Raw genomic sequence first — 43,571 nt, 5'->3', positions numbered from 1 at the left:
ACGCGCCACGAGTTCCACGGCGAGTGGAACTACACACTCCACCCCGCACCCGACGACACGCCCGAACCGAGCTAGATTAATTCATCACAAGCCCTTAGTCCGGGGCGCACCAGGCTCGCCGCGACGACTGTCGCCGGATCGGGCGCCTCCGCCGACGCGGACCGACCGAGGTTCAGGCTGCGCAGCAGATCCCAGCTGTCCGAGGCACCGGCCGCGGTCTCCGCTTCTGCCGGCGTCAGTACCTCGCGCGGGTCGGCGCTGCGCAACGGCCATCGGGGATACACGGGCGTTGGCCAGACGTACCCGCCCTCCCCGCGCCACCCGGGCGGGTACGCATCGGGAGCCTTCTCGGCGAGAACCCGGCGATGACTGGTGTGGACGGCGTCGTCCCCGAGCCACGGTGGTAGCAGGCCGTGATCGCGGAGTTGCTCGTAACTGTCGGTGCGCCCAGCGGTGTACTCGAGCAGTTGGGGTGCGAGAGCGTCGGCATGACCGCGTGCCGACCACTCGCGACACATCGCGACGCCGTACGAGACGAGCGCGGGGGTGAAGCCGCGCCACATCGCGGTCGCGGGATGACGCTTCCACCCGTACGACGGCCAGACGAGGGCGCGCAGGATCTGGAAAGTCTCCACCCGCTGCTTGCCCAGTCTCCGGTCGTCGAGCAGTTTCGCGCTGCGGGCGAATCCCGGATCGGGGACGAACGTCTGCATCCTGCCTCCAGGGCCGGGAACCAGTTCAACCAGGCTAACCGCATGTGAGTGCTGATGCGTGCCCCGGCACGCTTCGCCACTCACGTGCGCTGGGTGGCCCTCACACGTCGGTGGGTTGTGGTAAGTCTGAGCCGACCGGAGTTGGGGAGCGAAGGGAGGCCACGTGCTCGTACTGCATCGCGCCGAGCGTTCCGCCACTCTCGCGTCGGCACTCGGCGACGTGCTCGCGACCCCGCTGTCCGATCCGTTCGCCCGGGAGGTCGTCGCGGTCCCGGCGAAGGGTGTGGAGCGCTGGCTCACGCAGCGACTCTCGACCGCGCTGGGTGCCCGGCCCGACGTCGGCGACGGCGTCGCCGCGAACATCGACTTCCCGTCACCGACCCGGCTCGTCGACGAGTGCCTCGCCGCTGCCACGGGGGTGTCCGCGGACGACGACCCGTGGAATTCGTCCCGGGTGCTGTGGGCGCTGCTCGGCGTCGTCGACGACTGCCTCGGTGAGCCCTGGTGTGCCGTCCTCGCGAAACACCTCGGGCACGGTCTCCCGGACTGCGACCCGGACGATCACCGGCCGGGCCGGCGCTACGCCACCGCGTCACACCTCACCGACCTGTTCCGGAGTTACGCCGCACAGCGGCCGGCGATGCTGGTCGACTGGGCCGGAGGTCGCGACACCGACGGTGCGGGCGGTTTACTCGACGACGACCTTCTCTGGCAGGCCGAACTGTGGCGACGGCTGCGTGAGCGTGTCGGTAGTCCTGCCCCCGCCGAGCGGCTCGACTCCGCCTGCGCCCGGCTGCGCGAGGAACCGTACCTCGTCGAACTCCCCGCCAGGCTGTCGCTGTTCGGCCCGACACGTCTCGCGACCGATCAGATCGCCGTCCTCGCCGCCCTTGCCGCCAATCGTGATGTGCACCTGTGGCTTCCGCATCCGAGTCCCGCCATGTGGTCGTCGTTGTCGACGGTGAACAGTGTTCTCGCCCGCGCCGACGATCACACCGCGCTGTCCGTCTCCCACCCGCTGTTGTCGAGCCTGGCTCGGGACGTTCGCGAACTCGAGTCGAGGCTGACCCGCCTCGACGTCGACGACATCCACCACGAGGGGCCTGCACCCCGAGATTCCCTGCTGGGGTGCCTGCAAGCGGACGTCAGGGACGACCGGGCACCCGCGCTCGCCGAGTGCACGGCAGACGCCTCCGTCCAGGTCCACGCGTGCCACGGGCCGGCCCGTCAGGTGGAGGTCCTGCGCGAATGTCTCCTCCATCTCTTCGAGGACGATCCGACTCTCGAGCCGCGCGACGTGCTCGTCATGTGCCCCGACGTCGAGTCCTACGCCCCGCTGATCCGGGCCGCGTTCGGGCAGGACGTGCTCGGCCATCCCGGCCATCGGCTGCGGGTCCGGCTCGCCGATCGTGCCCTGCACCAGACCAATCCGGTTCTCGCCGTCGTGTCGACGCTCCTCGAACTCGCCGACGCGAGGGTGACGGCGAGTCAGGTCCTGGACCTGTCGGCGGCCGCGCCGGTGCGCAGGCGGTTCCGGTTCGGCGACGACGACCTCGAACGGATCCGGGAATGGGCGGCCGCGACGGGCGCCCGCTGGGGAATCGGGCCACGGCAGCGCGCGGCGTTCGGACTCGGCGACTTCCCGCAGAACACGTTCACCACCGCGCTCGACCGCATTCTGCTGGGCGCCGCGGCCGACGAGTCGGAAGGCGAATGGCTCGCCCTGGCGCTACCGCTGGACGACGTCGACAGCAACGACATCGACCTCACCGGGCGGCTGGCCGAATTCGTCGACCGGCTCGACGTCGCGCTGCGCGGGCTCGGCGGGCCGCAGTCGGTCGCGGACTGGTCGAGCGCGCTCACCCGGGCGCTCGACCTCCTCGTCGACGTCAGCGCCGCCGACACGTGGCAACTCGCGCAGGCGCGAAGAGAACTCGGGGCGGCGATGGAACACGGCGGCGACGCGGTTCTGCGACTGTCGGACGTGCGCGCCATGCTGGCCACCCGGCTCGCGGGCCGTCCCACCCGCGCGAACTTCCGCACGGGCGAGCTGACGGTATGCACCATGGTGCCGATGCGGTCGGTGCCGCACCGCGTCGTCGTTCTCCTCGGCCTCGACGACGAAGTCTTCCCGCGGGGCGTCAGCGTGGACGGCGACGACGTGCTGGCTCGTAATCCCCTTCTCGGCGAACGTGACCCGCGCAGCGAGGATCGGCAGCTGCTGCTCGACGCCGTGATGTCGGCGAGTGAGAAACTCCTGCTGTTCTACACGGGCGCCGACCCCGTCACCGGCATGTCCCGGCCGCCGGCGATCCCGCTGTCCGAGCTGCTCGACGCGGTGGCGGCCACCGTCGGGAGCGATGCCCTGCCCGGGATCGTGACCCGGCATCCGTTGCAGCCGTTCGATGCACGCAACTTCCGGCCTGAGCACCCGTTCAGTTTCGACCGGGCGGCGCTGGCCGGTGCCCGTGCCGCGCAGCACCCGCCCGAACCAGAGCCGGCGTTCCTGCCGGCGCCGTTGGTGCCGCTGCAGCGGGAGGACGTCGATCTCGCCGACCTCATCGCGTTCCTGGTGCACCCGACGCAGGCGTTTCTGCGGCAACGGCTCGGGTTGCGGGTCCCCGACGTGGACGAGGACCTCGCCGACGCACTGGACGTGTCGCCCGATCCGCTGGCCCGATGGGATCTCGGGCAGAGGATGCTCGTCGCGAGGCTGGCGGGAGTCGAACTGGCAGACTTCCGCGCCGCGGAGTGGCGCCGAGGGACGTTGCCGCCGTTCAAGTTGGGGGAGTCGGTGCTCGGCGGAATCGAGCACGCGGTCGAGTCGCTAGTCGCCGTCAGCGGGTCCGTGCACGTCGGGCGCGCGGATACCGTGGACATCGATGTCGATCTCGGGTCCGGACGGCGCCTCACCGGGACCGTCGGCGGTGTGCACGGATCGGTGATCGCGAGCACCACGTATTCGAGGTTGGGACCGAAACACCGCCTCGCGGCATGGGCGCAGTTGCTGGCAGTCGCGGCGTCCGGCAACGAGACCGAGTGGACTGCGGTCACGACCGGCCGCGGCGCGTACAGCCGTCCGGCGTGGCGCTCGACCCTCGCAGCACCCGAGAACGCAGTGGAGGAGTTGGTGCGACTCGTCGAACTGCGCGATCTCGGGCTGCGCGGGCCGCTGCCGATCGCCACGGGCGCGTCGGCGGCGTATGCCGAACGACGCCACGGCGGCAGCAGCATGGAGGACGCGGTCGAGGCGGCCCGCAAGGAATGGAGCAGTGATTTCGGTGACTCACGCGACCGGCACATCACGTACGTGTACGGGTCGTCACCGGGCATCGACGTCCTCGGCGACACGGTGACCATCGAGCATTACGCCCGGCAATTGTGGGCGCCGCTGCTCGCCGCGGAGACGTTGGCGCAGCCGTGACCGGCGCGCGAGGCTTCGACCTGCTCGGTCCGCTGCCGGAGGGTACGACGGTGCTCGAGGCGAGCGCCGGTACCGGCAAGACGTACGCGATCGTCGGCCTGGCCGCCCGCTTCGTCGCCGAGGGCGGCGTGGACCTGTCCCAGCTGTTGCTGGTGACGTTCAGCCGGGCGGCGACGCAGGAGCTGCGGGAACGCACCCGTGAACGATTCGGTTCCGCCGCAGCCGCATTGGCCGATCCCGCAGCGGCGCGGCTGAGCGCGGATCAGTTGATCCGGCACCTCGCCGAGGGCGACACCGACGCGGTGGCGTTACGGCGCCGGCGCCTGCTGCAGGCGCTGTCGGACTTCGACGCCGCCACCATCGTCACCACCCACAGCTTCTGTCAGCGCATGCTCGACGGGCTCGGCATCGCGGGCGAACGCGACCCCGACACGGTGCTGGTCGAGGCGGCCGACGACCTCACGACCGAGGTGATCGCCGACCTGTACCTGCGGGCCTACAGTCGCGTCGAGGTCGCGCCGTTCACTCCGGCGGAGGCCACGGCCGCCGCGCGGGCCGCGATCTTCGACCCGCAGGCCGTGCTCGCCCCGGAAGATGCGCGGGGCACCCCGGCCGGGGATCGGGTGGCGTTCGCGGAGGCGGTGCGCGCAGAAGTCGAGCGGCGCAAACGCGCGGTGGGTCTGCGTGACTTCGACGATCTCCCGATGCTCCTCCATCGCGTCCTCAGCGATCCTGAGCACGGTGCGGCGGCCTGCAGGCGTGTCCGCGAACGCTACGGCGTCGTGCTCGTCGACGAGTTCCAGGACACCGACCCGCTGCAGTGGGACATTCTGCGCCGGACGTTCCACGGCAGCGGAACGCTGGTGCTCGTCGGCGATCCGAAGCAGGCCATCTACGCGTTCCGTGGGGCGGAGGTGCTCAGCTATCTGGACGCGGTGCGGTCGGCCGACCGTCATCAGGAGTTGACCACCAACTGGCGCAGCGATCAGGAACTCCTCGACGGCCTCGAATTTCTGCACGGCGGCGCCGCGCTGGGGCATCCCGAGATCGTGGTGCACCGCGTCGACGGCGCGAGACCGAAGTCGCGTCTGACGGGTGCCGCGCCACTACGGCTGCGGTATCTGCCGCGGACGGGCGCCGGGCCGATCAACAAGTCGGGATACCCGGCGGTGGGGCCGCTCCGGAAGCGGATCGCGGCAGATCTCGCCGCCGACATCGTCGCCCTCCTCGACGGTGGCGCGACACTCGACGTCGGGGGGAGCGTCCGACCCGTCGAACCCGGCGACATCGCCGTCCTGGTGCGCACCAACGCGCAGATCACACTGGTCCACGACGCCCTAGACCGGGCGGGTGTGCCGTCCGTGCTCGCCGGCGGGGCCAGCGTCTTCACGACTCCGGCTGCGCAGCACTGGCTCTGGATTCTGCAGGCCATCGAGCAACCGCACCGTTCCGACCGGGTGCGGCTGGCCGCGCTCACCCCGCTGCTGGGACACACGGCCGAGGAACTCGATGCCCGCGGCGACGACATCGTCGCGGAGGTCGGCGGGCAGCTCCGCGAACTCGGTGCGGTGTTCGCGCAGTCCGGCTTCGCGGCCCTGTTCGAACGACTGTCCGCGGTCGGCGCGCTGGAGGCGAGACTGCTTCGGGTGGCAGCGGGCGAGCGGGCGCTGACCGATCTCCGGCACGTCGCGCAGTTGCTCAACAGTGCCGCCGTCGAGCAGTCGCTCGGTCTGACGGCCGTCACCCGCTGGCTCACCGAACGCATGAAGGATCCGTCCTCCGGTGGGGTGGACCGCAGCCGACGGCTCGACAGTGATGCGGCAGCGGTGCAGATCGCGACCGTCCACGCCAGCAAGGGTCTCGAATTCCCGCTCGTCTACCTGCCCTACGCCTGGGACGCCGCCAAGATTTCGAAGCCGAGCAAACTGCTGCTGCACGACGACGACGGGCGACGCATCCTCGACGTCGGTGGCCCGGGCAGCCCCGGCTACGCGGAACGCAAAAACCGGCACGACGCCGAAGAGGCAGGGGAGGAGCTGCGGCTGCTGTATGTCGCGGTCACCCGGGCGATGTGCGGGCTCGTGGTGTGGTGGGCGCCGGCGTTCACGACCGCAGGCGCACCGCTGCACCGGATGATCCTGGGGCGGCCGCCCGGACAGCGGGAGGTCCCGCCGAAGGTCACCGTTCCCGAGGATCCGGTTGTCGCGAAACGGTTGTCCGCGTGGGGTGCGGCAGCTCCGGAGACGGTGACCGTCGAGGCGGTGGGTTCCGACCCGATCGGGCCGGTCGGATGGACACCAGAGCGTGAGCCCAGCGGAGACCTGGAAGCTGCTCGCTTCCGGCGGCTGCTCGACACGCGCTGGCGTCGCACGTCGTATTCGGCGTTGACCGCGTCCGCTCACGACGCGCCCGCGGTGGGCAGTGAGGCCGAGGTCGAGGAGAAGACGGACGAACCGGCCGAACCCCCGTTGCAGGCGCCGGCCGACGTCACCGCGGGTGTGCCGTCGACGATGAACGCACTGCCCGGAGGCGCGACGTTCGGCACGCTCGTCCACGCCGTCTTCGAGATCGTCGACACCGCGGCACCCGATCTGGACGCAGAAGTCCTGCGGTGCTGCCGCGACGTGATCGTTTCGACCCTGTCGGACATCGACCCCGCCCAGCTGGCAATGGCGCTGGTGCCCGTGCTGCGGACTCCCCTCGGCGCGGGGACCGAACCGACACTCGCCGACATCGCACCCGCAGACCTGCTGGCGGAGCTCGACTTCGAACTGCCGCTCGCCGGCGGCGACACACCCTCGCTCACCGTGATGCTCGACGGCGTCGGCAGGCTGCTGCACACCCACCTTGCCGTCGGCGATCCGCTGCGGTCGTACGCCGACGCCGTGCAGACGCTCGAGCCGACCCCGCTGCGCGGGTACCTCACCGGCAGCATCGACGCCGTGCTGCGATTGCCCGGACCGCGGTACGTCGTGGTCGACTACAAGACCAACCGCCTCGCGCAGGGCGACCTGACGACCGCGCACTACACCCGAGAGAGCATGGCCGCCGAAATGTTGCGGGCGCACTATCCGCTGCAGGCATTGCTGTATTCTGTTGCGTTGCACCGCTACCTGCGCTGGCGGCAACCGAACTACGATCCGGCGGTGCACCTCGGTGGCGTCCAGTATCTGTTCGTGCGCGGAATGGTCGGCCCCGACACCCCGCCGGGCTGTGGTGTCTTCGACTGGGCGCCGCCCGCCGCGCTGATCACCGAGCTGTCCGATCTGCTGTCCGGGTCGGCCTCAGAGCACGAGGGGACGCGATGACCGAGGTGCAGATGGCGCAGCGCGGCAAGGGGATGCTGCGGGTCTTCAACGAGGCCGGTGTGCTGGCCGCCGCGGACGTGCACGTCGCGTTGCGGTTGTCCGCGCTCGGAGGCGAATCGTCGGAAGACGTCGTACTGGCGACGGCGCTGGCGGTGCGCGCGGTGCGGTCCGGCTCGGTGTGCCTGGACCTGACGCGGATCCGTGAGGTGACCGTCGACGAGGAGTCCGAAGTCGATCTCGACGCACTGCCCTGGCCGGACGACGGCACCGTCGTCGAGGCACTGCGGCGGAGTCCGCTGGTCACGGGTGGTTCGGCGGGACCGCTGCGACCGCTGCGGCTCGTCGACACGGCCGAGGGTGGGCTGCTCTACCTCGACCGGTACTTCCGGCAGGAAGCGACCATCCGGCGGGTACTCGACCAGCGCGCCGTCGGGCATCCCCTCGTCGACGAGCAGTCGCTGCGGGAGGGCTTGGCCGCGTTGTTCCGCGACCAGCACGACGTCGACGCTCCGGCTCCGTCTCCGGATCGGCAGCGGATCGCCGCCGCGGTGGCCGCCACGCAGTGGACGTCGGTGGTGGTCGGCGGACCCGGAACGGGCAAGACGCACACCGTCGCCCGGGTGCTGGCGTTGCTGACCAGGCAGCCCGGGCCGGGGCTCCGTATCGCGCTCGCCGCGCCCACCGGGAAGGCCGCGGCGCGGTTGCAGGAGTCGGTATCCGAACAGTCCGACGCACTCGGGTTGCCGTCCGACCTGACCGCGATGACGCTGCATCGGCTGCTGGGTTGGCAGCGCGGACGCGGCAGCCGGTTCCGCTACAACGCGAACAATCACCTGCCGTACGACGCGATCGTGGTCGACGAGACGTCGATGGTGTCGCTGACGATGATGTGCCGGCTCCTCGAGGCGGTCCGCCCGGACACTCGGTTGGTGCTAGTAGGCGACCCGGATCAGCTGACGTCCGTCGACGCGGGCGCGGTCCTGGCCGATCTCGTGGCCCGGCCGGTGACGGGAACCGGGTACCCGGTGCTTGCCAGGATCGTCGGCGACGACCTGGAGGCAGCCGACGACCCGCTCGAAGCCGCCTTGAGTGCGGGCGAACGGGACAGATTGCGTGGCGGAGTGGTCCGGCTCAGCCGCGGGCGGCGATTCGGCGGCGGCATCGCTCAGCTGGCCGTTGCGGTGCGGAAGGGCGAACCGGACGAGGTCATGGAGATCCTGTCGAGCGGTGCCCCCGAGGTGTCGTTTCACGGTCCCGACGACCTGGAGGCACTGCGAGCGGATGTGGTGGGGACGGCCACCGCGGTCACCGGGTCCGCGGAATCCGGCGATGCCTTTGCTGCGCTGCGGCATTCGGAGGCGCACCGGCTGTTGTGCGCGCACCGGGAAGGTCCGTACGGCGTGCAGTGGTGGGCGCGGCAGGCGATGGAGTGGATAGGGGCGGCGACGGGGCAGCGACTGAACCCGGATCGCTGGTACCCGGGCCAGCCGCTGATGGTGACCGCCAATGATCACGAAACGAAGATCTACAACGGCGACACCGGCGTGATCGTGCGCCGCGACGACGACGAACTCGTCGCCGCGTTCGTGCGGGGCAACGAACCGTTCCTGTTGCATCCGACGCATCTGTCCGCCGTGCAGACGGTGTACGCGATGACGATTCACCGCAGTCAGGGCAGTCAGTACGACACTGTGTCCGTGGTTCTTCCCGGCGAGGCGTCGTCGCTGCTGACTCGCGAATTGCTCTACACCGCGATCACCCGTGCACGAAAGCACGTGCGGATCATCGGGTCCGAGGATGCAGTGCGGGCGGGAGTACAACGCCGGGTGCTGAGGGCGAGTGGGCTTCGGAGGGCGATTCTGTAGCACGGCTCCGCAGGGAGGAGATCACGACGGCGAGAGTTGCCGACAAGAACACGATCTGCAGGAGTGTGCGGGGGATCAGCGCTTCGAACGGTCCCGTCGAAAGTCCCTCCACGGCGGCGTACACGTTCGCCGGGAACATCAGAATCAGCAGGGCGGTGAGGCAGCCTGCCGCCCACGGCGCGGTGCGTCGTATCAGCAGGCCCGCGGTGCCGGCCAGTTCGAGCAGACCGGTGACGGTCACCAGTAGCGCGGGATTCGGCAGCGACGGCGGGACCATGTCGACGAGTTCCGCACGCATCCCGACGAAGTGGGCCATGCCGGTCAGCGTGAACATGGCCGCGAGTCCGCCCCGCAGGGCGACAGGCCACGGCCGGAACCGGCGCACACCCGCCGCCCCTGCGACGAGGAGTGCCAGAGTGACGGCAACGAGGGCGATCAAGGGTTCCATGGTCCTTCTCCTGAATCGATCACTGTTCGTGGGTGTTGTTACTGCGGGACAGCCGGTCTCGGGCGCGGCTGAACTTCTGTGCGACGGGCACGCGTGCAGTGGCGCGAGCCAGGCCCATCGCCGGCGTGCCGACGTAGATCGACTCGGCGCGGTCCACCGGATAGGTCTCGTGCCAGACGCCGACCGCACCGGGTGCCTTGCGGGCCCGCCGGTTGAATGCGGCCCAGGCCGGACGGTGCTTCGCCTGGCTGTCACTGGCGTAGGCGTAAAGCTTGTCGACGGAGTCCCAGTACTGGATCACTGTCGGGCCACGCCCCTCGAACGTCAGGCGGTAGCCCATCAGGCCCGAATCCGGGTCCTCGGACAGCTCGCGCAGCATCTTCGGCATCGCGAGGAAGGTGGGCAGCCACAGGTCCGGTCGCCAGGGTCGGTTGATGGTCATCCCGATCAGGAAGACCACCGGTTCGCCGTCGTAGTGGTGCGTCGAACGGGTGGGTTCGATCGTCGTCATCGGATGCCTCCCAAGCTTGGATACCAGTACTATCTAATAATGGATAGTATGAGTATCCAATGTCAAGGGGTGTGGGCATGCAAAAACCCGGACCGCGCAGTGCGCGGCCCGGGTGAAGGGGTCAGGAGTGGACTACGGCGCCGGAGCCGGCGGCGTCACCGGGACGACCGAGGCGAGTGCGCGCTGGTGGGCGTCGGTGGACCATTCGGGCTCGGTCGTGATGTTCATGTCCCCGACGATCGTGCCGAAGATGTCGATGTCCGTGCTGTACAGGATCACCGCGTTGCGCTGCGAATCCGTGAAGTTCGTACCGGTGATGTTCGCATCGCTCAGATCGGCGTACGACAGATTCGCGGCAGCGAAGTTGGTGCCGGTGAGGTTCGCTCGTTTCATGTTCGCACCCGACAGGTCGGCGAAGCTCAGGTTCAGACCCGCCAGATTCGCGGAACTCAGATCGGCGCCGGGGCAGGTCGTGCGATCGTCGGGGTTCGGATTCGCCACAATCTTGCAGCCGTTGATCTCGGTGAGGACGTCCGCCGCGGCCGTTCCGGTGCCCGCAGTGATTGCGGCACCCCCGGCCAGCGCGACCGCGCCCAGTGTCAGAACCCTGAAATGTGTCCTGCTCATGCCGGACTGCCCCCTCGCGTAGAACCTCAACCGTCATCGCCGAACTTAGTGCCGAGCGCCCTGCGCCGCACGGGGAATGGCGACACCTGCACGTCGGAGGCGTTGTGAGACACAAACGCACCCCTTCTCGGTGGACGCACCCGTTCTAGGGCTGGAAAAGGGGTGCGTGGGCGCAGAAGGGGTGCGTCTGCGGGAGGCGACGCCGGCGATGGACTACTCGCAGGCGATGCCGTCGTTGTCGCGGTCGAGGTGCGGCGCGTAGCCGTCCTGGCCGCGGTAGATGGGCGTCACGCCGGCATTGCGGGCCTCGGTGCAGTTCTTGTAGCCCGCGCGAGGTGCGGGAGCCTGCGGTGCCGGCGGCGCGACCTGCGGTGCGGGGGCTGCCTGCGGGGCCGGCGCGACCTGCGGTGCGGGTGCCGGTGCTGCCGGAGCGGCGGGCGAGGGCGGCAGGAGGGGGTTCACGGCGTCGGCCGAACCGCTCGGAATCAGGGACGCAATATCCGGGGGAAGGAAGTCGAAGATCGTCGCCGCCTGTGCGGAGGGCGCGGCTGCCATCGAAATGGCGGCACAACCGAGGACGCTGAGAACTAACCGTCGAGCCTTCATATTTACCTCGTTCGGGGGGTGGGGTGGGGCCTCGACAGGACCACCGGCACATGCACCTCGCGACAGTGCTTCGTGATTTCGATCCCGTCTGCCGATGATGGTAGCCGCGACCGAAAGATCCTGTGACACAGGCGGCTCCGCTGTCGGTCATGCGAATGACAGCGGTAGTCGCGCGGCCCGCTGGATCTGAAACGCACCCTTTCTCGGTCGAGGCACCCCTTCTGGTGCCCGAATAGGGGTGCGTCTGCTCAGAAGGGGTGCATACGCTGTCAGCGCTGCGGGAGAACGGTCACCCGGACCTGCCGCGGACATTCGTCGACACTGTGCTCGCGGCCGCGCAGTAATCGACCCGCGGGAGCAGATGCGCGGCGGCCGTCCGCCACGGGTCGAGCAGGGTCTCGAAGTGTGCGCTGGTGAAATCGTGCCGCCCGACGAGATCCGACACCGTGTGCGCTGCCGCCGCGTCGCGCACCGCGGTCGCGATATCCGCGCACAGTCGCTCGTCCTCGCGCAATGTCGCCTCGTCCATGAAGTGCCGTTCCCAGGCGGCGTCCTGGGCGCGGTACCAGGACTTGATCCGGCCCGCCTCCCAGGCCGCATCGCGTGCGCAGATCCAGGCGCCGAGCCGTCGGCGGCTGTCGACGACGCTCCTCGTCCGCGTCAATGCTCCGAAGTGCCCGTGCAGGAGGGCTGCCGCTTCCACGGCATGTCGCACGACGTCCGGCCAGTTCGGGCCGAAGCTCTGCTCGCACTCGTACTCCGTGACGGCGAACGTGTCGAGGGCGGACAGCGCGTCGTCCACGACGTCGAGGTGGAGAAGGTCCGAGCCCGGCAGCTCGCGTCGGCTCAGCAGTTGGAAGGCCACGAACGCGTCCCCGCGGACCGGTGCACAGTGCACGAGAACGTCGAGCACCGAGAGCCGGGTCTCGGGCGCGTAGTCGCCGCGCTCCCGTACCGGGTGCCGGCGGATGAACTGCGCGGCGCGGGCAGGGAGAAGGCGGAGTTCGTCGGTGATCATGTCAGCACTCGACGAAGTTGACCGGGACGTTGACGGCCAGACCGCCGGTCGACGTTTCCTTGTACTTCGACAGCATGTCTGCGCCGGTCGAGCGCATCGTCTCGATCACCTGGTCGAGGCTGACCCGGTGGGTGCCGTCGCCGCGCAGTGCCATGCGAGCAGCGTTGATGGCCTTGCCCGCCGAGATCGCGTTGCGTTCGATGCACGGAATCTGCACCAGCCCTTCGATGGGATCGCAGGTGAGACCGAGGCTGTGCTCCATCGCGATCTCCGCGGCATTCTCCACCTGTTCGATCGTGCCGCCCAGGATCTCCGCAAGCCCGGCAGCGGCCATGGACGCCGCCGATCCCACCTCGCCCTGGCAGCCGACCTCGGCGCCGGAGATCGACGCGCGTTCCTTGTACAGCGATCCGACGGCGCCGGCGGCGAGGAGGAAGCGGATCGCGGTGTCGTCGGGATCCGACTTCCCGGCCGGGGTGTAGTGAACGGCGTAGTGCAGCACCGCGGGGATGATGCCCGCGGCCCCGTTGGTCGGCGCGGTGACGATCCGGCCGCCGGATGCGTTCTCCTCGTTGACGGCCAGAGCGACGAGGTTGACCCAGTCCTCGGCGAAGGCGGGATCACGGTGCGGGTCTTCCTGATTCAGACGGAGGTACCAGTCGCGTGCGCGCCGGCGCACGCGCAGGGCGCCGGGAAGAATTCCGTCGCGCGCGATCCCGCGCTTCTCGCATTCCACCATGACGTCGCGGATATGGAGGAGCCGTTCGTAGATCTCGACGGTCGACCGCGTTTCGCGTTCGAACTGGAGCATCACGTCACTGATGGCGTAGCCGTGGCGTGCCGCGACGTCGAGGAGTTCCTTGGCGGACCCGAACGACAGGCCGCCGGTGGCCGTGGCCGTCGGCTGCGCGCTCTCCGCTTCGGTGACGACGAAGCCGCCGCCGACGGAAAAGTAGATTTCGCTGTGGATCTCGACGCCGCCGGCGGTGGACGCGGTGATCCTCATCCCGTTCGGGTGCAGCGGCAGAATGGTCAGCGGATGGAGGACGATTTCGTCTTCGGCGAGCGCGACCTCGTGCGATCCGCCGACCCTGATCCGCCGGGTGCTGCGCATCTCCTCGAGTCGTCGTTCCATCTCCTCGGTCTCGATCTTCTCGGGAAAGTACCCCTCGAGTCCGAGCAGCACCGCGGACATCGTTCCGTGGCCCGCTCCCGTTGCTGCGAGCGACCCGTACAGGTCGACGCGGATGTCCGCTACTGCGGGCAGGGCGTCGAGGGCGCGGAGGTCGGAGACGAACCGCGCGGCGGCGCGCATCGGTCCGACGGTGTGCGAACTCGAGGGGCCGACGCCGACGGAGAACAGGTCGAACACGCTGATGGTCATGGGATTACACCGCCTCACTGAGTTCGTTCGCGTATTGCGCGGGGGTGAGGAGTCCGTAGGCGGACGACGTCGGCGAGGGGAGGACGGCGAACAGCCAGCCACGGTGGAACGGGTCGTCGGCGACGAGTTGCGGATCCGCGAGGGCGTCGGTATTCGTCATCGTGACGAGTCCGCTGATCGGCGCGTACACCGTGACGACGGTCCGCACGGACGTCCACACGAGCGCGCAGGGGGCGCCGGCCTCGATCGTGCTGCGCACCGCCGGAAGTTCCAGCCCGACCACCTCGATCTCGTCGAGTGCCGTGTCCGTGACCCCGGCCCGGAGCGGGTAGTCGGAGAAGTTCTGTCCCGGTGCGAGGGCCAACCAGCTGTGCGTTGCCGTGAACCGTCGATCCGAGGGAATCTTTCCAGCTCTCATGCCTTTTCCTTTGACAGTTGGGCGTTGTGGTCGCGGAGTGGCGCGTGTGATCCAACAGGTCTGATATTGATATATCAGTCTGTGTCATAACAGTAGGTCAGGTGCGGGGGCGGGTCAAGAGGTGGTCTGGAAAACGTCCGGAAACGAAGCGGCTACGGCCGGAGGGTCGCGGGCAGCGTGCCTTTCAGTGAGCTCGTCACGGCGAGCGCCTCGGCGGCCAGGAGATCGCCCGGCGTGAGAATGCGTTCGCGCATCAGCCCGCGGTCGAGCTGCCAGGACCGCTCGACACCCGGCAGGCACCCCGACGACAATGGTGGCGTCCACCAGACGCCGTCGATCCGGGCGGCGAGATTCGCGATCGTGGTCTCGGTGACGTGCCCGAGTTCGTTGACCAGCACGACGTCGTCGGCCCCGGGATGGCGGTGTCGTCTGCGGTCGTATCGCTCGCGCAACGTCGTCTTGTGTCCGAGGAGGACGTCCCGGGAGTCGACGGGCTCGTCGTCGAGCACGAGAGACACCGAGGCAGGTGCGACCGGCGGCGCGAAGACATCGACGTCCACAGCGCCGTCGCGGTGCAGGCGCACGCGGACCCGGGCCGCGCCGACGCCCGACAGTCGCTGCGCGAGGCGGCGCCGGACGTCTCGTTCCCGGAACTCGTACCCGAGCACGGCCGCGGAACGGGCCAGACGTCGCAGGTGACGCTCTCCGTGCTGCAAGCCGGTCCGCGGATCGTGATACATCGTCTCCATCAGCTGGGCACCGGCATCGATCAGCTGTGCCTCGGCTGTATCGATCGTCGCGAGACCGGCGGCGGACACGGAGGTGTTCACAGTGCGGAGACTCGATTCGACGCGTGACGTTAGCTGGCGGGACCACGATATACGAGTGCGCGGAGCACGGACACCGCGTCCACGGTGGCGGCGACGTCGTGCACCCGGAGCACGGCTGCTCCGTTCTGTGCGGCGATCAGGGCAGCGGCCACCGAGGCGGCCTGACGGTGCTCGACGCCGCGTCCGGTGATCGTGCCCAGCATGCCCTTCCTGGACAGTCCGGCCATCACGGGAACACCGAGATCGGCGATCTGGCGAAGCTCGGACAACAGCGCAAGGTTGTGGGTGAGGGTCTTGCCGAAGCCGAAGCCCGGGTCGATCATGATGTGCTCGAGGGGAATTCCCGCGCCCCGGCAGGCGTCGACACGGTCGACGAGGAACTGGCGCACCTCGGACACGACGTCGCCGTATTCCGGCGACTTCTGCATCGTGTCGGGTTCGCCGCGCATGTGCATCAGGCACACAGGCACGTTCAGATCGGCGGCTGCCCGCAGTGCACCCGGAAGTCGCAGGGCACGAACATCGTTGATCATCGAAGCCCCTGCTGCGACCGCCTCCCGCATGACGTCCGGCCTCGAGGTGTCAACCGAGATCGGGATCGACGTCGACACCGCGAGGGCCGCGACTACCGGCACCACGCGGTCGATCTCGTCCGCGACGGACGGCGGGCGTGACCCGGGGCGGGTCGACTCGCCGCCGACGTCGAGAAGGTCGGCGCCCTCCGCGACCAGAGACAGGGCGTGCTCGACCGCGGCGGCGGTGTCGAGGTATCGGCCGCCGTCGGAGAACGAATCCGGGGTCACGTTGACGATGCCGCAGACCAGGGGAGCGTGGCGTGTGAGAGCGTCGAGCAGTCGGTCGGGGCCGGCGGCGATGAGCGTCGGGGACGTCACCATCCGGGCACCTCCTTCCAGAAGGGGAATCGGTCCGGTGGACGGCGCCATGGCGTCCACCGGACCGACGCCGTCGCTTACACGGGGTCGACGCCGAACTCCTCGGCGGCGTCGATCAGCCACTCCGCGAGATACCGGGCGAACGACGACCGCACCAGGATCCGGTAATCGGTCCCCTCGTCGTCGAGCGCGATCAGGATCACGCCCGCGAGGCCGAGCATGGTTTGGACTGCGGCGCCGGGCCCGAAGGCCTTGGGGTGCAGATCCAGTGAGCAACCTTTCTCGAGAACGTCGCGGGCGTGGGTGCCGCGCAGCCGCAGGGTGGTTCGCTGTCCGGAGACGTCGATCGCGGCTCCGCCGTGCGGGGTCACCGCCGCCCGCAGGTCCGACTCGAGGGCGGGCGCCGACTGTGACCGCGTGGTGATCAGCCATTCCTCGGGACCGAGCCAGACGGCGGTGGTGGCGTCGGTGCCGGCGGACGTCGACGCGGCGGTGGGGAGGTCGAACCCGAGGACCGTCGCGGCGGCCGTAGCACCCGGTCCGGCCGGGTCGACCCACAGGTCGACCATGGCGACGAACGGTTCCTCGGCGATGCCCACCGACTCGGGCAGCTCGGAGAATTTCTGGTTCCAGCCGTGCAGGGGGCTGAGGGGGACGAGGGTGTCAGCCATCGCGACGTGCTCCTTCGGGATCGACGAGGACGGAACTGGTGACCTCGACGGCGACCAGGTTTCCGTCGACCGGGACGTGCAGGGTGTCGCCGAGCCGGGCCCGGCCGCCCTTGACGAGGGCGAGCCCGAACGGGCGGCCGAGTTCGGCGCTGAGGTAGCTCGACGTGACGTGCCCGAGCATCGGCACCGGCGCGGGCGGCAGGATTCCGTCCAAGGCCTCTTCGATGATCTGCGCGCCTTCGGGCAGCACGGTCTGCTTGTCGAGGGGCAGCAGTCCGACGAACTGCTTGCGCAGCGGGTTCTGGTTCTCCGCCCGGGTGAAGGAGCGTTTTCCGATGAAGTCGCGCTTCTTCTTCGACACGGCCCAGCTCATCCCGAGGTCCTGCGGGGTGACGGTGCCGTCGGTGTCCTGACCGATGATCGGGTAACCCTTTTCGGCGCGCAGGACGTGCATCGTCTCGGTGCCGTACGGGGTGATGTCGAACTTCTCGCCCGCGGCGATCAGGCGCGCCCAGACCGCAGGTGCGTGCCAGCCGTCGACGTTGACCTCGAACGCGAGTTCGCCGGAGAAGCTGATCCGCGCGATTCGTACGTGGACGCCGCCGAGGGAGGTGTCGCGCCACGCCATGAACCCGAACGCGTCGTTGGTGACGTCGAGGTCGGGGAAGACCTCGCCGATCACGTCGCGCGAGCGCGGTCCGACGACGGGGAACGTGGCCCACTGTTCGGTGACGGAGGTGAGCCGCACTTTCAGGTGGGGCCATTCGGTCTGCAGCCATTCCTCCATCCAGTCGAGGATCTTGGCGGCGCCGCCGGTGGTGGTGAAGACCTGGAACCGGTCCTCGGCCAGGCGCATCACGGTGCCGTCGTCGATGACCATGCCGTCGACCCCGCACATGACGCCGTAGCGGACCATGCCGACCTTCAGGGTGCTCATCATGTTCGTGTAAATCATGTCGAGCAGCACTCCGGCGTCGGGACCCTGGACATCGATCTTGCCGAGGGTGGAACCGTCGAGGATACCGATGCTGCGGCGCACGGCAGCGCATTCGCGTAGCACCGCAGCGTCCATGTCCTCCCCGGGGAGGGGGTAGAAGCGGGGACGCTTCCACTGGCCGACGTCCTCGAACACCGCGCCGCGGCCGACGTGCCAATCGTGCAGTGCCGTCACCCGTTCGGGGTCGAAGAGGGCGCCGCGGCTGCGGCCGGCGAGGGCGGCGAACGCGACCGGGGTGTAGGGCGGCCGGAACGTGGTGGTGCCCAGTGTCTCTATCGGGCGGCCGAGCAGTTCGGCGGTGATGCCGGAGGAGATGACACCGGACGTCTTGCCCTGGTCGTGCGCGGTGCCGATGGTGGTGTAGCGCTTGATGTGCTCCATCGACGTCATGCCTGCGCCGACCGCGCGGGCGAGGTCGGCGACCGTGGCGTCGCGCTGCACGTCGACGAACTGGGTGTCCTCACCGGCGACGTCGCGCACCCGCCAGAGCACCAGCGGAGTGGACTGTTCGATCGCGGGTGCAGGTTCGGGGTCGATCGTGCGGGCGGGAACGGTGAAGCCGAGGTCGCGCATGATCGACTGACCGGCGGTCTGTCCGTCGCGCACGCACCCGTCCAGGTCGAACACACCGTTCGCGGACCCGGCGACGGAGACTCCCTCGAGGTTCTCGCCGGGTACGAAGGCACCGAGGTTCTCGTCGTAGCGGAGCTTGCCGCGGGCCTGGGAGAACAGGTGCACGGCCGGGTTCCAGCCGCCGCTGACGAGCAGGACGTCGCAGGCGAGGGGCACGCCGGCCCGGGAGTCGATCGCGCCGCGCGGGGCGACGACGGCGTGGCTGACCCGGCCGTCGCCGCGGGTGCCGCAGACAACGGATCCGGTGCGGACGGTGATGCCTCGCGTGTCGCATTCACGCTGCCAGCGGGCGGGTGCCTCGTCGCGTGCCTCGACGATCGCGTTGATCCGGACGCCCGCGTCGTGCAGGTCGATCGCGGCTTCGTACGCGCTGTCGTTGGTGGTGAACACGACGGCCTGCTCGCCCACCTTGACACCGTAGCGGTGCAGGAAGGTGCGGGCGCCGTGCGCGAGCATGATGCCCGGGCGATCGTTGTCGGTGAAGACGACGGGACGCTCGTGCGCTCCGGCGGCGACGAGGATGTGCCGGGCGCGGATCCGCCAGACGCGTTGGCGGCTCAGTGCAGCGGGTGCCTCGACACCGAGATGGTCGGTGCGACGCTGCAGCGCGAGGACGAAGCCGTCGTCGTAGTTGCCGAACGCGGTGGTGCGCTGCAGGTGCAGCACATCCGGGTAGGTGGCGAGTTCGGCGACCGCGGCCGCGACCCAGTCCAGGGCCGGGGCGGCGTCGATGAGGTCCGTGCTGCCGAGGAGGTCGCCGCCGGCTTCGCTCTGCTCGTCGACGAGCACCACCCGCGCACCCGCCCGGGCCGCGGTGAGAGCGGCAGCGAGACCGGCCGGTCCGGCGCCGGCGACGAGGAGGTCGGTGTGGACGTGCTTGGCGTCGTACTTCGCCGAATCGGCGATCTCGGCGAGCCGTCCCTGACCGGGAATGCCGCGGGCGACGAGGCCGTCGAACAACTCGATGGTGGTGGCGAGCAGCATCGGCTCGGGGAACGGCTCCTCGATCTGCACGAGACCACCGGTGTCCTCTGCCCACGCCGCGGTGATGCCTCGGGGCCGGCCGAGCTTGATGCTGGTGGTGATCTGGTGGACGCCGTTCGCGAGCAGGGCCGAGCCGAGCGTGTCACCGGGGTGACCGGTCAGTTCCCGGCCGTCGAACGTGAAGGTGTAGGAGGTGTCGCGGTCGAGTCGACCGCCCTGACGGGTGCGGAAGGGTGCGTTCACGATATCGTCGGCTTCTGCTCGTCCAAGCGGTAGACGCTGTGGAATCGGTAGGTGGCGGTGTCGCGTACGGCGTTGAACCAGCGCCGGCAGCCGGCGCTGTGGTTCCACCGTTCCGCGAAAAGACCTTTCGGGTTCGCGCGGAAGAACACGAAGTGTGCCCATTGCTCGTCGGTCAGCGATTCGGGGTCTTCCGGATACACGACGTGGGCTTCGCCGCCGTAGTGGAACTCGGTTTCCTCACGGGACCCGCACCACGGGCATTCGATGAGTTGCATTGTGGCTCCTGAATTTCAGTGCGCGACGGGGATCAGTGCGCGACGGCCGCGGCGCCGTGCTCGTCGACGAGGGCGCCGGTGACGAACCGGTCGAGGCTGAACGGCGCGATGAACTCGTGCGGTTCGTCGTTCGCGATGGTGTCCGCCAGACACCAGCCCAACCCCGGGGTGGCCTTGAATCCGCCGGTGCCCCAACCGCAGTTGAGATACACGTTGTCGTACGGGGTGCGTCCGACGATCGGGGAGGCGTCGGGGCACACGTCGACGATGCCGCCCCAGGTGCGCAACAGATGTGCGCGGGCGAACACCGGGAACAGTTCGACCGCGGCCGCCATCTGGCGTTCGATGATGTGGAACGCGCCGCGCTGGCCGTACCCATTGTAGGAGTCGACACCGGCGCCCATCACCAATTCACCCTTGTGCGCCTGCGAGACGTACACGTGGATGGCGTTGGACATCACGATGGTCGGATGCACGGGCTCGAGCAGTTCCGAGACCAGCGCCTGCAGCGGGTGGGACTGCACCGGGGTGCGGATGCCGAGCATGTCGGTGAGCGTCGACGTGTGCCCGGCCGCGCACAGTGCGACCTGACCGGTCGCGATGTCGCCGCGGGTGGTGCGCACCCCGGTGACCTTGTTGTCGTCGGTGACGAACCCGGTGACCTCGCAGTTCTGGATGATGTCGATGCCCGCCTCGTCGGCGCGGCGCGCGAATCCCCAGGCCACGTAGTCGTGTTTGGCGATGCCGGCACGCGGCTGATACGTCGCGCCGAGCACCGGGTAGCGGATGTCGCTCGAGATGTTCACCAGCGGACACAGCTTCTTGACCTCGTCGGGTCCGACCCATTCGGCGTCGATTCCGTTGAGCTTGTTCGCCTCCACCCGGCGGACGCTGTCGCGGACGTCCTGCAGGCTGTGCGCGAGATTGAGGACGCCGCGCTGGCTGAACAGGATCGGGTAGTCGAGGTCGTCCTCGAGACCCTCCCACAGTTTCAGGGCGTGCTCGTAGATCTTGGTGCTCTCGTCCCACAGGTAGTTCGACCGGATCAGCGTGGTGTTGCGGGCCATGTTGCCGCCCGCGAGCCAGCCCTTCTCCAGCACCGCGACGTTGGTGATGCCGTGGTTCTTGGCGAGGTAGTGCGCGGTGGCGAGGCCGTGTCCGCCGCCGCCGACGATGACGACGTCGTACGACTTCTTCGGTTCCGGGTTGCGCCACAGGAAGTCGGGGTGGTCGGGCAGGTGGGCGCCGGGGGGCTGGGTGGCACTCATCAGTTCGCCTCCGTGAGGTCGGGGTAGAGCGGGAAGCGCAGCGCGAGGGCATCGACGCGGGCGCGGAGGTCGTCGAGTCCGGCCTCGTCGGTGGCAGGCCGGAGCGCGTAGCTGATGATGTCGGCGACCTCGGTGAACGCGTCCAGGTCGAAACCGCGGGTGGCGAGCGCCGGGGTGCCGATCCGCACACCGGAGCTGACCATCGGCGGGCGCGGGTCGAACGGTACGGCGTTGCGGTTCACCGTGATTCCCACACGGTGCAGCCGGTCCTCGGCCTGCTTGCCGTCGAGCTCGGACTCGCGCAGGTCCACCAGCACCAGGTGCACGTCGGTGCCGCCGGACACGACGTTGATGCCAGCCTGCCGGGAGTCGTCTTGCAGGAGGCGGTCGGCGAGGATCTTCGCGCCGGCGAGCGTGCGTTCCTGGCGCTCCCGGAATTCGGGCTCGGCGGCGAGCTTGAACGAGACGGCCTTGCCGGCGATCACGTGCTCGAGCGGGCCGCCCTGCTGTCCGGGGAACACCGAGGAGTTGAACTTTTTCGCCAGTGCCTCGTCGTTGGTGAGGATGACGCCGCCGCGGGGGCCGCCGAGGGTCTTGTGCGTCGTCGACGTGACCACGTGGGCGTGCGGGACGGGGGACGGGTGCAGTCCGGCGGCGACGAGTCCGGCGAAGTGCGCCATGTCGACCATGAGGTATGCGCCGACCTCGTCGGCGATCGCGCGGAACCGGGCGAAGTCGAGCTGGCGGGTGTAAGCGGACCAGCCGGCCAGGATCAGCTTCGGGCGGTGCTCACGCGCGAGACGCTCCACCTCGTCCATGTCGACGAGATGATCGTCCTCGCGGACGTGGTACGCGGCGACGTCGTACAGCTTGCCGGAGAAGTTCAGCTTCATCCCGTGCGTGAGGTGACCGCCGTGCGCGAGGTCCAGGCCGAGGATGGCGTCGCCGGGCTTCAGCAGCGCCGACATCGCGGCGGCGTTGGCCTGCGCCCCGGAGTGCGGTTGCACGTTGGCGAATTTCGCACCGAACAGCGCGGTGAGGCGGTCGATGGCGAGCTGCTCGATGACGTCGACGTGCTCGCAACCGCCGTAGTAGCGGCGCCCGGGGTAGCCCTCGGCGTACTTGTTCGTCAGCACCGACCCCTGCGCCTGCATCACCGCGAGCGGGGCGAAGTTCTCACTGGCAATCATTTCCAGGGTGCCCTGCTGTCGCTCGAGCTCGGCCGCGATCGCCTGGTGCACGGCGGGGTCGAGATCGGCGAGCGAATGGGTCAGTGTCGGGTTCGCTGCTGCCGTCTCGGTGAGGTGTGCGGTGTCCACGGTCATGGTTCGCCTTTCTGGAAGGTCAGTTGACTTTGAACTGATATATCAACTGGAAAGTAGAGTAAGGTCAGCATCGGACAAAGGTCAATAGCTCCGGAAATATCAGGGAGACGGAACATGAGCCTGGCGCATTCATCGGTCGCGGACACGGCATCGAACGGCGGCACCAATGCCGACCGCGCGTACGAGATCGTGCGCGAACGCCTGGTCATGCTGGACATCCGGCCCGGCGAGCCGATCAACGACGACCGTCTCGCCGAGGAACTCGGATTCGGCCGGACACCGGTGCGGGAAGCGCTCAAGCGCCTCGAGCGGGAACGTCTCGTCGTTGCCTACCCACGCCGCGGCACGTTCGCCACCGCCGTCGACATGACCGATCTCGCCGACATCTCCGAGATTCGCAAGCAACTCGAACCGACCGCGGCGGCCAGGGCGGCGCGGACGGCGTCCCAGGACGCGCGGGCCCGGCTGTCCGCGCTCGCCGACGAGATCGCCGAGATCGACGACAGCGAAGACTCACGCGACGTCCTGCGCAAGGACGTGCGGGTCCACCGTGAGATCTACCGAGCGTCCGGGAACCCTCACCTCGAGGACATCCTCGTCAGCCTCGACGCGCATGCCACCCGCATCTGGTGCCTCTTCCTCGACCGGCTGCCCGACGTCGCCAGCCACGTCCGCGAGCACGAGGCCCTGCTGCGGGCCATCGTCGACGGCGACGAAGGCACCGCCTCGTCCCTCACTCTCGCCCACGTCGCCGGTTTCGAGAAGGCCATCCGCGCCCTGCTCTAGGCGCTTCGCGCCCGTGCGCCTTTCTGGTAGCTCCCACTACCAAAAAGGCGCACGGGCGGCGGAGCCGCCTCAGCTGAAGACGACCGTCCGATGACCGTGCAGCAGGACGCGGTTCTCGCAGTGCCAGCGCACGGCCCGCGACAGCGCGAGGGCCTCGGCGTCCTGCCCGACCGTGGCGAGTCGCGCCGGGTCGAAGGAGTGGTCGATGCGGATGACTTCCTGCTCGATGATGGGGCCCTCGTCCAGATCGGGTGTCACGTAGTGGGCGGTGGCCCCGACCTGCTTGACGCCGCGATCGAACGCCTGGTGGTAGGGCTTGGCACCCTTGAAACCGGGCAGGAACGAGTGGTGGATGTTGATGGCCCGGCCGCGTAGTGCCCGGCACGCGTCGTCCGACAGCACCTGCATGTACCGGGCGAGGACCACGAGATCCGCGTCGAACTCCTCGACGAGTTGGAGCAGCCGGGCCTCCGCCTGCGGCTTGGTGGCCGGCGTGACCGGGACGTGGACGAACGGCAGCCCGGCGGCCTCGGCCATCGGGCGTAGCACCTCGTGATTGGAGACGACGGCGACGAGTTCGGCGCCGAGGTTTCCTGCTCGCCAGCGGAAGATGAGGTCGTTGAGGCAGTGACCCATCTTGGAGACCATGACGATCACCCGGGGCCGGTCGCTGCCGTTGAAATTGAACGTCATGCCGAATTTCGCGGCGACGCTCCCGAATTCTTCCGTGAGGCGCTCGATGTCGACATTCTCTGCCGACACGAACGACGTGCGGAGGAAGAACGCGTCGCTCCGGGTGTCGTCGAACTGCTGATGCTCGGCGATATCGCAGTTCTGCTCGAAGAGGAAGGAGCTGACTGCGTGAACGATCCCGGGACGCTGAGCGCAGCTGAGCGTCAGGGTGAAGGTCTGGGTCATGTGGGTCTCCTCGATGCCGGACCAATTGAGGTGTCAGTCCGAGCGAACTGATATATCAGAATGGGCCCATGCTATTTCAGGCTGGACGAGCGGGTCAAGGGGTGGAGACGAGTCAGACGCTGCTTCGGAACCCGGCGAGCAGCGAGTCCGATCGCGTCTGGGCGTACTGGGTCGCGGCGGCGTCGACCGTGTGATTGAGCAGCAACGCCGTGGTCACCGGTCCCACCCCTCCGGGAACCGGGGTCAGTGCGCCCGCCCGGCCGTCGACGGCCGCGGCGTCGACGTCACCGAGCAGTTGGCCGTCCGCGGTCGCCGTGGTCCCGACGTCGATGACGACGGCGCCGGCGGCGACGTGGTCGGCCGTGATCAGTCCGGGAATGCCGACCGCGACGACGAGGATGTCGGCGTCACGGGTGCCGGCGGTCAGGTCGGTGGTGTGCCGGTGGCAGACGGTCACCGTCGCGTTGCGCTGCACGAGCAGATGCGCGACGGGACTTCCGACCACCGTCGATCTGCCGACCACCGCGGCCGTCCTGCCGTGCGGGGAGATTCCGTGGTGGTCGAGGAGCGCGATCACGGCCTGTGCGGTGGCGGGCGCGAACGCGGGCAGACGCGCAACGAGGCGGCCGAGGCTGACCGGGTTCGCGCCGTCGACGTCCTTCGCGGGGTTGATCGCCTCCCGCAGCGCGTCGAGGTCGGTTCCGTCCGGCAGGGGTGTCTGCAGGATGATTCCGTGGACGTCCGGGTCGTGGCCGAGTTCGACGAGTGTGCTGCGGATCTGCTCGGTCGATGCCGCGGCGCCGAGATCGACGATGTCGCAAAGGATTCCGGTGCGCTTCGCGGCCGACGCGATGGAACGCACGTACCAGGCGGTCGATTCGTCGTCGGTGGCTTGCACGACCGCCAGCTTGGGCCGGACCCCGATTTCGGCGAGTGCCGCGGCGGCGACGGACGCGTCGTTGCGGATGGAGGTGGCGAGTTCGGCGCCACCGAGGCTTCTGGTCATGAACTCAGCTGCTTTCGTACTCGTGTCGTGACGGCGTCGGCACGCTCGACGATCGCGTCGACGCCGGACAGGCACTCGGTGAGGGCCCGGCGGGTGTCCGCATCGGTGATACCCGGCAGGTTCACCTCGATGTTGACCCGGGCGGTGGTGGCGGCTGCGCGGGCAGCCTCGGCGGCGGCCGCGACGTCGCTGACGACGGTGCGGTTCGCTACCGGCAGCAGGACGTCGGCGAGTGCGACGACGTCGCCTGCCGCGACCACCACCTCGGCGGGGACCGCGGCCGCGCCGGCGAGGGCGGTCGCGATCGCCGACGTGCGGGCGCCGGTTTCGTCGTCCGTGTCCTGGGGGAGCCGGTAGGCGTCGATGACGGCCGTGAATGCTGCCATGTCGTCCTCGGCGAACTGCAGTGCCTTCTCGCGGAACGCATCTGCGGAGGCGCAGATGCGTTCGACGAGCATCCCGTGGTCGGCGTACCTCTTGCCGGTGGTGTAGCGGGCGACCATCGAGACCAGCGCGGCTGCCTGGCCGAGGTGGAGCGCGCCGGTCGCGCCGCCGCCGGGTGCGGGAGTTCGATCGGCGAGCGAGTCCAGGAATCCGGCGATCGTGTCGTCTCGGAGGGTCATGACCGGATCTTCTTCATCTCGGGGTCGACGAGCGGCTCGGCGACGACGGTGGCCGGGATGCGGCGTCCGAAGTACTCGATCTCCACCGCAGCGTCGACGGTCGCGTTCGCCGGAAGCCAGGCGTAGGCGATGGGCGCCCCGACCGTGTGACCGAACGCGGCGCTCGTGACGTACCCGGCGGGCTGTCCGTCGACGAACACCGGCTCGTGGCCGAGGACCACCGACGTGCGGTCGTCGATCATGAGGCACGCCAGCCGCCGCTCCACCGTCTCGTCGGAGACGCCGTCGAGCGCGTTACGCCCACGGAAGTCGCCCTTCTGCAGTCGGACCGCGAAACCGAGACCGGCCTCGTAGGGGTTGTGCTCGGTGGTCATGTCGCTGCCCCACGAGCGGTAGCCCTTCTCCATCCGCAGGCTGTTGAATGCGGCGCGGCCGGCGGCGATGATGTCGTACTTCTGCCCCTCCGCCCACAGCAGATCCCACAGTCGCAGACCGTTGTCGGCGGACGTGTACAGCTCCCAGCCGAGTTCGCCGACGTACGACAGACGCATCGCCGTGACGGGAACACCGCCGATGCGGACCTGCTTGGCGCGGAAGTACTTGAAGTTCTCGTTCGTGAAGTCGTCGGAGCTCAGTGCCTGCACCAGATCCCGGGCGCGGGGACCCCACAACCCGATCCCGCACGTGCCGCCGGTGATGTCCCGGATCTGCACACCGCCGTCGTCCGGAGCCTGGCGGCGGAAGTAGTCGAGATCGAGGTTGCCGTTGGCACCGACCTGGAAGACGTTGTCGGACAGGCGCGTGACGGTGAGGTCGCTGCGGACGCCACCGGTCTCGTCGAGCGCGAGCGTGTAGGTCACCGACCCGACGGACTTGTCCATCTTGCCGGTCGTCAGCCGATCGAGCAGGGCCAGCGCGCCGGGGCCGCTGATCTCGAGCCGCTTCAGCGGTGTCATGTCGTACATCGCCACCGACGTACGGGTGCGCCAGGCCTCGGCCGCGGCGATGGGGGAGTGGAACATCGCCGCCCACGGCTCCCGGGCCGGCGGCTGCCACTCGGCCGGAAGGTCCTGCACCAGATGGGCGTTGGCCTCGAACCAGTGCGGGCGCTCCCAGCCGGAGCTCTCCAGGAACACGGCGCCGAGTTCCTTCTGACGAGTATGAAAGGGACTGACCCGCAGGTCGCGGGGAGACTCCTTGGGCTGCAGCGGGTGCAGCACGTCGTAGATCTCGACGAAGTTCTGCTGCGACGTCTCGCTGACGTAGTCGGGCGCGAGCTGGATCTCCTCGAAGCGGTGCACGTCGCAACCGTGCAGTTCGACGTCGGAGCGGCCGTCGACGAGAAGTTGCGCGACCGCTCGGCCGACACCGGCGGAGTGCGTCACCCACACTGCCTCGGCGATCCAGAACCCGGCGACGTCCGGGGACTCGCCGATGAGCGGTCCGCCGTCCGGGGTGAACGAGAAGACCCCGTTGAAACCGGCTTCCAGTTTCGCGGATTCGAGGCACGGCAGCAGCAACTTGCTCTGCTCCCACGACGGCGCGAAGTCCTCTTCCGTGAACGGCAGCATCGACGGCATGTCGGATGCGGACACGTCGTCGCTCTCGTCCAGGTCGCGCAGGTTCACCGGCATCGGGCGGTGGGCGTACGTTCCGATGCCGAGACGATCGACGTGCTCACGGAAGTACAGATCCTGGTCCTGGTGGCGCAGGATCGGGAAGCCGGCCTCGGCGAGTTCGGTGTTCCGTCCGACGAGTTCGGGGATCTGCTCGGTCTTCGCGTACTGGTGCGCCAGGGGCAGCAGCGGCACGTCCATGCCCACCATCGCGCCGATGTCGGGACCCCAGAAGCCCGCGCAGGACACCACGATGTCGGCGGGGATCACACCGTCCGCGGTGGCGACACCGGTCACCTTGCCGCCGCTCTGTTCGATGCCGATCACCTTCGTCGAACCCTGGAACACGGCGCCGCGGGCCTCGGCGCGCCGGGCCAGCGCGACGACGACACGGGACGCCTTCGCGAGGCCGTCCGTCTCCACGTACAGCCCGCCGAGAACCCGCTTCTCGTCCAGCAGCGGGTGCAGCTTCGCGCACTCGGCCGGGTCGAGGACGGCGCCTTCGATGCCCCAGGACGTGGCCCAGCCCTGCTTGCGGTGCAGATCGGCGAGACGCTCGGGGGTGGTGGCCACCTCGAGCCCGCCGAGCTGGTTGAAGCACCATTCGCCGTCCACGTCGAGTCCGACGAACTTCTCGACCGTGTACCGGGCGAACTCGGTCATCGTCTTGGACGCGTTCGTCTGGAACACCAGGCCCGGTGCGTGTGACGTGGAGCCTCCGGTGAGCGGCAACGGTCCCTGATCGAGAACCGTGATCCGATCCCAGCCGCGAGCGATGAGCTCGTCGGCCAGATTCGCGCCGACGATGCCGGCTCCGATGATCACTACGCGCGGTGACCCCATGATGGTCCTCCTGATTGGGTGGGTGCCTGTGTGTGGCGAAGTAGCGGGAGATTCGGTGTTCGGTGTGGGCTCGAACGGCGCCGGGAAGAACTGTGAATTGCGAAACGGATCGGACTGATCCGAACCATTATCGACAACTGATATATCAACACATTAGGTCCGGAAGAGTAAGGGGGTCAACCCCGAATTGCGGGTAATTCCACGATGATTGGTTGGGGAAATAGCAGCAATTCCGCGATCCACCGTGGAAATGCGCACCGTCCCGGACTGTGATGACGCGGAACCGGGTGTGGATGGAGGTAACCGTCGCACGGTGATGTCGCCTATCCTGAAGTCGCGATGACTGAATTGGACGATAACTCGAATGGAGATCGGAGCCGGCCGTCCGGCGCTGTGCAGTCAGTGGACCGCGCTCTGGCGGTACTCGAAATCCTGGCGAGGCTCGGTACCGCCGGCGTCACGGAAATCGCCGACGAGTTGGGTGTTCACAAGTCGACCGCGTCGCGCCTCGTTGCCGTTCTGGATTCGCGAGGTTACGTCGCGCAATTGAAGAGCCGGGGAAAATTCCAGCTCGGCAATTCCATCGTCCGTCTGGCCCGCACCGCGTCGCCGGACGGCGATCTGGTGCGGCAGAGTCAGGAATTGTGCGCCGAACTGGCGGAAACTGTCGGTGAGAGCGTCAATGTGTCGATACTCGACGGCAATCGATCGGTGAGCATCGTCAAAGCGGACGGTCCGTCCGGCGTCGGTACCAATACCTGGGTGGGGCAGAGCAGCCCGGCACATGCGACGGCGAGTGGAAAATTGTTGCTGACGGAATTGTCCGACAGTGAACTCGCCGAGCGCGTGGGAGAAACTCCGATAGCTCTCACGGCCAAAACTCTCACCGATGTGCCTGCGCTCGTGGAATCGTTGAAAACCATTCGCGAGCGGGGCTGGGCGGAGTCCGAGGAGGAACTCGAACTCGGGCTGAATGCGGTATCCGTCCCGATCCGCGACTACACGTCGAAAATGATTGCTGCTCTGAGCGTGTCCGGCCCCGCCTACCGACTGCTGCCGGAACGGTTCGAGGACGTCGCGCGCGCCGCACTCGACACGTCCCAGCAGATCAGCAGCCGATTGGGCTATGCCGTCACGTAGCGCCGGCATCAGGCCCGCGACCTGGCGAGTTGCTTCTTGTACCGGGTGAACAGCCGGGGACTGTTCATCGCGAACACACCGACGGTGTCGCCGTCCCGGTCGTAGGTGGCCACGAACGTACCGGTTCCGGGGTCGCCGTCGACGAACCGGACCTCGTCGGTGCTGTGTCTCGTTCCGGCGAACTGCAGCATCTTGCCGTACTGGTTAGACCAGAAGTACGGGATCGCGGCGGGCCCGGACGGTGTGGCCATGATCGTGTCGGCGACGGTGGCGGCCTGGGCGACGGCGTTGCTCCAGTGCTCGCTTCTGTGGTGTACCTGGTAGGCGTCGTCGAAAGTCCGTGCGCAGTCGCCGATCGCGTAGACGCCGGGCACGTTCGTGCGGCACGACGAGTCGGTGACGAAACCGTCTTCGATCATCAGTTCCGAATCGCTTGCCCATTCGACATTGGGGACGGCCCCGATTCCGACCACCACGGCGTCCGCGGGAAGGATCGTTCCGTCACTGAGCTGGACGGCTTCGACCGCGTCGTCACCGAGTAATGCGGCGACGACTGCCCCGGTGAGGAGCCGGACGCCGTGTGCGGCGTGCTGTCCTGCGCAGATTGCCCCGAGTTCGATGCCGAGCGGGCCTGCCAGGGGTGTCGGTGATGCCTCGACGACCGTCACGTGCAGGCTCATGCCGGCCGCGCTGGAGGCCACCTCCGCTCCGATGAAACCGGCTCCCACGATCACGAGGTTCTGCGCACGTGACAGCGAATACCGCAGTGCACGTGCGTCGTCGACCGATCTGAGCGTGTGCACGCCGGCGAGACCGGAGTGTCCGGGCAGGTTCCGGGCACGCGCGCCCGTCGCGACGACGACGGCGTCGGCGTCGAAGTGGGACCCGTCGTCGAACGTGACGCGGTGGAGCCCGTTCGGGGAGCGAACCAGACCAATGGCCGTTCTGCTCATGTGCCATTCGACGTCGAGTGTGTCGTCATCGCTGGTCATCAACAGCAGGTCCTCGTCGGACAGGTCGCCGGTGAGGAACTCCTTCGAGAGGGGCGGCCGGTCGTAGGGCAGGGACTGCTCGCTGCCGGCCACGACGAGCCGGCCTGCATATCCCTTCTCGCGCAGTGCGCGCACCGCCGACAGTCCGGCGAGGGAAGCACCCAGTACCACAATGGAATTCGGGACAGTGCTCATCGGGCGTCGCCCTTCTGGTCGAGATGTAGCAGCACGGTGCCGTCGACGATCGACACGTCGTGTGTGCGGACCGCGATCTTGGCCGGCGGGCCGGAAGGCACTCCGGTGCGGAGATCGAAGCACGCTTCGTGGAGCGGGCACTCGACGGTGCAGTCCTCGACCCAGCCGTCGGCGAGGGAGGCGTCCTGATGGGTGCAGGTGTCGTCGATGGCATACAGACCGTCGGAGGTGTGGAAGACGGAGACGGGGGCCATGCCCGGCGGGGTCACGGTGACGACTTCGCCCAAGGGCAGGGTCGCGAGTTCGCACACGGGGAAGGCCGTGGCGCCGGGGTGGGTCACAACTGGGGAATCGTTATCGAGAATCACTCGATACCTCCGAAAGCGTCGGGGAGGAGGGACAAGTTGTGGAGCGGTTGTTGCGCTATGCGCGACGACTTGCAAGGTGTGCAACACAATGCTCTCCGGTGCTGCCCCGTGGTGTCAAGCATTCGCGTGTAAAAACTGCGTTCCGGAAGTCGGTGGGCATAACCTCGGGGCATGAGTGAATCCGAGGCGACGGCGCCCGCGGCCCAGGGCGGAGAAGGAAAGGCGAAGACCGTGCACGCGGTGGAACGTGCCATCGACGTGCTCGAGATTGTCGCGGCAGAAGGCCGTGTCGGCGCCTCGGAGATCGCCGTGCGTCTCGGCGTGCACAAATCGACCGTGTCACGCCTGATCGCATCGCTGCAGCAACGCGGATTCGTGGAGGAAGCTGGCGTCCGCGGCAAATATCAGCTCGGATTCGCGGTAGTGCGATTGGCCGAGGCCACGGTCGCGCAGAGTGGGCTCGTCGAGGTTGCGCAGCCGGAGTGTGACCGCCTGGCCGACGCGTTCGGGGAGACGGTCAACCTCGCCGTGCTGGACGGTGCGGCGACCCTCAACGTGCTCGAGGCCCGCAGTGATCGCCACGTCGCGCTGCGTACGTGGGTGGGTCAGGTGACTCCGGCGCACGCGACCGCGACCGGCAAGGTCCTGGTCTCGGAATTGACGTCCGGCCAGCTCCGAAGCCGGTTGGGGTCGCAATTGGGCGCGCTCACTCCCAACACGATCACCGACTTCCGGGCGTTCGACGTCGAACTCGAGCACGTGCGGTCGCGTGGGTGGGCGTCGACGGCCGAGGAGCTCGAGGCGGGGCTCAATTCCATCGCCGTACCGGTGCGGAGCAAGGTCACCAACCGGATCGTCGCGTCGATCTGTGTGTCCGGGCCGGAGTACCGGCTGGCGCCCGAGCGGTTCGAGGCGGTGGCGCTCGAACTCGCCGACGCGGTCGTCCGGATCGAGGCGCAGCAATCCGCCGGCGCGGGTGACTGAGCGCCCGGAAGTGCTTCTCTCTCAAGGCGGGACGAACGGATAGTCCCGTTTGCCCGGGTTTCGGCCGTCCGCGGTTAACGCGGTGTTTCGGCCATGTCGCGTCCGCGAAAGAAGTGTCGAATGTGATGTTTGACACGTCTGCTGGCGACAGTCTAAGTTGTGTAAATCGCATAGCGTTGCTGATGACGCAACAATGCTGACGTCGCGATGACTCGGCGGGAACAGCTGTCCGCTGTTCGAACGGTCGCCGCGGATCGGGCACGCATGTCGTCACATTCGGCAACGACGCCCCCTGCGATCTGCGCCCCCCTACGCACACAGACATCAGGTCACAGCTCGACCGACACGCATCTTTCCCGGCAACGAAAGAAACGGTGACATCTATGTCCGCTCCGGACGTCCAAGCCCCCGCGCCCGCACCGGCACTGATCCCCACCCTCGGTGGCCGGTACTACACCGACGCCGACATCTTCACGGACGAACAGGAGAACCTGTTCGAGGCGATGTGGTTCTGCGCCGTCCGCGCCGCCGATCTCGCCGACCCCGGAGCCTTCCGGAAGATCACGGTGGGCCGGGAGAGCGTGCTCCTCGTCCGCGGCCGCGACGGAGAACTGCGCGCCTTCCTCAACATCTGCCGGCACCGCGGCGCCATGCTGTGTACCGAGGACGAAGGCCAGATCCGCAGAAACCTCCAGTGCCCCTACCACGCGTGGACGTACGGACTCGACGGCAAACTGGTGGCCGCCCCCAACATGGCCGCGCTGCGGGACGAGACCGGAGCCGACATCGACCGGGTGCGGTACGGACTGGTGCCGGTCGCGCTTCGCGAATGGCTCGGCTACGCATGGGTGTGCCTGGCCGACGAACCGCCGTCGTTCGAGGACGAGGTCGTCGGCGCCGTCACCGAACGACTCGGTGATCCGGCCGCCATCGACCGGTACCAGATCGGAACCCTCGAACTCGGCCGCCGGATCGTCTACGACGTCGCGGCCAACTGGAAGCTGATCATCGAGAACTTCATGGAGTGCTACCACTGCGCGACCATCCACCCCGAGCTCACCGAGGTACTTCCCGAGTTCGCGGACGGCCTTGCCGCACAGTACTTCGTGGGGCACGGTGCCGCCTTCGGTGACGACGTCGAGGGATTCACCATCGACGGAAGCGGCGGATTCGAGTCGCTGTCCGGCATCAGCCCCGACCAGGACCGCAAGTACTACGCCATCACGATCCGGCCGCAGGTCTTCGTCAACCTCGTGCCCGACCACGTCATCTTCCACCGCATGTACCCCGTGTCCGCGGATCGCACCATCGTCGAATGCGATTGGCTGTACTCGCCGGAGGTCACCGCATCGGGTCGCGACGTCTCCCGTTCGGTGGAGCTGTTCCACCGAGTCAACCAGCAGGACTTCGACGCCTGCGAGCGGACTCAGCCCACGATGGCGTCGAAGGCGTACCGGAACGGGGGTGTGCTGGTGCCCGCGGAACACCACATCGGCGAATTCCACGACTGGTTACTCGAAAGGCTGAGCGGGGATCCCCGATGACCTACGCCGGCGAACAACCGAGGGTGACCGACCCTCCCAGGGTGAATGGTGTCGATCCGAAAGCCCGACAGCAGGCGCAGGCGCCGGAGCCGGCAGAGTCCTCCGACGGCGAGGGGCGGCGGGGCGTCGACAAGGTGGTGTTCGGCACGGCCGCGGCGCTCGGTGTCGGACTCATCCTGTGGGGACTGTTGGCACCGGAGAACCTCGCGGTCGTGTCGACCGCGGCGCTGGACTGGCTGGTGGCCGACCTCGGTTGGCTGTTCATCGCCGCGTCGTCGGCGTTCGTCGTCTTCTCGCTCTTCCTCGCGTTCTCCCGGTACGGCCGGATTCCGCTCGGCCGCGACGGCGAGAAACCGGAGTTCCGCACGGTGAGCTGGATCGCGATGATGTTCAGCGCCGGCATGGGAATCGGATTGATGTTCTACGGCGTCGCCGAACCGCTCGCCCATCTCGTGAGCCCGCCGCCGGGAACGGACGGCTCCGTCGGGTCGGCGATGGCCACGACGATGTTCCACTGGGGGCTGCATCCGTGGGCGATCTACGCGGTCGTCGGGTTGTCGATTGCGTACGGCTCCTATCGGCGTGGCCGCAAGCAACTCATCAGCGCCGCATTCTTCCCTCTCCTCGGTCGCCGCTCGGAAGGAGCCGCGGGGAAGGTCATCGACATCCTCGCGATCATCGCGACGATGTTCGGCACCGCCGCGTCGCTCGGACTCGGCGCACTGCAGATCGGTTCCGGTCTCGAGATCATCGGCTGGATGGGCCACGTCGGCACGTTCGCCCTCGTCGCCCTCGTCGGGCTGCTGACGTTCGCGTTCGTCGGTTCGGCGGTGTCCGGAGTGGCGCGGGGCATCCACTGGCTGTCCAACATCAACATGGTGCTGGCGGTGATTCTCGCGCTGTTCGTATTCGTGCTCGGTCCGACCGTCCTCATCCTCAATCTGCTCCCCACCGCGATCGCGGACTATGCGGCGCAGCTCGCCACCATGTCGGGACGGACGGCCGCGAGTTCCGGCGACGACACGGCGACCTGGCTGTCGTCGTGGACGATCTTCTACTGGGCGTGGTGGGTGTCGTGGACTCCGTTCGTCGGAATGTTCCTCGCCCGGATCAGCCGCGGCCGCACCATCCGGCAGTTCGTGATCGGCGTGATCGTCATTCCCACCTCGGTCAGCCTCGTGTGGTTCGCGGTGTTCGGCGGCGCCGGAATCGGACAGCAGCAGGACGGAGTCGACCTGGCGGCGCGCTCGTCGACCGAGGGCCAGTTGTTTGGGATGCTCGACCATCTGCCGTTGACGGGGTTCGCCACCGTGCTGGTCATGGTGTTGGTTGCGATCTTCTTCGTGTCCGGCGCCGACGCCGCGTCGCTGGTAATGGGCACGCTGTCGCAGCGGGGTGCACGAGAACCGAGCACGTGGGTCGTCATCTTCTGGGGAACCCTCACCGGGGGCACGGCGGCACTCATTCTCTGGACCGGCGGCTCGGACGCGCTGCAGGGTCTGCAGACGATGACGATCATCGCGGCCGCGCCGTTCCTCCTGGTGATGATCGGATTGTGCTTCTCGCTGTACCGGGACCTCTCCCGTGATCCGCTCATCGTCGGTTCATCGAAAAAGTATGCACACGAGAGGGTTTCGGACACAGTATGAAGATGACGGCACTATCCGAGGATCTCGACGCCGCGAGGTTGTTCGGGAAGGTGAATTTCGTCGCGGGGGAGTGGGTCGCGGCGACGTCGGGCCGCACCCGCGACTGCATCGACCCGGCAACCGGGAACGTGATCGCCACGGTCGACGAGGCGTCGCCCGAAGACGCCGGGCGAGCCGTGCAGGCGGCCCGGTCGGCCTTCGACGCCGGGGACTGGCCGGAGACGGCGGTCGCCGTGCGATCGGCGCTCCTGTCGCGTATCGCGGATCTCCTCGAGCGCGACAAGGAGGAACTGGCGCGTATCGAGACGCTGGACACCGGTAAGACGTTGGTGGAGAGCCGAATCGACATCGACGACGTCGTCTCCGTATTCCGGTACTACGCCCGGCTGGCCCTCGTCTCCAGCGACCGGGTGGTCGACGTGGGTGACCCCGCCGTCGTATCCCGGGTCGTTCGCGAACCGATCGGGGTGTGCGTCCTCATCGCGCCGTGGAACTATCCGCTGCTCCAGATTTCCTGGAAGGTGGCACCTGCGCTGGCCGCCGGTTGCACGATGGTGCTCAAGCCCAGCGAAGTCACGCCGCTGAGCACGATCGCGTTCGCCCGGCTGATCGAGGAGGCGGGTGTGCCCGCCGGTGTCGTCAACCTGGTGCAGGGGAGCGGCGCCGACCTCGGACCCGCGCTGACCGACACCGGTGACGTCGACTTCATCTCGTTCACCGGTGGACTCGCGACCGGCACCACCATTCTGGAGACGGCCGCGAAGCACGTCACGAAGGTCGCCGTGGAACTCGGCGGGAAGAACCCGCACATCGTGTTCGCGGACGCCGAGTGGGAGTCGTCGGTCGACCAGGTGCTCACCGGCGTCTTCCTGCATTCGGGGCAGGTGTGCTCGGCCGGGACGCGGTTGATCGTCGAGGAGTCGATCGCCGACGACTTCGTCGCCGCCCTCGTCTCGCGCGCCGAGGCCATCCGCGTCGGCCCGGGGCTCGATCCCGGCAGTGAGACCGGGCCGCTCGTGTCGACGGCGCAGCGCGACAAGATCGAAGCCTATGTGGCACTGGGTATCTCCGAAGGAGCGGCACTCCGGACGGGTGGCTCCCGGCCCGCCGATTCCGCGCTCGACGCCGGCAGCTACTACCTGCCCACCATCTTCGACCACTGCGACCGGTCCATGCGCATCGTGCAGGAAGAAACGTTCGGGCCCATTCTCACGGTCGAGAGGTTCACCACCGAGGAGGACGCGGTCCGGCTCGGCAACGACACCGAGTACGGCCTCGCCGCCGGAGTCCGGACGTCGGACGCCGCCCGCGGCGAACGGGTGGTGCGCCGCCTGCGCCACGGGACGGTGTGGCTCAACGACTTCGGCTACTACACCGCGGCGGCGGAATGGGGCGGATTCAAGAAGTCCGGCAACGGGCGCGAACTCGGACCCGCCGGGCTCTCGGAATACCAGGAAGTCAAACACATCTGGAACAACACGACCTCGCCTCTCGCGGGTTGGTTCACCGCGACCTGACGTGCTCCCGGCAGGGGCGCGCGAGCAGGCCTACTCACCTTCTCAGGAAGTGATCGAATGACCAGTACCGACAATACGACCGGCGATCACGACAGTGGACTCGAGGAGTTCGGCTACAAGGAGTCCCTCGATCGCAGTATCGGCAAGTTCGCGAGCTTCGCCGCGGGCGTCAGCTACATTTCCATCCTGACCGGCACTTTCCAGTTGTTCTACTTCGGATTCGGCACCGCCGGCCCCGCCTATCTGTGGTCGTGGCCGCTGGTGTTCGTCGGCCAGCTCGCCGTGGCATTGTGCTTCATGGAGCTGGCCGCCAAGTATCCGATCGCCGGCTCCGTGTACAACTGGGCGAAGACGCTCGGCAGCAGAATAGTGGGGTGGTCCGCGGGCTGGCTGATGCTCACCGCGTCGATCGTCACCCTGTCGGCCGTTGTGCTGGCGCTGCAGCTCAACCTGCCGCGGCTGTGGAGCGGCTTCCAGATCGTCGGTGACGGCACCGGGGAACACGACTTCGCCACCAACGCCGTCATTCTCGGGACCGTGATGATCGGCTTCACCACCGTCGTCAACGCGCTCGGTGTCCGTCTCATGGCGATGATCAACAGCGCCGGCGTGTTCATCGAAATCATCGCGGCGGTGCTGATCGCGATCATCCTCGCCGCCAACATGACTCGCGGCCCGCAGGTGTTCTTCTCCGCCCACGGGTACGGCGCCGGTGAAAGCGGTGGATACCTCGGGGCGTTCCTGGTGGCGACGCTCGCGTCGGGCTACGTGATGTACGGCTTCGACACCGCGAGTTCGCTGGGCGAGGAGACGGTGGAGCCCCGACGTACGGCCCCCAAGGCGATCTTCCGCGCGATCCTCGCCTCGTTCGTCATCGGCGGTGCGATCCTCGTGTTCGCCGTGATGGCCGCACCCGACCTCGACGATCCGAAGATCGGCGCGTCGGACGGCAGCCTGCAGTACATCGTGGAACAGGTGATGTGGGGCCCGCTGGGCACGATCTTCCTGGTGTGCATCGTGATCGCGGTGACCGTCTGCTCGCTGGCCGTGCACACCGCCGCGATCCGGCTGACCTTCGCCATGGCCCGCGACAACGCACTCCCGTTCGGCGAGCGGCTCGCCCGCGTCCACCCGCGCACGCGGACACCCGTCGTGCCTGCGGTGACCATCGGGGTGGTGGCCGCGCTGATCCTGGTGGTCAACATCGGTCAGCCGCACATCTTCACCGTGCTGACGTCGATCGCGATCATCATGATCTACCTGGCCTACCTGATGGTCACCGGACCGATGCTGAAGAAGCGGCTGCGGGGAGAGTGGCCGCCGCGGGACCTGAAGGAGGGCGGCTACTTCACGATGGGCAGATGGGGACTGCCCGTCAACATCGTCGCACTCGTCTGGGGAATCGGGATGTCCCTCAACCTCGCGTGGCCGCGCGAGGCCGTGTACGGCGAACCTTGGTACAACACCTGGGGCGCCTTCGTCTACATCGGCGTCATCCTCGGGTTCGGCCTGTTGTGGTACCTCACCACCGGCCGGCACCACATCGGAACGTTGACGTCACACTGCGCGGCGGTGGTAACGCCCGCGCCGGAATCCGAACCGAACGACAAGGAGCTCGCCCGATGACCGACGACGAATCGAAGAGCACTGCAGGGGAATTCGACTACGTGATCGCGGGCGGTGGCAGCGCGGGCTGCGCTCTCGCGGCGCGCCTCAGCGAAGACCCGTCGGTGACGGTGTGCCTGCTCGAGGCGGGCCCGTCCGACGTCGGGGACCGGGCGATCCTCGAGCTGTCGCAGTGGATGCATCTGCTCGACTCCGGGTACGACTGGGACTATCCCGTCGAGCCGCAGGAGAAGGGCAACAGCTTCATGCGGCACGCCCGGGCCAAGGTCCTCGGTGGCTGCTCGTCCCACAACTCGTGTATCGCATTCTGGCCGCCTGCCGAGGCACTCGACGACTGGGAGGCGATGGGGGCGTCGGGTTGGGGTGCGCGCGACATCCTCCCGTACGTCAGCAGGCTGGAGAGCAACGACGCCCCCGGCGACGGGCACGGCTGCAGCGGGCCCGTGCGGCTGCGGGACGTCCCGCCGAACGACCCGTGCGGCCGAGCGGTTCTCGACGCCGCCGCCGCGGTAGGGCTGCCGACCGTCGCATTCAACCGCGGCGGAACGGTGCTCAACGGCGCCGGATGGTTCCAGATCAACGCGTCCGAGGACGGCACCCGGATGTCGTCGTCGCATGCCTACCTGCACCCGATCCTCGGGACCCGGCCCAACCTGGAGGTCCGGACCGGCTGCTGGGTGAGCGAGATCCTGTTCGACGAACAGCAGACGGCGACGGGCGTCCGGTACCAGCGTCCCGATCTCACCGGCTACGACACGGTGTCGGCGCGACGGGAGGTGGTGGTGACGGCCGGGGCGATCGACACCCCGAAGCTCCTGATGCTGTCGGGTATCGGTCCGGCGGAGCATCTCGCGGAGTTCGGGATCCCCGTGCGCGTCGACTCGCCCGGTGTCGGATCGAACCTCGACGATCACGTCGAGGGCCTCGTGTTCTGGGAGGCGTCCCGGCCGATGGTCACCGAATCGACGCAGTGGTGGGAGATCGGACTGTTCGCGACCACCCGGGTGGGCCTGAACCATCCCGACCTGATGATGCACTACGGCAGCGTCCCGTTCGACATGAACACCCTGCGGTGGGGTTACCCGACCACCGACAACGGATTCTGCCTGACACCCAACGTCACTCAGGGCCGCTCCCGCGGAACGGTCCGGCTGCGGTCGCGGGACTTCCGCGACCGCGCGAAGGTCGACCCCCGGTACTTCACCGACAGCGAGGGCCACGACGACCGGGTGATGCTGTCCGGGGTGAAGCTGGCCCGCACGATCGCCGAGCAGAAGGCGCTACGCGGGTGGATTGCCCGCGAACTGGCGCCGGGACCCGATGCGGTGACGGACGCCGAGATCCTCGACTACATCCACAAGACCCACAACACGGTGTATCACCCCGCGGGCACGGCCCGCATGGGCGCCGTCGACGATCCGATGGCGGTGCTCGACCCGGAACTGCGGGTCAAGGGGGTTCGAGGACTGCGGGTGGTCGACGCGTCGGCGATGCCGAAACTGCCGCACGTCAACCCGAACATCACGGTCATGACGATGGCCGAGAGGTGCGCGGATTTGCTCCGCGGCCGGGCCGGGTCCGGGGTGCGGGCGGCGGAGTCGACGTTGTCCGAGGTCTGATCCGGGCGTCGATCGCCTCGGCGGTCCTTCGCCAGATCTCGCTCTCCGGATCGATGACGGTGAAGTGATCGCCGGGACCCTCGATCCGGACGACGTCGTCGGGTGTCGCCGCGGCGGCTTCGTGGTACTCCCTGCTCATCTCCAGCATGTCCGGCTCGTCGTCGACGGCGCACACCACCAGCTGAGCGGTGCCCAGCGGCAGTCGCTCGATCGGCGACGACCGTTCGTACGTCGCACGGTCGCCGGCCCGGTCGCTGCCGACGGCGTCCGCCACCGCGCCCTCGCCGAGGTGGCGTTCGCCGGCGAGCCGCAGATTCAGCACCCCGGCGAGGCTGACGGCCAGCGCCGGACGAACCGCTGCGTCCTCGGCCGCGGCGTCGGCGGCCGCGCGGAGCGCGAGCTGAGCACCGGCCGAATGGCCGAGGATCACGACCCGCTCCGGGTCCGCCTCCGGCACCGTCGCGACGGCCTGCACGGCGTCGGCGATATCGGATGCCATTGCTGCCCAACGGTTCTCCGCGCCCCGCCGGTACTCGACATTCCAGGTGACGTACCCGCGGGCCGTCAGGTCGACTGCCAGCGCGTCCATCAGGTCGGACTCCCAACGCGGACGCCAGAATCCGCCGTGGATCAGCACGGCGACGGGGAAGGGGCCGTCGCCGCCCGGAATCCGCAGTTCCACTCGCTGATCGGGGTGGTCGCCGTAGCGGACGATCCGTGCCGAGTGGAAGCGGTGGTGATACCAGCTGTCGACGGCGTAGCGGAGTCCGTCGAGTCCGCGCCCCCGAATGTGGACCCGGGTGCTCGGCGAGCGGTCGGCCTCGCATTCCCCGAGATCGACGCGGATCGCCCCGCCGGCCGGGGCGGTGAAGGAGGCCCCGGCACCGGGCACGGCGATGAACTCGCCTCGCCCCGCCGCCGACCGCACGGCCCGCTCCAGCCCGGGGGTGTCCGCGGCGAACGTCAACTGACCGGTCAGGCCGCGCACATCCAGTGCCCGGCCCACGAGTTCCTCCGCGGTTCCGCGGTGCGCCACCACGCCGGGGGCGAAGACGATGTCGACTCTGCGCGTTGGTTCGCTCACCTGGTCACCGTACGGCAGCGATTGTCTGAGGTTGTGGCATGGATTCAGACATAATCTTTTCCAACTGCAATGTCATCCATTTATGAAAGTCACGATGCTGCCGACAATCGGAACGGTTCACGGACTCCCGATCGGTCGATGCGGCGTCGGTTGCCACACCGAACCGAATCAATGTGGTGACCTGAACCACCATGCCGGAACGGGGATCGGGAAACAAGAGATCAAAAGGAATCCACAAACGAATACCGCGATACACATTTGTATCGCGGTATTCGACAGACAGTCGGGCAGTGAGGAGCCGGCACGACAAGGATTCGCGATGGATTCCGTAGGACAGGGAAGATGCGCGCCGTTTCCGATCCCCCCGAGCAGCAGAACGTCAGGCTGGACGCAGCAGGCTTGCCAGCTGTTCGTTTTCGATCGACACGCCCGGCGCCCACTCGCGCACGCTGAAGTGGTCGCCCCGGACGTCCAGCACGCCGATGTCGGTGATGACGGTGCTGATGCAGCCTTCTGCGGTGAGGGGGAGACTGCAACGGCGGACCAGTTTCAGGCTGCCGTCGCGGGCGCGGTGGGTCATTACTACGATTACCTTCTTGGCACCGTTGGCCAAATCCATCGCCCCCCCAATGCCTTTGACAACCGATCCGCCGTCGGACCAATTGGCCAGATCGCCGGTGACCGAGACCTGCATCGCGCCCAGCACGGCGACATCGATATGACCGCCGCGGATCATCCCGAAGGAGTCCGCGGAGTCGAAGAACGATGAGCCCGCAATGGTCGTCACTGTCTCCTTGCCCGCGTTGATGAGGTCGGGATCCACCTGTTCGGGGGCCGGATAGCCGCCCAATCCCATGATCCCGTTCTCCGAATGCAACATGATCGGTCGATCACGCAGATGATTGGCAATCAAAGTGGGGATGCCAATGCCCAGGTTGACATGCTCCCCGTCACGCAGTTCCGCAGCTGCTCGGGCAGCGATCTGCTCTCGCGACCAACTCATGCCACACCGCTCTTTACGACCGCCCGGGAGACCGGTGGACACACTGTGCGCAGACGTTCGATCGGCTTGTGCATCTCGCCTTTCAGTTCCACGACGCCGGAGACGAACACCTCCGGCAAGTGAATATCGTCGGCGGCGATCAGGCCCGCGTCCACTACATGCACGACCTCGGCGACGGCGACGCGAGCTGCCATGGCGCACAGCGGGTTGAAGTTGCGCGCCGAGGCGTGAAACCGGAGATTGCCCAACGTGTCCGCCATCTCGGCGCGGATCAGCGCGATGTCGGCGGTGAGACTGTGTTCGAGCAGGCACGGGCGCCCATCGACGGTGTCGACCTGACGTGCAGCCGAATACTCGGCCACTTCCCCCTCGTGGGTGTATCGCACCGGAATCCCACCGTTGGCTACCGCGGTGCCGACCCCGGTCGGGGTGTAGAACGCGGGAATCCCCGCCCCGCCGGCGCGTAGCTTCTCGGCGAGGGTGCCCTGGGGGACAAGGTCCACGCGCAACGATCCCTGCAGGTACTGCGTCAGGAACACCGGGTTGTCCCCGATATACGATGCGGTCACGTGGGCGACACGCCTGGCGCGCAGCAACGCGGTGACGGCGGAATTGGCAGGACCGCAGTTGTTGGTGATGATGTGCAGATCGGTAGCCCCCGAGTCGAGCAGCGCCTCGAGCAGCGCTGCGGGCATGCCGCACAATCCGAACCCGCCGACAGCGATGGTTTGCCCGTCGGTGACCGCGGCCACCGCGGTTGCGGGTGTGTCGAGAACCTTATTCATCCTGATCTCCTCTGGTGGTGATGATGTTCCATATGCCGGGGTTGGTGCCGTGGTCCTCGTCGTCGACGACGGTGCTGAACTGGTCGATGGCGAACTGCCGGAATGTCTGCGCAGGGTCGGCCAGATCGACACCCGCGCGCCAGGCCAACCCGATCTCTCGGTAGGCGCCGGTGTCGGTGAGCGGTACCTCGATCAGGCCTGCAACCGGTGCCGGGGCGGCGGGGACGATGGCGACCCCGAGTCCGGCTGCGACCAATCCCCGCAGGGTGCTGACGCCGGCCGCCTCGAACGCGATTCGCGGTTCGAATCCGGCTGCGTGGCACAGTTCGTCGGCCATGTGACGCATATAGTTGCCCGACTTCAGGGTTACGAAGTCATCGCTGGCCGCCGCCGCCAACGGCGTGTCGGATTCACTGGCGAGGTAGTGCTGCCCCGGGACCGCCAGCACCAGTCGCTGCACGCCGAGCCGGGCGACCCCGATATCGGGCCGTGTCGGCAGCGGCGATGTCACGCACAGCTCGACTTGGCCTTCCTGCAACAGGCGCAACAGTTGATCGGCACTGTCTTGCAACAGTGAGAACTTGATCTCTGGCGATTGCTCGTTGAATCGGCGCAACAATGAAGGTACTGCTTGCTCTCCCAGAGTATGCAGAAAGCCGAGCGTGACCTGTCGACGAGCCGCGCCGACCTGCAACTCGTCGATGGCGGCCACCAAGATCGCCAGTGTTTGCCGCACGGGCTCCACCAGCTTCTCGCCCTCCGGCGTGAGTGTGATGCCGCTGGGCACGCGGGCGCACAACCGGGTCTCGAGGACATTTTCGAGCCGGGCCAG

The 43,571-nt window shown here is 68.0% G+C and carries 36 protein-coding genes (1 of these 36 only partly in view); 11 read left to right on the top strand and 25 right to left on the bottom strand.

Annotated features, from left to right (window positions below):
- Positions 1-71: 71 nt before the first annotated feature.
- On the bottom strand, positions 72-713 hold the full coding sequence (locus tag ACFVJ3_RS20330) for an MSMEG_6728 family protein (protein WP_378453732.1): 642 nt from the start codon (positions 711-713) through the stop codon (positions 72-74).
- Positions 714-876: 163 nt separating this feature from the next.
- Between ACFVJ3_RS20330 and recC the strand changes: the two genes are divergently transcribed.
- The 3 genes from recC to recD are packed head-to-tail and all read left to right on the top strand — an operon-like array spanning position 877 to position 9,310.
- Entirely contained in the window at positions 877-4,137 is a 3,261-nt protein-coding gene (gene recC, locus ACFVJ3_RS20325; RefSeq protein WP_378453731.1) for an exodeoxyribonuclease V subunit gamma, read from the top strand.
- The gene (locus ACFVJ3_RS20320) at positions 4,095-7,445 is read left to right on the top strand and encodes a UvrD-helicase domain-containing protein (RefSeq protein WP_378453730.1); all 3,351 of its coding nucleotides are present in this window, start codon (positions 4,095-4,097) and stop codon (positions 7,443-7,445) included. The genes recC and ACFVJ3_RS20320 overlap by 43 nt, the downstream gene beginning before the upstream one ends.
- A complete protein-coding gene (recD, locus tag ACFVJ3_RS20315; RefSeq protein WP_378453729.1) occupies positions 7,442-9,310 on the top strand; it encodes an exodeoxyribonuclease V subunit alpha in 1,869 nt (622 codons plus the stop codon). Before ACFVJ3_RS20320 ends, recD begins: the two co-directional genes overlap by 4 nt.
- On the opposite strand, the gene ACFVJ3_RS20310 is transcribed toward recD, so the two are convergent.
- The 14 genes from ACFVJ3_RS20310 to glyA form a co-directional block, all read right to left on the bottom strand.
- On the bottom strand, positions 9,228-9,758 hold the full coding sequence (locus tag ACFVJ3_RS20310; protein WP_378453728.1) for a hypothetical protein: 531 nt from the start codon (positions 9,756-9,758) through the stop codon (positions 9,228-9,230). The two genes, recD and ACFVJ3_RS20310, sit on opposite strands and share 83 nt — an antisense overlap.
- 19 nt (positions 9,759-9,777) lie before the next feature.
- Positions 9,778-10,269, bottom strand: coding sequence for a DUF4188 domain-containing protein (locus tag ACFVJ3_RS20305; RefSeq protein WP_378453727.1), 492 nt, complete (start codon positions 10,267-10,269; stop codon positions 9,778-9,780).
- Positions 10,270-10,401: 132 nt separating this feature from the next.
- Positions 10,402-10,896, bottom strand: coding sequence for a pentapeptide repeat-containing protein (locus ACFVJ3_RS20300; RefSeq protein ID WP_378453726.1), 495 nt, complete (start codon positions 10,894-10,896; stop codon positions 10,402-10,404).
- 213 nt (positions 10,897-11,109) lie between these two features.
- Positions 11,110-11,502: an excalibur calcium-binding domain-containing protein gene (locus tag ACFVJ3_RS20295; protein ID WP_378453725.1), complete on the bottom strand. Its 393-nt coding sequence runs from the start codon at positions 11,500-11,502 to the stop codon at positions 11,110-11,112.
- Positions 11,503-11,791: 289 nt separating this feature from the next.
- Positions 11,792-12,520 (bottom strand): hypothetical protein, encoded by a 729-nt coding sequence (locus tag ACFVJ3_RS20290; RefSeq protein ID WP_378453724.1) that lies wholly within the window; start codon positions 12,518-12,520, stop codon positions 11,792-11,794.
- A 1-nt stretch (position 12,521) separates the two neighbouring features.
- Positions 12,522-13,904 carry an L-serine ammonia-lyase gene (locus ACFVJ3_RS20285; RefSeq protein ID WP_378453723.1) on the bottom strand — a complete coding sequence of 461 codons (1,383 nt, stop codon included), beginning with the start codon at positions 13,902-13,904 and terminating at the stop codon, positions 12,522-12,524.
- Positions 13,905-13,908: 4 nt separating this feature from the next.
- On the bottom strand, positions 13,909-14,322 hold the full coding sequence (locus tag ACFVJ3_RS20280) for a glycine cleavage system protein H (protein WP_378453722.1): 414 nt from the start codon (positions 14,320-14,322) through the stop codon (positions 13,909-13,911).
- A 152-nt stretch (positions 14,323-14,474) separates the two neighbouring features.
- On the bottom strand, positions 14,475-15,152 hold the full coding sequence (locus ACFVJ3_RS20275; RefSeq protein WP_378453721.1) for an aminotransferase class IV: 678 nt from the start codon (positions 15,150-15,152) through the stop codon (positions 14,475-14,477).
- Positions 15,153-15,181: 29 nt separating this feature from the next.
- Entirely contained in the window at positions 15,182-16,048 is an 867-nt protein-coding gene (folP, locus tag ACFVJ3_RS20270; RefSeq protein ID WP_378453720.1) for a dihydropteroate synthase, read from the bottom strand.
- Between the two features lie 74 nt (positions 16,049-16,122).
- Positions 16,123-16,716, bottom strand: a complete 594-nt coding sequence (locus ACFVJ3_RS20265) for a sarcosine oxidase subunit gamma (protein ID WP_378453719.1) — start codon at positions 16,714-16,716, stop codon at positions 16,123-16,125.
- Positions 16,709-19,573 (bottom strand): 2Fe-2S iron-sulfur cluster-binding protein, encoded by a 2,865-nt coding sequence (locus ACFVJ3_RS20260; protein ID WP_378453718.1) that lies wholly within the window; start codon positions 19,571-19,573, stop codon positions 16,709-16,711. The genes ACFVJ3_RS20265 and ACFVJ3_RS20260 overlap by 8 nt, the downstream gene beginning before the upstream one ends.
- The gene (locus ACFVJ3_RS20255; RefSeq protein ID WP_005252386.1) at positions 19,570-19,848 is read right to left on the bottom strand and encodes a sarcosine oxidase subunit delta; all 279 of its coding nucleotides are present in this window, start codon (positions 19,846-19,848) and stop codon (positions 19,570-19,572) included. Before ACFVJ3_RS20255 ends, ACFVJ3_RS20260 begins: the two co-directional genes overlap by 4 nt.
- 32 nt (positions 19,849-19,880) lie before the next feature.
- Positions 19,881-21,116: a sarcosine oxidase subunit beta family protein gene (locus ACFVJ3_RS20250; protein WP_378453717.1), complete on the bottom strand. Its 1,236-nt coding sequence runs from the start codon at positions 21,114-21,116 to the stop codon at positions 19,881-19,883.
- Positions 21,116-22,441, bottom strand: coding sequence for a serine hydroxymethyltransferase (glyA, locus tag ACFVJ3_RS20245; protein WP_378453716.1), 1,326 nt, complete (start codon positions 22,439-22,441; stop codon positions 21,116-21,118). Before glyA ends, ACFVJ3_RS20250 begins: the two co-directional genes overlap by 1 nt.
- Positions 22,442-22,555: 114 nt before the next feature.
- Between glyA and ACFVJ3_RS20240 the strand changes: the two genes are divergently transcribed.
- Positions 22,556-23,227 (top strand): GntR family transcriptional regulator, encoded by a 672-nt coding sequence (locus tag ACFVJ3_RS20240; RefSeq protein ID WP_378453715.1) that lies wholly within the window; start codon positions 22,556-22,558, stop codon positions 23,225-23,227.
- Between the two features lie 69 nt (positions 23,228-23,296).
- On the opposite strand, the gene purU is transcribed toward ACFVJ3_RS20240, so the two are convergent.
- The 4 genes from purU to ACFVJ3_RS20220 all read right to left on the bottom strand — a co-directional run bounded on the left by purU (position 23,297) and on the right by ACFVJ3_RS20220 (position 28,233).
- Entirely contained in the window at positions 23,297-24,145 is an 849-nt protein-coding gene (gene purU, locus ACFVJ3_RS20235) for a formyltetrahydrofolate deformylase (protein WP_378453714.1), read from the bottom strand.
- A 112-nt stretch (positions 24,146-24,257) separates the two neighbouring features.
- Positions 24,258-25,151 (bottom strand): bifunctional 5,10-methylenetetrahydrofolate dehydrogenase/5,10-methenyltetrahydrofolate cyclohydrolase, encoded by an 894-nt coding sequence (locus ACFVJ3_RS20230; protein ID WP_378453713.1) that lies wholly within the window; start codon positions 25,149-25,151, stop codon positions 24,258-24,260.
- Positions 25,148-25,774, bottom strand: a complete 627-nt coding sequence (locus tag ACFVJ3_RS20225) for a cyclodeaminase/cyclohydrolase family protein (RefSeq protein WP_378453712.1) — start codon at positions 25,772-25,774, stop codon at positions 25,148-25,150. Before ACFVJ3_RS20225 ends, ACFVJ3_RS20230 begins: the two co-directional genes overlap by 4 nt.
- Complete coding sequence (locus tag ACFVJ3_RS20220; protein ID WP_378453711.1) at positions 25,771-28,233, bottom strand: FAD-dependent oxidoreductase; 2,463 nt, start codon at positions 28,231-28,233, stop codon at positions 25,771-25,773. The genes ACFVJ3_RS20225 and ACFVJ3_RS20220 overlap by 4 nt, the downstream gene beginning before the upstream one ends.
- A gap of 339 nt (positions 28,234-28,572) precedes the next feature.
- On the opposite strand from ACFVJ3_RS20220, the gene ACFVJ3_RS20215 reads away from it, so the two are divergent.
- A complete protein-coding gene (locus ACFVJ3_RS20215; protein ID WP_105413452.1) occupies positions 28,573-29,373 on the top strand; it encodes an IclR family transcriptional regulator in 801 nt (266 codons plus the stop codon).
- Between the two features lie 8 nt (positions 29,374-29,381).
- Here the strand turns inward: ACFVJ3_RS20215 and ACFVJ3_RS20210 are convergent, their stop codons facing one another.
- Both ACFVJ3_RS20210 and ACFVJ3_RS20205 read right to left on the bottom strand, forming a co-directional pair.
- Positions 29,382-30,560 (bottom strand): NAD(P)/FAD-dependent oxidoreductase, encoded by a 1,179-nt coding sequence (locus ACFVJ3_RS20210; RefSeq protein WP_378453710.1) that lies wholly within the window; start codon positions 30,558-30,560, stop codon positions 29,382-29,384.
- Positions 30,557-30,901 (bottom strand): bifunctional 3-phenylpropionate/cinnamic acid dioxygenase ferredoxin subunit, encoded by a 345-nt coding sequence (locus ACFVJ3_RS20205; protein WP_378453709.1) that lies wholly within the window; start codon positions 30,899-30,901, stop codon positions 30,557-30,559. Before ACFVJ3_RS20205 ends, ACFVJ3_RS20210 begins: the two co-directional genes overlap by 4 nt.
- Before the next feature lie 198 nt (positions 30,902-31,099).
- On the opposite strand from ACFVJ3_RS20205, the gene ACFVJ3_RS20200 reads away from it, so the two are divergent.
- The 6 genes from ACFVJ3_RS20200 (at position 31,100) to ACFVJ3_RS20175 (ending at position 39,867) form a co-directional block, all read left to right on the top strand.
- Entirely contained in the window at positions 31,100-31,912 is an 813-nt protein-coding gene (locus ACFVJ3_RS20200) for an IclR family transcriptional regulator (RefSeq protein WP_378453708.1), read from the top strand.
- Between the two features lie 383 nt (positions 31,913-32,295).
- Positions 32,296-33,456, top strand: coding sequence for an aromatic ring-hydroxylating dioxygenase subunit alpha (locus ACFVJ3_RS20195; RefSeq protein WP_378453707.1), 1,161 nt, complete (start codon positions 32,296-32,298; stop codon positions 33,454-33,456).
- Positions 33,453-35,105 (top strand): BCCT family transporter, encoded by a 1,653-nt coding sequence (locus tag ACFVJ3_RS20190; protein WP_378453706.1) that lies wholly within the window; start codon positions 33,453-33,455, stop codon positions 35,103-35,105. The genes ACFVJ3_RS20195 and ACFVJ3_RS20190 overlap by 4 nt, the downstream gene beginning before the upstream one ends.
- Positions 35,102-36,622 (top strand): aldehyde dehydrogenase family protein, encoded by a 1,521-nt coding sequence (locus ACFVJ3_RS20185; protein ID WP_378453705.1) that lies wholly within the window; start codon positions 35,102-35,104, stop codon positions 36,620-36,622. Before ACFVJ3_RS20190 ends, ACFVJ3_RS20185 begins: the two co-directional genes overlap by 4 nt.
- A 57-nt stretch (positions 36,623-36,679) precedes the next feature.
- A complete protein-coding gene (locus ACFVJ3_RS20180) occupies positions 36,680-38,248 on the top strand; it encodes an APC family permease (protein ID WP_378453704.1) in 1,569 nt (522 codons plus the stop codon).
- The gene (locus ACFVJ3_RS20175; protein ID WP_378453703.1) at positions 38,245-39,867 is read left to right on the top strand and encodes a GMC family oxidoreductase; all 1,623 of its coding nucleotides are present in this window, start codon (positions 38,245-38,247) and stop codon (positions 39,865-39,867) included. The genes ACFVJ3_RS20180 and ACFVJ3_RS20175 overlap by 4 nt, the downstream gene beginning before the upstream one ends.
- On the opposite strand, the gene ACFVJ3_RS20170 is transcribed toward ACFVJ3_RS20175, so the two are convergent.
- The 4 genes from ACFVJ3_RS20170 to ACFVJ3_RS20155 all read right to left on the bottom strand — a co-directional run.
- Positions 39,776-40,951, bottom strand: coding sequence for an alpha/beta hydrolase family protein (locus tag ACFVJ3_RS20170; protein WP_378453702.1), 1,176 nt, complete (start codon positions 40,949-40,951; stop codon positions 39,776-39,778). The genes ACFVJ3_RS20175 and ACFVJ3_RS20170 overlap by 92 nt on opposite strands.
- A 379-nt stretch (positions 40,952-41,330) precedes the next feature.
- Positions 41,331-41,954 (bottom strand): 3-oxoacid CoA-transferase subunit B, encoded by a 624-nt coding sequence (locus tag ACFVJ3_RS20165; RefSeq protein WP_378453701.1) that lies wholly within the window; start codon positions 41,952-41,954, stop codon positions 41,331-41,333.
- Complete coding sequence (locus ACFVJ3_RS20160) at positions 41,951-42,739, bottom strand: CoA transferase subunit A (protein WP_378453700.1); 789 nt, start codon at positions 42,737-42,739, stop codon at positions 41,951-41,953. The genes ACFVJ3_RS20165 and ACFVJ3_RS20160 overlap by 4 nt, the downstream gene beginning before the upstream one ends.
- Positions 42,732-43,571, bottom strand: partial view of a LysR family transcriptional regulator gene (locus ACFVJ3_RS20155; RefSeq protein WP_378453699.1) — the 3' portion only. It continues 147 nt past the right edge of the window; 840 of the gene's 987 nt are visible here — the last part of the coding sequence; the start codon falls outside the window, past its right edge; its stop codon occupies positions 42,732-42,734. The genes ACFVJ3_RS20160 and ACFVJ3_RS20155 overlap by 8 nt, the downstream gene beginning before the upstream one ends.

Source organism: Rhodococcus sp. NPDC127593, assembly GCF_042671975.1.
In the GTDB taxonomy this organism is placed as follows: Bacteria; Actinomycetota; Actinomycetes; order Mycobacteriales; family Mycobacteriaceae; genus Rhodococcus_F.
This window is presented reverse-complemented; position numbering and strand designations above follow the sequence as displayed.

Bases quoted from the DNA above. Each gene is read 5' to 3' on its own strand.
- ACFVJ3_RS20330 (WP_378453732.1), bottom strand. From the start codon at position 713: ATGCAGACGTTCGTCCCCGATCCGGGATTCGCCCGCAGCGCGAAACTG.
- recD (WP_378453729.1), top strand. From the start codon at position 7,442: ATGACCGAGGTGCAGATGGCGCAGCGCGGCAAGGGGATGCTGCGGGTC.
- ACFVJ3_RS20310 (WP_378453728.1), bottom strand. From the start codon at position 9,758: ATGGAACCCTTGATCGCCCTCGTTGCCGTCACTCTGGCACTCCTCGTC.
- ACFVJ3_RS20305 (WP_378453727.1), bottom strand. From the start codon at position 10,269: ATGACGACGATCGAACCCACCCGTTCGACGCACCACTACGACGGCGAA.
- ACFVJ3_RS20300 (WP_378453726.1), bottom strand. From the start codon at position 10,896: ATGAGCAGGACACATTTCAGGGTTCTGACACTGGGCGCGGTCGCGCTG.
- ACFVJ3_RS20295 (WP_378453725.1), bottom strand. From the start codon at position 11,502: ATGAAGGCTCGACGGTTAGTTCTCAGCGTCCTCGGTTGTGCCGCCATT.
- ACFVJ3_RS20290 (WP_378453724.1), bottom strand. From the start codon at position 12,520: ATGATCACCGACGAACTCCGCCTTCTCCCTGCCCGCGCCGCGCAGTTC.
- ACFVJ3_RS20285 (WP_378453723.1), bottom strand. From the start codon at position 13,904: ATGACCATCAGCGTGTTCGACCTGTTCTCCGTCGGCGTCGGCCCCTCG.
- ACFVJ3_RS20280 (WP_378453722.1), bottom strand. From the start codon at position 14,322: ATGAGAGCTGGAAAGATTCCCTCGGATCGACGGTTCACGGCAACGCAC.
- folP (WP_378453720.1), bottom strand. From the start codon at position 16,048: ATGGTGACGTCCCCGACGCTCATCGCCGCCGGCCCCGACCGACTGCTC.
- ACFVJ3_RS20265 (WP_378453719.1), bottom strand. From the start codon at position 16,716: ATGGCTGACACCCTCGTCCCCCTCAGCCCCCTGCACGGCTGGAACCAG.
- ACFVJ3_RS20255 (WP_005252386.1), bottom strand. From the start codon at position 19,848: ATGCAACTCATCGAATGCCCGTGGTGCGGGTCCCGTGAGGAAACCGAG.
- ACFVJ3_RS20250 (WP_378453717.1), bottom strand. From the start codon at position 21,116: ATGAGTGCCACCCAGCCCCCCGGCGCCCACCTGCCCGACCACCCCGAC.
- glyA (WP_378453716.1), bottom strand. From the start codon at position 22,441: ATGACCGTGGACACCGCACACCTCACCGAGACGGCAGCAGCGAACCCG.
- ACFVJ3_RS20240 (WP_378453715.1), top strand. From the start codon at position 22,556: ATGAGCCTGGCGCATTCATCGGTCGCGGACACGGCATCGAACGGCGGC.
- purU (WP_378453714.1), bottom strand. From the start codon at position 24,145: ATGACCCAGACCTTCACCCTGACGCTCAGCTGCGCTCAGCGTCCCGGG.
- ACFVJ3_RS20230 (WP_378453713.1), bottom strand. From the start codon at position 25,151: ATGACCAGAAGCCTCGGTGGCGCCGAACTCGCCACCTCCATCCGCAAC.
- ACFVJ3_RS20225 (WP_378453712.1), bottom strand. From the start codon at position 25,774: ATGACCCTCCGAGACGACACGATCGCCGGATTCCTGGACTCGCTCGCC.
- ACFVJ3_RS20220 (WP_378453711.1), bottom strand. From the start codon at position 28,233: ATGGGGTCACCGCGCGTAGTGATCATCGGAGCCGGCATCGTCGGCGCG.
- ACFVJ3_RS20215 (WP_105413452.1), top strand. From the start codon at position 28,573: ATGACTGAATTGGACGATAACTCGAATGGAGATCGGAGCCGGCCGTCC.
- ACFVJ3_RS20210 (WP_378453710.1), bottom strand. From the start codon at position 30,560: ATGAGCACTGTCCCGAATTCCATTGTGGTACTGGGTGCTTCCCTCGCC.
- ACFVJ3_RS20200 (WP_378453708.1), top strand. From the start codon at position 31,100: ATGAGTGAATCCGAGGCGACGGCGCCCGCGGCCCAGGGCGGAGAAGGA.
- ACFVJ3_RS20195 (WP_378453707.1), top strand. From the start codon at position 32,296: ATGTCCGCTCCGGACGTCCAAGCCCCCGCGCCCGCACCGGCACTGATC.
- ACFVJ3_RS20190 (WP_378453706.1), top strand. From the start codon at position 33,453: ATGACCTACGCCGGCGAACAACCGAGGGTGACCGACCCTCCCAGGGTG.
- ACFVJ3_RS20185 (WP_378453705.1), top strand. From the start codon at position 35,102: ATGAAGATGACGGCACTATCCGAGGATCTCGACGCCGCGAGGTTGTTC.
- ACFVJ3_RS20180 (WP_378453704.1), top strand. From the start codon at position 36,680: ATGACCAGTACCGACAATACGACCGGCGATCACGACAGTGGACTCGAG.
- ACFVJ3_RS20175 (WP_378453703.1), top strand. From the start codon at position 38,245: ATGACCGACGACGAATCGAAGAGCACTGCAGGGGAATTCGACTACGTG.
- ACFVJ3_RS20165 (WP_378453701.1), bottom strand. From the start codon at position 41,954: ATGAGTTGGTCGCGAGAGCAGATCGCTGCCCGAGCAGCTGCGGAACTG.
- ACFVJ3_RS20160 (WP_378453700.1), bottom strand. From the start codon at position 42,739: ATGAATAAGGTTCTCGACACACCCGCAACCGCGGTGGCCGCGGTCACC.